We start from the raw sequence: 47,042 nt of genomic DNA, 5'->3' as shown, positions 1-47,042 counted from the left end.
ACAATTGGGGTGCAGTTCACAAGAAATGGTGGGTTTTTTGTCTTTCTTTTACATATTTGATGCTTGAGAAGAATTTTTACTTGCTTCTTTTTGCGTCGATAATGATATGAAAATAATAAATAATGAAATAACCCCGAAAATAAGTACCATATACTGTAATCCGATTGTATCTAAGAAGAATCCCGTCCCAAGTAAGACGATTTGGAACATAACTCTTTCAAACATATTACGGAATGAGAATAGACGTCCGTGATAACTTTTTTCAACTTTTGTTTGGAAAACTGTCGACATAATAGGGAAGAAACAGCCAACACTAAATCCAAACAGTCCGAATGATACAAGGGCCATCCATTTTACATCACTAAAGAATAATGAAAGGTGTGCAACAGCAGTACAAAAAGCGAAGAAATAAAGTAATTTTTCTGGTGGGAAATGCTCGGATAAACGTTTAATCACGAAGGCTCCTAACATAAATGCTATCCCTTCAATTGTATAAATAAATCCTTTTATTGTAGGATCATGTTGCATTTCACTAATATTAATTACCATTAAGTTAAAACCACCAATAAATAGAAGGGGAATGATACTCAAAATAAGTGCACAAAATGCGACAGGAATCCCTTTTAATATGCGGAAAACTTCTATAAAGCTATTGTCCTTTGCGGATTTTTTACTTGTTGTATTTGTTTGTTGATCTTCAAATTGTAATAAGAAGGTTGCAAAAAATAATAGAGCGTATGCGGCCATTGAAAATGCGTACATATACTGTAAGCTCATCATAACGAGTAGGACGCCTCCTAGTGAAGTACCAACAATACGAGCGATTGTTCCAATATTCATATGAACACCATTCATTTGTAATAATTCGTGTTCACGAACGATAAGTGGAATAACAGACTGCAGGGCAGGAAAATAAAAAGCCGCCGAAATTTGAATGGCGATCATAAAAGCAATCATAAAGGAAATACTTTCATATTGAATAGCGAAGAACATAAAAATAACACTGATCACACGACCGAAACCGGCATAAAGTAAAATTTTCTTTTTTTCGTATTGATCAATAACGCGGCCGGCTATAGGACCAACTAAAACACCGGCTAATAGCCCGATAAATAAAATGACTGATTTCATAAAATCAGAAGGTACATATTTTTGCATAAATTCTAGATTGCCAAGAATCCCAAGCCACAAACCGAGCCCAGCAATAAATTCTCCGATTAGAACAATCCAGACATTTCTATTACGCCACATAACAAAACCTCACAGTCTTATAAAATAGAAAGAATCGTAAATAACCCTCCTTTTCATTTGTACATTTAAAACATTATTTTTTAGAGTCAGAGTCTATATTACGTTTTTAATCATGAAAGTTCAATTTATTTGATTTAGATAAAAAATGTGTTTTTGTAGGGGGAAAAATACACTTTATACATTGGAAAATAAACAGAGAAAAATTTAACATGGATGAGGGGAGGCGAGTTTATGATACAACAATTTTTTAAGAAATTACTCGATCAATTTGTACAGGAACAAGAAGAGGAAATAATAGAGAAACTTTGTTTTTGGGTTGTTTATTATTACATGGTAGCCCCTAAATATATCGTGAGTTCTAGTGGTATATTGGTACATATGAATCAAACACACAAAGAGTATACGTATCTTACAATTGAAGATTTTTTACGAGAGTACAGCGGGAAAATGAGAGGGGCGTCCTATTTAGGAATTGAAATATATCATATGAAATTTGTTGAAACGATTAGAGAAAAGTGCCGTGAAATGATTTATGCGCATTACTTTCCTCATTTTATTACTAGACACTCGTTAGTATGTAAAGAATTACTTAGAGAAATAGGGGTGGGTAAAACAGAGATGGAATTTAGGAGCTTCTATACATTGATTTTGAATCACTGTGTAGAGATAAAGGATTGGATGGGTGAGTATGAAGAAAACATGTTAAATAAACTATTCGTATTGTCACTTCCTGTTGTCATACAAGTATATCGGACAAATGTAAGAGAGTATATAAAACAAGAAAAAAATCAGAAGGAGATCGGATTTTTAGTCCACTGAATAATGGAGCTAAAAGAGGATATTTATGTATTTTTGATGAAAAGAATATGTAAATATATGTAGAAAGAAGATGATTTAGAATGAGTAATGAAGAGCTTGTAAAGACGCAATTTGGTAGTAATGCTGAAAAGTATGTGAATAGTCAAATTCATGCAAAAGGACAGGATTTACAATATGTTGTTCAACAAGTGAAAAATCGTAAAAATATTCATCTTCTTGATATTGCTACAGGTGGTGGGCATGTAGTGAACACGCTGGCCCCCTTATTTAAAAGTGTAATTGCCCTAGATTTAACAGAAAAAATGATTGAAAAAGCAAAAGAATTTATTCATTCTAATGGTCACGATAACGTTTCATTTGTAGCTGGAAATGCAGAGGATTTACCGTTTTCTGATGCATCATTTGATACAGTAGTGTGCCGCATTGCAGCGCATCATTTCTCAAATCCTTCGCAATTTATTTTTGAAGTACATCGCACGTTAGAAGAAAATGGGTTATTTATATTAATTGATAATGTTGCTCCTGAAAATAATGAATACGATACATTTTATAACTTTATTGAGAAAAAGCGAGATCCGAGCCATAGGCGGGCGCTGAAAAAAACAGAATGGATTTCATTATTAGAGAAAAATGATTTGCAAATGCAATCATGTTACACATTTGAGAAACAATTTGATTTTGATTGGTGGTGCAATATGATGAATGTACCACAGGTAACACGTTCAAAGTTAACAGATTGTATGATGAAGACTTCCAATGAAATGAAGGAGTTTTTCAACATACAATGTAAAAATAATCAAGTAGAATCATTTTATACTGAGATGGCACTCTTTGTGTGTCAGAAAACTTCAACTTTAAAAAGATAATTATATTGCAGTCTCTCACGAGTACGTTATACTTATTACAGAGAAAATGAGAATTAAGGAGTAGTCATCATGATTCGTGTACGTATTGAGGGAACTGAACAAGAAATTGTTGAATTTTTGGAGAAGATGCCTGAAATTCCTGGTTTTGAAAAAACACATACGAGGGAGCCGAGAAAGGGAAATAACCCGAAGTATGAGAATAGTAAGAATGTATTAGCGTATTTATCATATAAAAAGGTGGAAAACGCTGTTAAATAATAACATCCTTTAATGGTAAAATTATAATATTATAGAGAACTGAAACGACACAAAATATAGTGTCGTTTTTTCTATTCATGTATAATAGAAATGTAAAAGGTTATTTAATTAACAGAGGATAATTTTTTAACGGAATAGTATTTCGAATATTTCGTTCTTTTCTGCGCAAGTTATATATCTGTATGAAAGAATAATTTGATAAATTGATTTTTATTTAGAAATACATAAGTTGAATCAGCACACAGAAGTTCTATTTTGTGTGCCTATTTATTGTAATGAGAGAATGTGTTCCTGGAATATCTCATTGTTACATTTATCTTTTGACCAGTTATCGTGTGAAAACAACCGACTATCGAAAATCCATTTACAGTAACTTAAATAGCTTTTATATTTAGAGCGAGTGAAAGGGAAGTGGTGAAGTGAAGTTTGAAGTGTCGATTGATCCATCTTATAAAGAGCCGAAAATTATTATTCTAACGGATAAAATGACAGATGAGATATCTGATATTATGAAGCGACTGTCAGAGACTCATATGGATTCATTAGCTGTATTTTCAGAGAGAGGTGTTGAAATTGTTGCCTGCAAAGATATCGTGAGAATCTATACAGAGAAACAGAAGGTATTTCTCCAAACTGCTGCTGGTATTTATACCGTTCGCTCAAGATTATATGAACTGGAAGAGAAACTAAATAGTCAATTTTTCGTTCGTATTTCAAATTCAGAGATTGTTAACATTAAAATGATTACGAATATGGATATTAGTATGACAGGAACAATTGGCGTGTCATTAACAGGGAATATCAAAACGTATGCTTCTCGACGCTATGTTTCAAAAATTAAGAAACTGTTTGGAATATGAGGTGAAATTGTCATGAAAAATTTACTTAGTCGAGTTGTTGGTGGTTTTGTTATCGGTTTGATTATTGGGCAAATTGTGCAACTCCTTATTTCGCTCACATTAGGTCAAGGAGAATATATGCCAGTTGTTGATCAGTTTCGTTCTTTATTTGCAAGTGAGATGTACGCTGTTATGGTACAAATACTGTTAACAGGGATTATTGGGGTCACATTTGCTACAAGTGCGCTAGTTTTTGACATAGTGAAGTGGAGTCTACTAAAACAATACATCGTTCATTTTTGTATAACAGCACTAGTATGGGTGCCGATTGTAACGTTACTTTGGATGCCAAAAACAACTAAAGGCACACTGATTTTTTTTATTAGTTTTTTAGGAACGTATGTCATTACATGGATTATTCAATACGTGATTTCAAAAAATGATATTAAACAAATTAATGCTGCGATTCAATCAAGGAAATTTGAAGGAAGAAGTGATGAATAATGGCCATTGATATAAAAAATCTAACGAAAAAATTTAAAGAGCGCACAGCTGTCGACGATCTTTCACTGACGATTAAGAAGGGTGAATTTTTTGCACTTTTAGGACAAAATGCTGCTGGAAAAACAACAACTATTAAAATGCTTAGTTGCTTACTTACACCTACAAGTGGTGATGCCTTGATGTTAGGAGATAGTATCGTCAAAAAACCTACGGCGGTAAAAGAAAAAATAAACATTTCACCACAAGAAACTGCGGTAGCTCCGAATCTTTCTGTAAAGGAAAATCTAGAATTTATTGCGAGTATCTATGGAAGCAGTAAACAAGAGGCTAAGCAGAAAGCGCGGGAAATGATGACGAAGTTTGGACTTTCGGAGCGAGCGAAAAATAAAGCGAAAACGTTATCAGGTGGGTTGCAACGCCGACTAAGCATTGCGATGGCACTTATTTCGTCTCCCGAAATCATTTTTTTAGATGAGCCAACATTAGGACTTGATATTCGTGCTAGACATGATTTATGGAAGACTCTACTTGAATTAAAGGGTAAAATCACGATTATTTTAACGACACACTATCTAGAAGAAGTAGAAGCACTTGCTGATCGCGTCGGCATTATGCATGGTGGTAAATTGCATGCACTTGGAACGATTGATGAGTTAAAAGAAAATACAGGACAATCTTCTTTAGAAAATATTTTTCTCACACTAACCGAATAGGGGTGGAATTATGGGATATTTAGCATTTGCTTCACGCAATCGTAAGGAGATTTTACGAGATCCTCTCACGCTTCTTTTTGGAATTGTACTGCCGGTTATTGTTATATATCTTTTTTCAATTATGCAGAAAAATATGCCTTTTGACCTTTATAATATAGAAAATTTAACGCCAGGCGTAATCGTTTTCAGTTTTTCTTTTATAACGTTATTTTCAGGGATGCTGATTGGTAAGGATAAAAGCAGTTCGTTCTTAATGCGAATTTTTGCTTCTCCCATGTCTGCGTCTGATTATATTACCGGGTATGCTCTTCCACTATTGCCAGTTGCAATTCTTCAAATTGTCATTTGCTTTATTTCAGCATTTTTCTTAGGTTTATCTTTTAATGCGAATGTATTAGTTGCCACTATTATACTTATTATCATTTCCATACTTTATATTGGATTTGGTTTACTGCTGGGTACGTATTTTACAGATAAGCAAGTTGGTGGGATTTTTGCGATTTTTGTCAACCTGTCCACATGGTTAAGTGGCACTTGGTTCAAGTTGGATATGATTGGTGGTACATTTAAAACAATCGGTTATGCATTGCCATTTGCTCATGCGGTTGATGCGACACGATTTGCTTTATCTGGTGAGTACGGTAATCTTGTTGTACCTTTATTATGGGTAGTTGGCTATATAATTATTATCTTCGTAATTGCTATTTTAGGTTTTAAGAGGAAGATGAAAGCGAACTAAATTGTATTCATATTAAAAAATGAACGTTAGTTAAATATAACGTAAACAATTGTATTATTTCTATATAGCTGCCAACAAAGAGGCGGCTTTTTTTATTGTTTCACCGCCTTGTCTTTTTCGCATAATAATAGTAAAAAAGGAAGGTTTGTTAAATTATTTTTAGCATGTGTAATGTTTAAAGTATAACTTATTCAAAAAGTAGCATAACTAACAATAAGCAATAATTGTCTTTTTATAAGTAAAATGTATAAAATCAAGGAGGAAATCATATGGCATTTATATGGTCTTTAATTGTCGGAGGTATTTTAGGGTGGTTTGCAAGTTTACTCATTGGAAAAGATGTACCTGGTGGAGTTATCGGTAATATTATTGCAGGTATCATCGGTTCATGGCTTGGAACAGCTTTACTTGGTAAATTTGGTCCTGTTATAGGTGGATATGCAATTATACCAGCATTAATCGGGGCAATTATTTTAATTTTTATCGTAAGCTTCTTATTACGTTCCATGAGGAAGTAAACAAAAAAGGACTGTTTTACTATTCGTAAGCAGTCCTTTTTGTATTATCTTGTCTTATCTGTTATGCTACTGTTATACAATCAGGAGGTGTCAGCATTGAAAACATTTACAGTAAACTTTCATCAAGAAGACAATGCAAAAGCAACAACAGTACATAAGCTAAGCGAAGAAGACTTTAATAAAGCAACAGAAAACGGTACTCGTCATCTATTTGATTTAGATACAAATGTAGGTTTCTTTGTATTCTTTGATGCAGAAGATGCAGAAGGAAACGAGCAATACTTAATGTTGCAATATGAAGGAGATCATGAAGAGCCAAGTGCTTGCTACGGATTTGATTTGAAATTATTCTATCAATTTTTAGCACTTTACTTAAATGACCTTGAATTCCAAGGTGAAACAGAGGAAGAAGAGGAAGAGAATGGTCCGATTCATCATTTAGCTCATCTACTTTACCATATCGTTGAAGATGGAAAGAGTATTGAAGTATAATTACATATTTGGTGCTGTCCTATAAATGGGGCAGCTTTTTTATTAAGGAAAATAATATAATACCGTGCATGTTTCACGATATTGTTTAGGTGTAGTACCAGAGAATTTTTTGAAAATCTTTATGAAGTAAAATGAAATTTTTGTATTTTCTCCAGAAGATAGCATAAATAATATGGCTTGTTAGCCAAAAGAACTGTCTTTATAAAGACAGTTCTTTTGCTTTGTTACGTTCTACGGAAGAAACAAAGTAAGTTTGAACGATTCCACCGATTATTAACAAACAGGCACAAATATAAAATAGGGTACTGCCGTTTATATGACCTAATATCATCGCTCCGATAACTGGACCGCATGTTCGAGATATGTCCCAGTGTATCCCGTAAATAGAAAAATACAATCCACGCATATGACTTGGTGCGATTCCTGAAACAAAACGGAGTAAATGATTTAAAGCAATGCTTTCCCCAATTGTAAGGAAAAGTAGTGTGAAAAAGAGTGACCATAATGTTGTGGAATAACCATAACCGATGGCTGCCAATGTATAAAAAATATATGAAATAACGATTATTTTAGGCATGGAAAATCGTTCAGACCATTTGACAAGACCGACTTGTAGTAGGATTTCCATAATTGCTCTACAAGTTGAAATGAATGCGAGAACGAATAAGAAATTTGGAAAGATACTCTCTGCAAATACACGATAATTTGTTTCAGTTTGCGCATAGAAAAAGCTAATCGGAAGAGTAGATATCATAAGTCCAAATACAGCATAATGTTTAAAGATAAATTCTTTCCTTGTTGTGACTTGTGTTGATTTTTGAGCTGTTTGAATGTTTGGCGCTGTTTCGGGAAGCTGTGTCCATACGAGAATGGCATACAGCAAGAGAGTCACAGCTTGAATCATAAATAAGTATTCAGGGTGACTATCATAAATAAAGGCGCTAATGAACGGACCAATTACAGCTCCGACAGCTCCCACTGATTGAAGAACAGCAAATATTTCTGCTTGTTGCTCTGGCGCAGTTAAGTCTGCAATTTGAGCACGCTGAGCAGGAATATATAAGGAGCGGCCGATACCATTCATTACATATAACAAAGCAAAGAAAGGGACTGATGCAGCAAAAACAAATCCGCCGATTGCAATTGCTTGGATGAATAATCCAAGTAACATAATTTTCTTTCTGCCATAGCGATCTGTCACACCTCCAGCAATGATTGTGAACACAATATCAGAAAGAGGTTGCAAGCCAAAGAGAAGCATCGTCAAGATGACATTTCCTTCTAAAGCTTTATTCACATGTACAATAAAAATTATCGCTAACATCGCCTCAGTTGTTCTTGTTAACAATTCACCTAGTAGTCGAATCCAAATCGGTTTACTATAACGTTTTATAAGATGATTCATTATTTATTTCCTCCTTTCTATATGGAAATCTTAAGATAGAAGCAAGGAATGAAAAAGGGTAGAATGAAAGAGTGGGATTTTTCACCTTTTAGGGGGATGAATATGGTTATTTTAGATCAGTACGTTCAGCTTTGGATCCGGTATGGAAAAGGGATACCAGAGGGAGAAAAAATAGAAATAACATTACAAAATATATCTGAAACATTGTTTTGTACGGATCGAAACAGTAAATTTATTATAAAAAAATTAGAAGAGCTAGGATGGGTTTGTTGGTTTCCAGGACGCGGGAGAGGGAACCGATCAAAGGTATCGTTTCAAAAAAATCCCGCTGTATTAATTTTAGAAAAGGGGAAAGAAATAACGAAACAGGGGGATGTAAAAGGCGGAAAAGAATTTGTTGAACAATATATGGAGTATTTTTCATCATTGCAAAAACAATTCCAAACTTGGATAAATTCAATATTTGGTTATCAAATTGAAATGACGAATCAAGGTAGACAAGATGTACTTCGTTTACAAGTTGAAATGCGTCCGAAGATTCTTTTGGATCCTATGTATGCTACAATGCGTTCAGAATGTCATATGGTGAAACATGTTTACGACACGCTTGTATATGTGAACGAGAGTACCAATGTAATAGAGCCGAGACTTGCGTTTCATTGGGAGTATAATGACGACCAAAAAATGTGGACTTTTTATTTGCGTAAAGGTGTGCAATTTCATAATGGTAAACGGTTCACAGCTCATGATGTTGTCCACTCATTCAATAGATTTATGAATACGGAGGATAATCCATACTTGTGGATGTTGCAACATGTTGAAAGAATTCATATTGTAAATGAGCATATTGTGGAGGTTTACTTACATACAGAAAATAAGTTGTTATTGCATATTTTAGGTACAGAACAGTGTTCTATTGTAACGGAAGATGAAGAAGGGAATGTAAGCGGAACAGGGCCATTTAAACTACGAGAAAATAATGATTCTATCTTTATATTAGAAGCGCATAATGCATACTTTCGTGAGCGTCCCTTTCTAGATCGAATTGAACTTTGGAATGTGCCGAAAAGTACGGATGAATATGATGTTTCGATGAAAGCTGAGCATAAAGAGATAGAGAACCCTCATAAAGAACTGTCTAAAATGGAATCTAACGTAACGTATGTTACGTTAAATACTAAAAAACAAGGACCTTTGCAAAATAGTACATTTAGGCAAGCGTTATATAAAATAATTCATAGTAATAAAATAATAGATGAGTTAGAGGGAGAACGCGATGAGGCAGCGGATGAATTATTACTAGCAAATCGTGCAGCTTGGAGCATAAATGAGGATGTGAACACTCTTCTACAAAAGAGCGAATATAGTGGCGAAGTATTATACTTGTATACGTTTAAAGAACAAGATCATGTGGAAGATTCCGAGTGGATTCAAAAAGAATGTGCAAAGTATGGGATTATGATTGAAATACATTTTCTCGATGCACTGGAATTATTACGAGCGGACACAATGGGACAAGCGGATTTGATTCATGATAGCGCGACAATTAGTGAGAAAATAGAGCTCAGTTTTTTACAAATGTTTCTTGCGAAAAATAGTTTTATAAATCAACATAGCTCTCTAGACTTTAACAAACAATTACATGTGTACTTTAATGAACCGAATGTAGAAAAACGAATGACATTGTTACGTGATGTGGAGGACACATTGTTACGTAACATTCATATTATTCCTTTATATCGTAATAAGCAGCATATAAGTACACATGAAAAAGTACAAAATATAAGAATTAATTCGCAAGGATGGATTGATTTTTACCATATATGGTTTAAACCTTGATATAAAGGACTCTTTCGAAATGAAATGGCATACGAAAGGGTCTTTTTTATATGGAATAAACGTCTGATTTTGAACATGGTTATGCATATTTTTGGAAAATGCCCATTTACAACGTAACAGTGTTATGTTACATTGTTAGCAGGAAGGAGTGTTATACAGTTGAGTACAGATTTAATTTCAAAAAAAGATTTATTGGAACTGACTGGTATTTCATACGGGCAACTATATAGGTGGAAACGAAAGAATTTAATACCAGAAGATTGGTTTATCAGAAAATCGACTTTTACAGGGCAAGAAACATTTTTTCCGAAAGAAAAGATATTAGAGCGTATTGATAAAATTCAAACGATGAAAGAAGATCTATCGCTTGATGAACTAGCAAATATGTTTTCACCAAGTGTATCTGAGATTTCTTTCATGAAGGAAGACATTATCCGAAAAGGTATTGCTTCAGAACCGGTTGTACAATTTTTTATAGAACAAATGAATAAACAGGCAGAATTTCAGTTTGCTGATATTCTTTATGTATTTATTTTAGAGGAATTGCTTCAATCTGGAGAAATTAGCTTGGAAGAAGGCAAGATGATACTGCAAGTACTTCACGAACATTATGAAATCATGAAACAAAAGAATAGCGAATTAGTTGTGGTTCGAAAGCTTGGTGTTTCTACATGTTTCTTAGTTTCAAATGTAGATGACTTACTTTTTGAAAAAGGAACGAAGATAGTCGTACGTTTAGCAATCATGCAACATACAGAAGCGTTAAAATCAAAACTATTGTAGTGGGGGAAAATGATGCGATCAGAAAAATTAATTATAAATGGTTACGGTTCTTCTAATGGCGGGGAATTTCATAGAGTACAATTAAACGGAAAAGGAACTGTGAACGGTGATGTTGAATGTGACAACTTTGAATGTAACGGTTCTGGTAGTGTAAATGGTAATTTGAAAAGCAAGAGCGTAAAAATTAGTGGGTCTGGTAAAGTTGACGGTACAGTAGGCGCTGAAAATATGCGAATTGATGGAAAAGCAACGATTACAAAAGATGTAACGGCTAACGATTTAAAAATTGCTGGAAAAGGAACAATTGGTGGTACTTTGAAGGGGGAAGAGCTTAAAATCCGCGGGCAAGCGACGATTGACGGTAATTGTGAAGTAGATATCTTTTCGTCAGAAGGACAGTTTACAATTGGAGGCTTACTAAGTGCAGATGAAATTGACATCGATATTCACGGTACATGTAGAGCAAAAGAAATAGGCGGTCAAACAATTAAAGTAAGGCATAGAGAAACAGCATTTAGTAGACTTTTTAAAAACGTGTTTGGGTCGCACTTAGAAGCTGAATTGTTAGAAGGTGACAATATTGATATTGATTACGTACAAATTAAGACAGTAAGAGGTAACAATGTTACGGTAGGACCAAATTGCGAGATTGGACTGATTGAATATACAGGAGTTCTTCATGTGGATAAAAATGCGAAAGTAAAAGAAGTTCAGCAAGTTTAATTTTGGGAGGAAGTGAGGAATAGATATGGAAAATCAGCATAGTCTCACTGTGAACGGATCAGGTAGTTCAGCAGGTGGAGCTTATAATAAAGTGAAAATCCGTGGTGAAGGAACGATTTCTAACCATGTTAGTTGTAATGAATTTAAGACGTATGGGGCGAGTGATGTTTCCGGTGATATGAAGGCGAAAAATTATGTCGTCTATGGAGAAAGTGAAGTGAAAGGAAATATACAGGCAGAATATGTGAAAGTGTATGGAAATGCGCAAGTACAAGGTAATGGCCACGTTGAGAAGATGAAAGTGAGAGGTATGTTTGAAGTCAAAGGCAGATTATCTGGAAATGTTGTAGATATTAAAGGGGCTTTACATGTTAAGGAGGACATTGAAGTAGAAGAGTTACTACTAACAGGGGGACTTGAAAGTGAAGGTCTATTAAATGCAGAAAACATTCATATTACAATCTGCTTTGAAGGAAGCAAAGTGAGAGAAATTGGAGGGAAAAAGATTACAGTACGAAAAAAATCTAGATTTATTCCCTTCAAAAGCCATGCTGGTAACCTTCAAACCTCGATGATTGAAGGAGACGACATTTATTTAGAACATACAATAGCTGAAGTAGTAAGGGGAAACAATGTTACCATCGGTCCTGGGTGTGAAATTGGTGTTGTAGAATATCATACTAGTTTTAATCAAAAAGGAAACTCAGTTGTAAAAGAACAGAAACAAATATAGATGTTAAGAGGGAGAGTGAGACACATGGTTGCAAAGGATAGTAAACTCGGCTTTGTAGTTGCCGGTTTATTGCTAGGGATTTTAATAGCATCAATGGATAATACCATCGTTGTTACGGCGATGGGAACGATTGTTGGTGATTTAGGCGGATTAGAAAACTTTGTCTGGGTCGTATCCGCCTATATGGTAGCGGAAATGGCAGGGATGCCGATTTTTGGAAAGCTATCAGATATGTATGGGAGAAAGAAATTCTTTATTTTTGGTTTAATTGTTTTTATGATTGGTTCTGCACTTTGTGGTACAGCAGAAAATATTACGCAGTTAGGTATTTATCGTGCGATTCAAGGTATTGGCGGTGGAGCGCTTGTACCGATTGCATTTACGATTGTATTTGATATCTTTCCGCCCGAAAAACGCGGGAAAATGGGCGGATTGTTTGGTGCGGTGTTTGGATTATCTAGCATTTTCGGTCCGTTACTTGGTGCATATATTACAGACTATATTAGCTGGCACTGGGTATTTTATATTAACTTACCGCTAGGGATTCTATCACTTATTTTTATTGTATTCTTTTATAAAGAATCACGCGTTCACCAAAAACAAAAGATCGATTGGTTTGGTGCAATTACACTCGTTGGAGCAGTCGTTTGTTTAATGTTTGCATTAGAACTTGGTGGACAGAAATATGATTGGGATTCTACTTTTATTTTAAGCTTATTTGCAGCATTTGCTATTTTAATGATTATGTTTATTTTTATTGAAAGAAAAGCGGAAGAACCTATCATATCATTTGAAATGTTTAAACAGCGTTTATTTGGGATGAGTACAATTATCGCTTTATGTTACGGAGCAGCATTTATGTCAGCGACTGTCTATATTCCGTTATTTATTCAAGGCGTATATGGCGGATCCGCGACGAATTCCGGCCTATTACTATTACCAATGATGTTAGGGTCAGTTGTTACAGCCCAGCTAGGTGGATTTTTAACATCGAAGCTAAGTTACCGTAATATTATGATGATTTCAGCTGTGATTATGTTAGGTGGATTGTTCTTATTAAGCACATTAACACCAGAAACAAGCCGTGTATGGTTAACTATGTATATGATTATTATCGGTTTTGGCGTAGGTTTCTCATTCTCGGTATTAAGTATGGCTGCAATTCATAATTTTGGTATGAACCAAAGAGGATCAGCAACTTCAACGAGTAACTTTATTCGCTCATTAGGAATGACACTTGGAATTACAATCTTTGGTATGATTCAAAGAACAGAATTTCAAGATAAATTAGAAGAAGCATTTACAGGAATGGGAAGTGGAATGAATAGCAACGCCATAGGAGATGCAAGAGCAATCCTTTCAGAAGGGGCAAGATCTCAAATTCCACCGCAAGTATTAGATAAAATTATTGAAGCTCTTTCGAGTTCTATCGTTCATACATTTATGTGGGCACTCGTTCCTGCTGGTTTAGCATTCATATTTATTTTCTTTATGGGTAACGAGAAAATGGTATATAAGAAAGAACAAGAGAGTGGAAAAGCATAAAAGATGAAAAACAAGAGTCAACGGACTCTTGTTTTTTTGTTGCTAGTTGTCGGAGCTTCGATAAAGTGAAACTTTAATCAGTGGGGGGTCTTCATCCCCACTGATTATTAGTTGAACNNTTTTACGGGCAGTTGATCCCTCATCTATCTTCTTTAGCCGCTAGAGCTGGACATTACGTTCTCTCTGAATCTTGAGGTGGGGTCTTACTGCCCGTTAATGCGGGATAAAATTGTATGTATTCATTTATCGGTAAGCCCCAGTATAAAAAACTCCTTTCTAAATGAGAAAGGAGTTTTTCGTATGTAACACTATAAATTAGCCTTCAATTACTTCGTATTCTTCGTCCGCTAATAATAAGATTTGTGTTTTTTTACCTTTGTTTTGAACTTCAATTACATCGTATGTACCTAGATCTCTTACTTTATTTTGAGAAACATTCACCATTACTTCAATAGAATCGATTAAAATATCTTCTTCGATATATGATTCAGGCAATGCCATATCCTCAGTATCTAATACACATGTGTAAAGAGTTTGTAAATGTTCAGCAGTTGGGTTTTCTTCTTGAACATCAATAATGTCTTTTACTGTTTCCATATGTTCTTCTTTTGCTTGATATACTTTAATTTTAGCCATTGTTTCATTCTCCTTTATAACATAGTCGTAGAGGCTACAATCTATTATAACGTTTTTTGATGAAAACATGAAATTGTTTCCTTATTTTTAGATGGGATTTTATACTATCATTGTGTATTATTTTATAAGGAATAAAGAATTTATTTTTCAGTTCATAACAAGAACTATGTGATTCCCACTATTAAGGACGTAAGGAGATAATTAGTATGAATAAGAAAGTGAAAGTTTTAAAATATACGATGGTAATATTAGCGTGTATTGCAATTTTTGGTACAGTTTTACCTCATGTTTTAGATCCGAATGAAACGGTGGCAGGTAAAGTTTCAATTGCGATCTTTGGTATAGTAGGTACATGTTTACTATTTTTTAGCATGTATTTCATTGTAAAAAAGGCTATTTTAAGAGGGTAGCTATTGTATTTTTAATAAAAAGGAGAGAGGTTTTTTTGGAAGCTTCATATTCTGATTTTTTAAATTTAATCATTCTGATTGTAGTTATTTTCGTTCTATGGAGGTTAAAAGTGTGGTCTAACAAGAAATATAATGTTCCTAAAGTATTTCAATGGTTTCCTAAAAAGTGGGGGAAAAGAAAAGTGTCGGAACAATTTTTTCAATCAAAACTGGATGCTGAAGGAAAAGGAATTTGGATTACTTATTATGCGGTTGATTTATATGTAGTTACCATTCCGTTACAAGTGAAAAAGTATAATACACTTTAACTGCACTCAAACAGAAGTCTCCTTTCTCAAGGCACGTGTTAGGGTGGAGGCTTCTGTTAGTTGTGACTGATTAAAATTTTATAATGTAAATAATAAAACATTTTTCTCATATTCTTGTAAACACCATCTATATTTAGTCATAATAGTAGGGTGTACTGTTTCTTGATCCAAATTAACCTCTTTATAACCATATTTTTTATAAAAATCCGCAAGTTCTTCAAAAGGAATACAATAGACATGAGATGCATCTGATTGTTTGGCTTCTTGTACTAAAAAAGAAACGAGATCTCCAGCTAATTTATAACCTCTGTATTTGGGAAGGATGTAAATACCGCCCATCTCTATCGTATTTTGATCAATATATACTAAACGTCCTAAACCTGCATATTCTCCGTTGTACGTTATAATCGCAACTTTATCTTTTTTTAAGTCACTTGGTACAAATCCCACGTTTTTATATTGATGATTAATCCATTCTAAATCTTCTAATAAAGCGAACTTGATTCCCATAAACATACACCCCTTGAAAAGTTCTGATATTTCTATTATATAGGTGATAACGTGACTTGTAATAAAATAATGGTTTCGTATCTCCATATAAATCATGTTGAAAAGAAGTTCATTTCTTGTTATCTCATGCATAGAATAGTCTAATAATACTTTTTCTTTCTTCACAAGTGTTTTACGTATATAATTTAAAGGTAATTATTCTTTTTTCGTATACTTATAATAGAATAGAGGTTTAAAAAATGAGCGTCAAAATCATTACGGATAGTGCGGCGGATTTACCAAAAGAATTGCTGCAAACTTACGATATTGATTTGATTCCACTTCGTGTATATGATGAAGCGGAAACTGAGTATTTAGACGGAGTAACGTTAGAATCGACTCAATTGTTACAAAAGATGAGAGAAGGCGGAGTGTACAAAACGTCACTGCCATCATTAGAAACATTCCAAGAAAAGTTTACTACATATGCAAAACTAGGTGCCCCTTGTATATATTTAGCTTTTTCCTCTGAACTATCAGGTACATATCAATCTTCAGTAGTAATTAAAGAAGAAGTAAAAGAAACATATGCAGATTTAGATTTAGAGATTATTAACACAAAGTGCGCTTCACTTGGTCAAGGGCTTGTTGTATTAGAGGCTGCGAAAATGGCTAAAGAGGGTGCATCAAAAGAAGAGATTTTGAACCGAATTGCTTTTCTAACAAAACATATGGAACATATCTTTACTGTGGCTGATTTGCAGTATCTTGTAAGAGGTGGTCGTTTAAGTAAAGTAGCTGGATTTATTGGTGGCTTATTAAATATTAAGCCGATCTTAAATGTAGAAGAAGGTAAACTTGTACCACTTGAAAAAGTAAGAGGTAGAAAGAAAGTTTTAAGCCGAATTGTTGATATCATGGAAGAGCGAGGAAAAGAGCTGAAAGGTCAAACAATCGGTATCACACACGGTGATGATTTAGAAACTGCGAACGCACTAAAAGCATTGATTACTGAAAAATTTGGTTGTGAAGTATTTATTGTCAATACGATTGGTGCAGCAATTGGCGCCCATACAGGACCAGGCGTTTTAACATTGTTCTTCTTAAATGAAGTAGAGTAAAGGATTGATCTTTTTGATCAATCTTTTTTGTTATACAGGTAAGAATATAGATAGTTTAAATGGTATAACATGCTATCATACAAAAAGCACTTGAGATCCATCCCCAAGTGCTTTTTTATTATTCATTTATTTGCTTTTTAATAGGTAAAAAGCTGCAAAGGAAAGTAGTAAGAATTAGCCCGAAAGAAACTCTCTCAGTCGTATCAATCTCTAAACCGTTATTCCATTGATAGATAAAGGATACTAGTACTAAAAGGATAGCAAATCCTGCAGCATATCTTACTATTTTTCGTGCCTTTCTGTCATGTGTTCTCCAAACCATATTCATCCCTCTTTCTTATTTAATAAATATTTTTGATTGTAATAATCGATAAACTATAAGCACTTGTTGCCCATATAACAACCGTTATTTTGTCTATTAAGATGTCTTGATTTTTTTGAATATGTAATAGACAAATCCATATGTAATAAGCTGGTATGATGAATCAAATATCACATGTATAATATGAAATCCATTCATTTTATTTGTGTAAAAAAATAAGTGCAAGCTACTAAAGATAGGATAAAAATAACAATTGTTTTTAATTTTTTCTAGCAAGTTTATCGTACTTAAAATATACAATGCTGTTTATGTTAATAACAAGTAGTTAAATTTTATAAAAAAAATGATGGAAAAATTGGCTTTTTTACCAAATTTTTTAACAAGTGGATAGAAATTATAGAATTACAACGGTACAATTAAAAAGGACTAGTATACAAAAAGAGTTATTGCATCATTGAAAACGCTTAAACAAGGGGTGGAAATATGCAAATCGGAGAAAACATCCGGCAAATACGTATACATAAAGGAATGACGCAAGGAGAGCTCGTATCAGGAATATGCTCTATCGCTTATCTAAGTAGAATAGAAACTGGACAAATTAAACCATCTTCTTCATTTTTACAAAAGGTTTCTCTAAAGCTGAATGTTGATTGGGATTTTTTAATAGAGGGGAAGAATGAGGGAATAGAATCTAGCATTCTTAAAATATGTGAAACATATAAACAAGATGAAAGTATCAGTGAGACTGAATTATCTTCGTTAGAATTGTATGTTCGTGATACGGATTCAATACCTCTATTACTAAAGATTTACGGTGTTCTTATATACTATCATACTCGAAACAATAACTTATCATATGCAGCATCACTTGTCGATCAAGCTTCACAGGTGATTCCGAACCAAGTAGAAGCACAAGATACGGAAGATTATATATATTATCTAATGGCTAGAGGGGGATACTTTTATAGTAAAGGAGATTATATAACAGCATATGAAATTTACAAGAAGATTGAAAGTATGCTTGGTCCTGAAGAAACGGAGCAACATGCTCATATATACTATAACTTAAGTTTGGTGACTCAAAGTTTATATAAAGATCAAAGTATAAGCCGGTTGTATGCTAAAAAAGCCTATAAATTGTATAAGAAATTTAATATAAAACAACAAAAAATATATGTGTTAATTAATCTGGCGTTGCAATATAACAAGGATAAACTACCAGAACAAGCTATGGAATCTTTGAAACAAGCAGAAAATGAAGCGAAGACAAATAACAATCCTTTGGATGTATGTTTGATTGCGTATAATTACGGGAAAATTTATCAAGGCTTGCAAGACTATGCGAATGCGATTTCATATTATGAAAAAAGTTTAGAACTGAGTGAGTATCTCCCGCGAACAGCTGGTAAGGTGTATATACTACGGAATTTAATAGAAATTCATATGGAGCGAAAGGACTGGCAAACTGTTAATAAACTGATAGATGATGCATTTGATATTCTAGCTATTAGTGATGTACCTTACGCCCATGTTCAGCTCTATGGGTATAAAGCTCAAATATCTAAACTAAGGGGAAATAATGATAGTTTTGAGAAAAATATGAAAAAAGCAATTGAAATGGGGCTAGAAAAAAGGCAATATTCTTTAGTTCGAGAGTTTGCCCTTGAACTAGGAAAGTACTTTTATAATAATCGAGCGTATAAACAATCTGCAAAATATTTCGAAATGGCAGCTGAGAATACATAAAATTAAGAAAAATATTTGATTCGTTGATAAAAAGTAGAGGGGAAAAGACATGCAAATCGGAGAAAGAATCCGTCAAATACGTATACATAAAGGAATGACACAAGGGGAACTCGTATCAGGAATATGTTCCGTCGCTTATTTAAGTAGAATAGAAAATGGACAAATTAAACCATCTTCTTCTTTTTTAAAAAAGGTTTCTCAAAAGCTCAATGTTGATTGGGATTTTCTAATAGACGGGAAGAATGAGGGGATAGAATCTAACATCCTTAAAATATGTGAAAGGTATAAAAAAGATAAAAGGATAGCGGAAACGGAATTATCTTCGTTAGAACTGTATGTTCGTGATACGGATTCAATGCCTTTATTACTAAAGATTTACGGTGTTATTATATACTATCATGCTCGAAACAATAACTTATTATATGTAGCGCCACTTGTCGATCAAGCTTCACAGGTGATTACGAATCAAGTAGAAGCACAAGATACGGGGGATTATATATATTATCTAATGGCTAAAGGGGCATACTTTTTTAATAAAGGAGACTATGTTACTGCATATGAAATTTACAAGAAGATAGAAAATCTGCTTGGTCCTGAAGAAACGGTGCAACATGCTAGTATATATTACAACATAAGTCATGTACGTCAGAACCTTGATAAGGATCAAAGTATTAGTCGCATGTATGCTAAAAAAGCCTATAAATTGTATGAAAAATTTAATGATGAGCAAAAAAAAATAAATGTGTTAATACTTCTTACAATGCAATATAACAAAGATAAACTACCAGAACAAGCCATTGAATCTTTGAAACAAGCGGAAAATGAAGCGAAGACAAATAACAATCCTTTGAATGTATGTTTGATTGCATATAATTACGGGAAAATTTATCAAGGCTTGAAAGACTATGCAAATGCGATTCCATATTATGAAAAAAGTTTAGAACTGAGTGATTATCTCACGCGAACAGCTGATAAGGTGTATATACTACGGAATTTAATAGAAATTCATATGGAGCGAAAAGAATGGCAAACTGTTAATGAACTGATAGATGATGCATTTAATATTCTAGCTACCTGTGATATACCTTATGCACATGTTCAACTCTATGGATTTAAAGCCCAAATATCTAAACTAAGGGGAAATGATGATAGTTTTGAGAAAAATATGGAAAAAGCAATTGAAATAGGGCTAGAAAAAAGGCAATATTCTTTAGTTCGAGAGTTGGCTCTTGAACTAGGAAATTATCTTTATGATAGTCGTGCATATAAACGATCTGCAAAATATTTTAAAATAGCAGCCGAAAATGTATTAAATTAAGAATAGCATTTGATTCACTAAAGGTAGAGGGGAACAGACATGCAAAACGAGAAAAGAATCGCGAAATTCGTATATATAAAGGAGTGACACAAGGGGAACTCGTATCAGAAGTATGTTCGATAACCTAATAAATAAGGTTATATATTTAAAGAATGGCAGAACGATTAGTTAATTTATCCCGCATTAACAGGCAGTGAGACACCCACCTCAAGATTCAATGAGAACTGAGGAAGATAGGTGGGGGATAACTGTTCGTAAAAGCCCGATTGGTTCAACTAATCATCAGTGGTGGATCAAGATCCCCCACTGATGGAAGTTTCACTTGATATATCAGTAAATTATGGACAAAAAAGGAGTGGTTATAATCACTCCTTTTTGTGTTTACATTTGTTTTTAAATACTATCGCTAAGGTATCTAAATAGATGATGAAATCTTTCTTATACTTTAAAATTTGTAAAATAAAAAGGTTAAATCGCGTGGTAATTTGCAATTTTTTTAATCGAATTTTACTAATTGTTTTTAACATAAATGAACACGTATACTTTATGTACAGAAAGTCAAACAGTAAGGAGGGAGTTAAAATGATGCTAGAAACAAAAAATTCTATAAATATGATAAATAATATAAATTATCATTTGGATCATAGTAGGAGGAACAATCAACATATAAAAATCTTTTCAAATAACCCAAACGTATTGCCATATCGTGTTTACAAACATCTATTGAATAAACAAATACCCCAAAAAGAAGTGATGAGTCTAGTTAAGCCTTTTATCCATATTGATACGTTAGCACAAATTCTATATGAAGTATTTCACAATCAAACATTGACAGCTTTAGTACCTATTCTGTTTGTTTTCCAACCGAATGCTGTAACCGGTATATCTACACCTGGTGCTTATTCAATTGATTTTAATAATGATTATTTTATTCATCTAAAAGATATCAATATTCAAGAATTTAAATCAGGAATTGGTGAACAAAAAGGTCCCTTAGCTATTGGATATTTGGTAAACAAAAACGAAAGTATTCAGCATTCAAAAGAGTTTATGTATCAAAAGTTAAAAGAGCAAACTACAGAATGTATGCTTGGCTTACAAAAGAAATTGCAGTTACATGGGGAGTTAGAAGAACAAATACAGATATCATTTAATTTTAATAAAATAATATTACCTTTAATAGTCTTACAATGGATGAAACAGACAGTTGTAAATTAAAAGAATAACAAAAGATAACTGGTACAGGTGATGTGTGCTCAGAAACAACTCTGGCTACATCTCAAGTCTATCCATATAACTTCCTGTAACTAACTTAATTGCATCAGCATTACCTGGGATGTTCAAAAATAGATAATAGGGAAAAATTAAAAGGTTTAATTAACAGAAAATTCATACGATAGGTGGTTGACTTTATGGATAATCAAATTTTAAATATTAAAGGTTTGCATAAAAAATATAAGGAGAAACATGTTCTAAAAGGAATTGATTTAACTATAAAAAAGGGTGAAATATTTGGATTGTTAGGTCCGAATGGAGCGGGTAAATCTACATTTTTTAAAATCATTTTAGGATTAATAGAAGCTGATGAGGGAACTGTAGAAGTATTGGGAATGGATATTCAAAAGAATAGAATAGAAATCTTATCTAAAACAGGTTCATTAATTGAAGCTCCAACCTTTTACGATCACTTATCTGGATATGAAAACTTATTAATTGCTTCTAAATTGAAAAATGTTCATGATAAAGAACACATAAAAGAACTTTTGAATTTATTTAAACTATATGAGGATCGAAATCGTGCTTTTAAAAAATATTCTCTTGGTATGAAACAACGTTTAGGATTAGCTGCTGCTTTCATAAATAACCCTGAATTATTAATATTAGATGAGCCTACTAATGGCTTAGATCCACAGGGAGTTTATGAAGTGAAAGAATTCATAAAAAAAGCTCCAAAAATGTTTAATTCTACTATAATTCTGTCAAGTCATATTTTAAGTGAAGTTGAACAAATGGCTGATCATATCGGGATTATTCATCATGGAGAAATAAAGTATCAAGGTTTATTATCTTCACTACAAAATAAACAATCATTAAATATTGTTGAAGTTAGTGTTAATAATATAACGCTTACTGATAAACTACTTAAACAATCCAATTATACATTCAATATAAATAATAATATCTTTAGTATTGAATATTGCGATGAAAAATCACTGAATGATATTCAACAACTATTAGTAACGAATCAGATTTTTATTCAATCTTTCCAAACTAAAAAGCAGAATTTAGAGGAAGCATATTTAGATATTGTTGAACAAGGTGCTGTAAGTGTATGAGAAATGTATTAGCTACTGAGTATATAAAATATAGAAAAAGTCATTTTTGGTTTTTGGTTATCTTAGGACCTATTATACTTGCATTAGGTGAATTTGTTGGATTAAATTACTATAGTAATTCTCATACTATTAAATTAGAAACTATATTCGGTATAAATTTGCAACTTTTAAAATACATCTTAAACTTTTTTATTGTGTTTATTATAGCTAGTGTAAACAATGTCGAATATAAAAATTCTACGTGGAAAAGAACATTTACGTATCCAGTACAGAAATTTAGTGTATATGTAAATAAGTTCCTTGTTGTTATGGTTGCTCTTATTATTACAACCGTAATACATATGATTTGTACAGTGTTGTTACTTCCATGTTTAGGTATTTCTTTAGGTATGGTTTCAATGCAGCATGTGTTTGTTTTTACGTTATATCCATTTCTTATTAGCATTCCATTTTGCGCTTTGGCGTTCATTATATCCATTAATGTATCGAATCAATCAGTGATCGTTGCACTAGCTCTAGCTTCATATCTTTTCGGCGATATATTAAGCTCAACTAAGCTTTGGTGGTTTCCTATTTCATATCAAACCTTATATTTTCCAATCAATTATGTGAATAATCTAGATGTTTTTAATACATTATGGTCATACGATAAATGGTACATGCTAGCAGGAATTCCTATTACTATTCTTATTTTAGGAATTGGATACATCTTATTTATTAAAATGAATAATAAAAACTAACAAAGGAGATCTCAAATGATAAATCTAATTTATTCCGATTGGATAAAAATAAGAAAACACCCACAACAAATTACATTTTTCATCTTAGCACTTTGTCCGATTATATATTCAATGATTATGTATACTAAATTCGTGGTAGGAGAGTATAATCACGGTTTGGATAATTCATGGATGGGCGTATGGATGTTTATATCTTTTTTCTATGTTGGTTTTTTTCTCCCTGTCATTTCAGGGATGGTAACAGCCTTCTTGTGTCAGTTTGAAAACAAAACCAATTGGAAAATAATGCATCTATATCCAAATACTAATTTTAAAATTGTTTTATCTAAATTTGTATCTAGTGTGTTATTATTTTCTACAATACACTTAATCGTTTTAATGAGCTTGTATGTATCAGGAATGTATTTTGATTTTACAGATCCATTTCCTTTAGTATTTATGATTAAAGTATTTTTAATTTCTGTTGTTGCGACATTTCCTCTTATAATAGTGCAACTCCTATTATTCTTATTTATAAAAACATCTATCACTTTTACATTTGTTAATATAATCCTATCTTTAATCGGTTTATTTCTTTTTTCAGAAGCAAAGTGGGGATTTGGATATTTATGGTCTTTACCATTCAAGTCTATAGAATTAGTTGATCAAGGTATATTATCTATTGGTATATTATTGGTATCAATAGTTGCATTTACCATTGGTATGATTTTAATTACAGTACGTTATGTAAATGTATTGAGAAAGACAGTATAAATACAGAGTTAGAGTGTAAGCGAAACTTAGTATTATCCCATATATGAGATAAGTATCTATTTTCATAAAACGTAATGAACAAGACCCAGTTGGTAATTTCGAGCGAAAACGTAATGACATTTGGAAATAAATAAGGTTATATACATTTGAAAAATGGCAGAGTAACGATTAGTTAACTTACATATCAGTAAATTATGAAGGGAAAAGGAGTGGTTATGATCACTCCTTTTTGAGTTTATTTTACAATAATTGATTTGCGCAGGATTGGTGAAGGAGATTTGTAAGATAATTGGTGGATTCATGTATTAAAGTTCTGAATATTTAAAGATATGAAAATTGTTTCGAATCATATATAATTAGCTAATGAATGCGAGATTGTAACTTTTTGTAAAAACAGGAGGGTATAAAATGAACTCAATGATTGATCACCCAACAAAGTGGGATTTGAAAAGGCTATATTCTGAAGAACAAGACCCTATGTTACCTACAGAAATAGAGAAATTAATAGAAACATATAAAGAAAATCGAGACCCAGCAATCCTCTCAAACATTATACAAAGTATCGAAAAGGCAGAGTATTACTTTTACTGTTTATCTACTGAACAAGTAGATGAATCTATATTGGCTTTACCGCATACAAAAATAATGAATTTGAAAAGAGATGTTCGTTTATTACTACAAGAAGAAAGTAATGTTTCTGATAATGCAAGTATTCATTTTATAGAAAATGAATTACAAGCTTGGGAAGACATGTACATACAATTACGAAATAGATTAGAAATACATAATCATAATGAAGTACTTTCATTTGGAAAAGCAAACTATCTTGCGATGAATGCTGAAACTCATCATGGTAGATTATCGGCATTTTCTTCTTTTACCGAGGCATTGGAGAAAGAGAAAGCAGTATTTGCGAGTGTGCTAAATCATATAGGTAGATTGCGTAATCTAAAAAGTAACCTATTACAAGAAGAGGAAGTATTGTCACAATCCCTTCAAACAAACGGTATTTCAAAAAATGCATTATTAGAGATGTGGAATGCTATTGAACGAAATGTTGAAAAGCTATCGCGTGTTATCATGTTCCATAAAAGAAGTAAGGAGACATTTACTTGGCATGACTTGATGACATTGGAAGAAAATCATCAGATTCATATCCCTTTTTCAATGGCGATTGAGAATATTTACGATGCCTTAAAAGATATTGATGAAGAACTAGCACAATTTGCAAAGTGTGCTATTATGAATGGATGGGTAGATGCTGCGCCGCGAGATAATAAGCCTCCTAGTGGGTTTTGCGCTCCTTTCTTAAGCGAAGGGGAGTCCCGAATTTCATTACGGTATGATGGAACAATTGATAGTGTAAGAATATTAGCGCATGAATTAGGACATGCATGGCATTTTTATATAATGAGCAATGAGCAGTCTACCGCATTTTTGGATGATTATCTTCCAATGAGTATGGCTGAATCAGCATCCATTTTCTTTGAAATGGTACTTGTAGATTATGTAGTTAAAACAGCAGAAAGTGAAGAGCTGAAAAAATCGTTGCTTAGCTGGAAGATTAGAAATAGCTTTAATTATGTAATGGCCATTCGAGCTTCATTTCAATTTGAGCAAACATTTTATGAAGAAAGTCAAAAAGGGCCTATAAGTGCGGATAAATTAGAAAGGTTATCCATACACTCACAACAAGTAGCGTATGGAAATTCTCTTACAGAATATCAACCGTTTGTTTGGATGAAATACGGTCAATTTTATACAGCGAATGTTCCTTTTTACAATTATCCATATACATTTGGTTATTTACTCAGTTTAGGATTATTAGAAATTGCAAAACAAGACGGTAGTAAATTTCATCCGAAATACAAAGGATTTTTAAGTGAGACTGGAAAGCGCCCGGTCGAAGAATTGGTGAAACAATACTTTCATATCGAACTGAATGATAATAAGTTTTGGGAGAAATCATTGCTTCAAATAAATAAGGATATTGGTGAGTATTTAGAGCTTGTACAAAAGGAAGTTTAAGCTATTTTTTATTTGTTAAACCTGTACGATTCATTTTTATTTATCCCGCATTAACGGACAGTAACACTCCCACCTCAAAATTCAGCGGAAGCAAAGAAGATAGGTGGGAGTGTTACTGTCCGTAAAAGCCCGATTGGTTTAACTAATAATCAGTAGGGGATGGATAAAACCCCTACTGATTAAAGTTTCACTTTATGTAAAATATGAATTAAAATGAAAACTTTAAAGAGGAGATCCATGTTACATATTAAATTCTTACCCTTTATTTCTTTTCCAGCTGTTTTAATTGGAGCAATTGTAATGAAAGTAAATAATGTTCCAATTAGTATCTGGCTTCAGAATATAATAATTACTATACTTGCTACTTTCATTTCATTATTAATTGCTAACAAAATAAAAGTGAAGACGCAAGTAATAGATTATGTACAGATACTTGTAATTTATAGTGTTTTAGTGTGGAGTTTGTTCGCTCCTGGTATAGAAGAAGTGCACCGATGGATTGCGTTAGGTCCAATCAAGTTATATATTTCTAGCATCTGTTTGCCTTGGCTTCTTATCATACTTGGTAAACTTGTATTACGAAACCAATGGTGGGTCGTATATAGTATTCTTATTTCTATATCGTTTCTATTGCTTTTACAACCAGATGCTTCAGCAGTAACTGCGTTTGTAGTATCTACAGTAACAATACTTTTTGACAAAATAGAGGGCCATCGTTTCCGGTATTTCGCTATATTTATCCCAATTGTTTTCATTATAACTTCTTGGGTTTACTTGGATCATCTAGCTCCAGTTCCATATGTTGAAGATATTTTATCGATGGCTAAAAACCTTGGAATAGGCTGGCTTGTCATTGCTTTATTCTCACTTTTACTTTTAGTGATCCCATTTTTACTTTTTCCACCTAAAAACAGAAAAGCCACTTCAATTAGTTTAGGTATATATTTCACAACAGTATGTATCACAACATATTTCGGAAACTTCCCTGTCCCGTTAATGGGTTATGGAATTTCTCCTATTCTTGGATACTTGATTGCTATTCATTGGTTTGTTCAAGAAAAGAAGAATGATAAAGATTAATGAATGAATATCCCATTAGGTAGAAAGGTCTAATGGGGTATTTTATATTCATGCAGAGTAAAAGAAGAAACAACTGTCTAGGAAAGAATCGTTATATATACTTTTAAATAAAATTAGGGGGGATAATCGTGAGATTCCAATTACAACAAATTGAAAACTTATCACAAGTTGATATCACTTACCTTGTAGAAGAAAGTAAAAAAGAAGGGTTTAACTTTCTTGTTCAATTAGTAAATGAATATAGAAATGAAATAAATACATTTCATAAAGAGGGCGAATGCTTATATGGTGTTTTTCTAGAGGGAGTTTTAATTGGAATTGGTGGTTTAAATCAAGATATGTATATGAAAGATGTCACAATAGGACGTTTAAGACGCTTTTACATTTCTAAAAAATATCGAAGGAAAGGGGCAGGGAATATATTATTAAATAAGATCTTATCTCATGCAAAAGAGTATTTTCATATTGTTGTTTTGTGTACAGACACAGAGCAAGGTAGTCAATTCTATATTTCAAATGGATTTATAAAAAGTGAAGAGTATAAAGGATCCACTCATTATATAAAATTGTAAAAAAGATTCCATAGACGACGTTTATGGAATCTTTTTTCTTAGTTATGATGATTTAACTTTCAAATGTTTCAACAGCTGTTCCGGGTAACCTTGTACATAATAAAAATGCGGGTTGTTCTCATCATCGTAAATCATGATATATGGTTTTTCATGAAGAGGGAGAAGTACGAGAACTTCATCTATTGTTGTATGTATCCACTGATTTGTAATGGCGACAGGTTTAGATAACGGGATTTTAACCATATATCCGTTTTTTGGAACGACGTTTAGGTTTTTAAATGCTCCCGTAATAGATTTTGCGTATTGTACAGCTTCTTTTTGAATCGCTGCATCTAGCGATTGTTTTTGTATAACTATTTCTTTTTGGCAATCAAACACTTCGATTTGCTTATCTACTTGAGCGAATGCATTTGTTGAAAAGAAACAAAAAAATATAAAAATCAATCCTATTTTCTTTAACATGAGACAACACCTCATATATAATATACCCGCAAATGGTTTAAATATTTTTTGTCACATTTATGTAACAAGAGCGTTGTATGATAAATTTAAAATGATTTTTTAATTTTATTTTAATAAAAAATATTAATAGCATAATGATATAGATGATTATTGGAAGGAGAAAGAAATGAAAGTATTAATCGCAGACGATGAGCAAGATATGCTGAAAATATTAAAAGCTTATTTTGAAAAAGAAGGGTTTCAAGTATTGTTAGCAAAGGATGGAGAGGAGGCGCTAGAGTTATTTTATGAGGAAAAGATTGATTTAGCGATTTTAGATTGGATGATGCCAAAAAGGAACGGAATTACTGTATGTCAGGAAATAAAAAAGAATTCGAGTGTAAAAGTATTGGTGTTAACCGCTAAGAGCGAAAATGAAGATGAACTAGTGGCACTGCAAAGCGGGGCGGATGAATATGTGAAAAAGCCGTTCCATCCAGGTATTTTATTAACGCGGGCAAAAAAATTACTGAATCAAGGTAACCGTATACAAGTGAAAGATTTACTAATAGATGTAACGAAAAATAAAGTATATAAAAATGATAAAGAGTTAGAAATTACAAAAACGGAATTAGAATTAATAAAATGTTTTTTAAATCATAAAGGAACGATTTTAACTCGAAAAAAACTATTAGATATTGTATGGGGATTTGCTTATTTTGGAGATGAACGAACAGTGGATACACATGTTAGACGTTTACGTAAAAAAATAGGTGAGGATATTATTAAAACGCATCATGGTTTAGGTTACAGTTTGGAGGATGCTTGTGAATAAGCTTGGAAAAAAATTGTTTCTAAGTATTTCTTTAATAATACTTCTTATTTTTTCAATTTCGTTATTATTAATAAATTATTTTTTACCGAAATATAACATATATAAGACGAGAGAAAATCTAAATGAAATTACAAGCCAAATACAATCTGCATCTGATGAAACACTCGTAGATGTAATGAATCGGATTGAAAATGAAAATAATGTAACAATCGCTTATACTTCTATAAATAGTTCGGAAGATGAGATGAATGAAGCATTACGTTTGCAGCTTGCGCAAAAGAGGGTAACATTGAACAAGCTTTGGATTACAAAAGAAGAAGTAATGAAAGTAAAGCGTTTCGGACAATCGAATAAGTTATATGATCAAGAAAAGTTAAAAGCAAGTTTTTTTGCAAAATACATCGCCAAAAACGATATGTTAATTTTGGTGGGCGTTTCAATCGCGCATTCAAACGAACTGATAGAGATGCTTAACACATTTTATATATACATTTTAGGGTTTTCGATATTTTTAATTGTTGTACTTGTTTGGATATTGTCGAAAACAATTACAACGCCGCTAAAAGAATTAAGTGATGTGGCTGAAGATATTTCTAATCTAGAATTTAAGAAAACACAAATTCAAACAGATGATGAAATTGGGGAGCTAGCCAATAGTATTAATATTATGAGTGATAAACTACATGAGGCTCATCAAGACTTAATTGATAGAAACGAACATTTGAAGCAGTTTATGGGAGATATTACTCATGAGCTAAAAACACCGATTGCCTTAGTTAAGGCATATTCAATGGGAATCAAAGATGGGCTAGATGATGGAACATATTTAGATACGATTATTAAGCAAACAGATCAAATATCAAATTTAATTGAAGAACTACTTCGTTTTTCAAAAATTGAAAGGGATGTACTTCAGAAAGAAGAGTTTCAAGTAGTACCTCTTATTCAAAGTGTAATTGATAAACATGAAATTGAACTTTACAAGAAGGGAATACATTTACAATCGCATTTCCCAATGAAAGGAATGATGGTTTATGCAGACTTAGATAAAATGAAAATGGTAATTAATAATTTTATTTCAAATGCAATTAAATATACAACAAATCAAAGAATTACAATTACGTTAGAAGAAAGCAAAGATTATGTATGTTTTAGAATCCAAAATGGAATCGCTTCTGAAGCAACGAAAGAGATCGATAAAATTTGGGAGCCATTTTATGTATTAGAATCTTCTCGTAGTAAAGAACAATCAGGAACTGGTTTAGGATTAGCCATTGTAAAAAGTATTTTAGAAAGGCATGGATTTAAATATGGCATGTCCTTTATACAAGATGAGATACAATTTTATATGTATATAGAAAAGAGCTTGCGAAAGTAAGCTTTTTTCATTTTTTCTCAAGTTATCATAATTTATTAAACTGAATTTTCTGTTATTTTATTGTATAGTGAAGGAGGGAGTAGAAAAAATAAAGGGGGAAGTGGATTGGGGAAAAAACAGTTTGTAATTGCACTTTCAGCAATATTTTCATTAACAGTGACATCAGGTATCTCTCATGTAGTATATGCAGAACAAAAAGAAGAGAAGGAAAGGAAAGTTACGTTGCCGCTAAATGGTAAAGTGCCAGAAACATTTGTTCAATCGACAAAAATTGAATTGGAAAATGGAATGACAAAACCAATTTATTCTCTTGATGAGGCAATTGTAGAAAATGTATTTGTAGAAACCGAGGTGGATAGTGACCGAGATGGAAAAAAAGATCGCGTATCAATAAAAGTCATGCGACCAAAAACAGAGCCTGGTGTGAAAATTCCCGTGATTTATGAGATGAGTCCATACCGTTCAGGAATAAAAGATGTACCAGTTTATAATGTAGATGAAGAATTATATCCAGTTGGCGGCAAACCTTATGCAGATCCAGTGAATCTCGGTTCATATGGAAATTACTATGTTCCTCGGGGATATGCGGTTATTTTAGGAGAAAGTATCGGTACTGGAAAATCAGATGGTTGCCCAACAACGGGAGATGAACAAGAGATCTTAGGTACGAAGTCTGTTATTGATTGGGTAAATGGAAGAGCAAAAGCATTTACAGAAAGCGGACAAGAAGTACAGGCTGATTGGTCTACTGGAAATGTTGGTATGACAGGTGCTTCCTATAATGGAACATTACCGAATGCAGTGGCAACAACAGGAGTTGAAGGGTTAAAAACAATTATTCCGATTGCGGCAATTAGCAGCTGGTATGATTATTATCGTGCAAATGGAGCGGTTGTTGCACCAGGTGGTTATCAAGGCGAAGATACAGATAATATGGCTGAGGCAGTTTTAACGCGAGAGAATCCTGAAGTCTGTCAAAAAATTATTAAAGAACTTACGGATGGACAAGACCGGAAAACGGGAGATTACAATGATTTTTGGGACAAACGTAACTACGTGAAAGATGCAAAAAATATAAAAGCAAGTGTATTTGTTGTACACGGATTAAATGATTGGAACGTAAAGACAAAACAGTTTTCACAGTGGTGGGATGCGCTTGGAGAAAATAACATTCCTCGTAAAATGTGGTTACATCAAGGTGGTCATGGCGGGACTTCCAGTAACAATTGGCAGCAAACACAAAATAAATGGTTTGATTATTGGTTATATGGAATTGAAAATGGGATTATGGATGAGCCGATGGTAGATGTACAAAGAGAAAATAAGACATGGCAAAAATTAAAAAATTGGCCAGACCCTGCAGCAGTTCCATCTAAAATACGTATGCTTTTAAGTAATAAAGCAGTAGAGTTACCGCCTAGACTGGGATCGTTGCAGCAAGTATCCACATTATTAGATGATGCAAAAATAAAATCGAATCAATTGATAGCAAACCCAGAATTAGCATCACCAAATCGTCTAGTATATGTAATGCCTAAGCTTGAAAAAGAAATGAGGATCAGTGGTACACCAAAAATTTCATTTAAGGGAAGTATTGATCGACCAGTCTCAAACTTAACTGCATTACTAGTTGATTATGGCGGTGCGAAACCAGAAATTGTGACGAGAGGATGGATGGACCCACAAAACTTGAATGGAAAAGAACAGTCAACGCCAATTACGCCAGGGAAAGATTACACATTCACATGGGACATGCAGCCAGATGATTATGTATTCCAGGCAGGCCATCAAATCGGAGTCGTATTAATTGCCAGCGATTATGACTACACGATTCGTCCGAACGCAGGAACGAAACTGACAGTGAAATTAAGTGAAGTAACATTGCCAATTGTAAAATAGAAGGAAGCCTCCGAATAGGGAGGATTTTTTTATTGAATAATATACGAGGCGCCATTATGCTATTTTGAAATAACAAAAGATTTATTATATAATATTTTCGTAATTAATAATGGATAAATGCAATTTAAAATAAGGAGATATCCTATGAGAGACATAGATTTTATATTAGAAAGTGATGAAACATTAAAACCATCTGAACGATTAGTATTACTATTATTAGAAAAACATAGAATGTTATATACAAATGATCTACTAGCATTATCAAACTTGTCATATAAAACATTGACAGATTCACTCACTGATCTTGTTGTAAAATTGTATGTTTTAAAAGAAACAGGAAAAGGAAGAAAGCAAAATTGCTATCGTTTAATGTGAAAAACTAGTATTATAAAAATAAAAAATAGTTATTTTTTATAATAATTATTTACTCTAAAATATAAAAATGATTTTTTGGATTAATACTTATTATGAAATTAAAAAATATTTTCGGATAAATAAAAATGAAATAACTAATTATAAAACGACAATTTTTATATTAATTGGTTTTCAATTTAAAAACAGATTAATAACTTTATTATGTAAACTGAATGCGAGAGTTTTTCTTATTTACAGGATCTCTTGAATGGCATTAGAAAAGAACGCTATTATACATACTGTGAATGAAGCGTTTTTACATGAAATACAAAGGTGAGGCCAATGAAGAAGGTAAGAGTAGATCGGTAAGAAAGAGGGCTACACATTCATAATAGAAGATTTTTTCAAGGTATCGTATACAAAAAATAAACATAAAATACTATTTTGTAGCAGCAAAAAATAAATTTTTCTTTTGAAAAGTAGAGATACCGTCGAAAGCTATCTTTAATTGAGTGATTTTCGAGATTTCTTTATAGAGGAAGTCGTTTTGAATGAGGAGAAATTAGGATAATAGTGGATTTTGTTGACGGTCATATAGAATAAATATGAGTTAGGGGGATTTCGAAGATGAGGAAACTCAGAAAAGAAAATGTTCCTAATCAAGTACAATATCAACCACAATACCATGAATATCGAAGAATGAACAAACGAAAAATTCGGCGTTTTGTCCTTGTGTTTTTGTTTTTGTTAGTTACTAGTTTTTATATCCAAAGTATTTTAAGTAAGCAAGACGAAATGATTAAAGCAAAATATAAAACGATTCAACAACAGAAAGAAGATCTACTCTCTTTAGAAAAGGATAAATATTATTTGAAAAATGTAGTTAATAATTTAAAAGATGATGAAGAACAAATTTTAAAATTCGCAAGGAAAGAGTATCAATTTTCGAAACCAAATGAGACAGTATTTGTGATACCTAAATAAATAATACCCTAGGTAGCTTTTCGTTACCTAGGGTATTTTATATTCCTATAGCCATTTTTCGATAGTATAATAATCGCTAAAGAAGGAGGGGGGATATGTACGAAAAAGAGTTCATATGTCAATTAGAGAAATTACTAGAGTGTATAAATGGAAAAGTAAGTATCATGATACAAGGAGCAATTACTTATCAATGCAATGAACAATTGATACATCCTGCAGCGAGTTTGATTAAATTACCTATATTGTCGTGTGCAATAGAAAAAATAAGGGAAGGAACGTTACATCCATTTGAATTAATCTCTGTTTTATCACTTGAAAAGGCCGGGGGAAGTGGAGTCGTTGATTCCTTACATACACCAACTGTAACGATGCAAGATCTGATTACATTAATGATTACAGTTTCTGATAATACAGCGACAAATTGGCTTATAAATAAATTGGAAATGAATCATATCCAAACACATATTGATTCAATGCAGCTATATGGAACGAAACTACAAAGATATATGATGCAAACACTTAAGGAACAGGGGAGGGATAATTTTACAACTGCTGAAGATATTGTGTTTTTACTTAAGCATTATGAAAACGAAAAACAATTTTATAATCTACTTCAAAACCAGCAATTTACTTATAAATTATGTGGACGATTAGAGGGGATGAAAGGGGTAGCCACTGCAAATAAAACGGGGGAACTGCAAACTGTCACACATGATGCAGCACGATTAATTGTAAATAACAAAACAGTATATATAGCACTTTTAAGTTCGGATGTGGAATCTACGAATCATACGAATTATATATTTTCAGAGATTGGATATTTGATTGTACAATATTTGCTGAAATAAATATTGTTAAAATTCTGTTAATTATATATAATATACAGTAAGCGGATACATTTCTTAACTAACGATAAGTCTTTCGCTTATTCTCCTGTTAAGAAAACCGTTATCCTCGTATAAGAAAGGAAGATTTATGTGTACGCTTCTAATACGATTTATATCGTAGGGGACGCAAAAGCACCTCAAAACAATCCGATTACAGAGAAATTCAAAAGTTACTTTGTTGCATTAGTAGTTGAAAAAGATACAGGGAAGATTGTGGATGCAGATTGTTCAGCGACCATTTCCTTAACGAGTCAATTTGTAAAACATATATTTCTACATAGAAATATAAATGATCCGCAATTAGTAGGAGAAATAAAAAATCGTTATTTCGGATCATCTCAAAAAGCATTGCTTGTAGCATTAAAAGATGTGCAAAAAAAATATAATCAAATCGCTGCTTTGTCTACACAGGCATAGACAAAATCCAGCTATAAGACTTGTTCTTATAGCTGGATTTTTTTATTGGACAGGAAAGGGTGAAAGAAATGAAAATTACGGATTTAACAGTAAAACGTCGTTATATTAAGCTGCATACACCATTTAAAACAGCTTTGCGCATTGTAACAGAAATTGAAAGTATTGATGTTTTTATTCATACGGATGAAGGGGTTGTAGGAAAAGGTGCTGGAACTGCAACGCCAGTTATTACAGGAGATTTTGCGAGTGGAATGGAGGAAGCTATTTTAGGTCCAATTCGTTCTCGTTTAATTGGAGGGGACTTACAGAAATTCCAACAATTATTGTCGCAGATTCAAACGAGCTGTGTGGGAAATATAAGCGCAAAGGCAGCAGTAGATATGGCTTTATATGATGTATATTGCCAGTTTCATAACATCCCATTATATGCATTGCTTGGGGGAAAGAAAGAAATCCAAACAGACATTACAGTAAGTGTTGATGAGCCTTTTGTCATGGCGAAAGAGGCAAAACAACATGTGGAAAAAGGGTTTCGTACATTGAAAATTAAAGTAGGAAAATCGGCTTCTTTAGATTTAGAGCGCATTGAAGCCATCCGAAATAGTATACCGAAAGATATTACTTTACGGTTAGATGCAAATCAAGGATGGAGTGCAAAAGAAGCTGTTACGATTATTCGAGAAATGGAAAATAGAAAGTTAAATATCGAATTTATAGAACAACCTGTCCATGCGAAAGATTGGGAAGGGATGAAATATGTAAAAGATCATGTGCAAACACCAATTATGGCTGATGAAAGTATTTTCTCCCCACAGGATGCTTTAAAACTCGTTCAAGGGCAGTATGCGGATCTACTAAATATTAAGTTAATGAAATGCGGAGGTATACGAGAGGCATGGAAAATCGCTGACATTGCTGAGGCTGCCGGCGTGAAATGTATGGTTGGTAGTATGATGGAATCTTCTCTTTCTGTGACAGCAATTGCACATGTTGCAGCAGCCCATCCAAATATTCATTACTTTGATCTCGATGCTCCTTTATGGTTAATGGAAGAGCCAGACGGAATCACATATAACGGACCAAAGGTAAATCTGCATCATGCAGTGAATATAAAATAAAGTTCTAATAGCAGTAGTGTTTCACAAGCTATGATGCGCCTGAACAAGTAAAAATATGAATAAAAGGGGATGTGCTTATGAAGAAATGGGTTATTGTGCTTTTTAGTAGTCTGCTAGTATTTTCATCTTTTTCTACTGTAAATGCTGAAGAGGTAAAAAGTAATGAAGCGTATGTTGATGTAGCAGCCGCCACGTTATGGACCGGACCAAACTTAATTCGTCCAATTGACGAACCGAGTACAACGAATCCTGTTGATTTATGGAAATGGACGAAATCGATGACCCTTGATGAAAAACTTTGGTTAACAAGTACAAATAAATTAGAAACACAAGCTTTGCTAGGGCAAGAAGTAACAATCGTTGATAGGCAAGGTGAATGGGTGAAAGTCGTTGTTCCTGGTCAGCCAACTCCAAGAAATGAAGCGGGATATCCAGGATGGATGCCAGAAAAGCAGCTCACATATAATAAGGAATTTGCTGAGAAAAAGAAGCAACCATTTGTACTCATTACAAAACCAACAGCTATTTTATACATGAATCCATCTGATAAATATAAGTCATTAGAAGTTAGCTACAATACAAGGTTACCATTGTTAAGTGAAGATCATATTTCATATCGTGTGCTACTACCAAATGGTCAAAAAGCTTGGTTACGGAAAAATGACGGGAAAGTATATCAATCGCAAACTGACATTCCTGTTCCAACAGGTGATGATTTAGTGAATACCGGAAAGTTATTTTTAGGATTGCCATATATATGGGCTGGAACAAGTGGTTTTGGCTTTGATTGTTCAGGCTTCACACATACCATTTACAAATCACACGGTATTACAATTCCGCGTGACTCAGGGCCACAATCAAAGGCAGGAGTTGCTGTCGCAAAAGAAGATTTACAAAAAGGCGACTTACTATTCTTTGCGTACAATCAAGGAAAAGGGAGTGTCCATCACGTAGGTATGTATATTGGAGATGGAAAAATGATTCACTCTCCAAATGCAGCGAAGACAGTTGAAATTATTCCTGTGAACACACCAGGATATGTGGAAGAATACGCAGGAGCACGTCGTTATTTAACTGAATAGAAAAAATTAGCAGGAGGGGGTTTTTAAATGAAAAAGGCAATTCGTTTTTCATTAGTTGGTACTTTGCTTCTTTCTTCATTTTTAGCTGGTTGTGGAAAAGAAAAAACAACTACAAAACCAAAAGAAGAAAAGAAAATTTTGCAATTAACAGAAACAGGAGAAATTCCATCTTTAAATTCGTTAAAAGTAACAGACGCTGTGTCATTTAACGTCTTAAATAATGTAATGGAAGGTTTATTTAGACTTTCAAAAAATGACGAGGTCATTCCTGGAATTGCGGAGAAATATGAAGTGAGTAAAGATGGAAAAACATATACATTTCATTTGCGTGATGCGAAATGGTCTAATGGCGATCCTGTAACAGCTCACGATTTTGTATATGCTTGGAAGCAACTTGTTAATCCAGAAACAGGGTCTGAATACGCTTATATTATGTATGACGTAAAAAATGCAGAAAAGATAAATAAGAAACAAATGGGAGTAGATGAATTAGGAGTAAAGGCGCAAGATGAAAAAACTTTTACTGTAGAGCTAGAACATCCAGTTCCATACTTTACAAAAATATTGTGTTTACCATCCTTTTATCCAATTAACGAGAAGTATGTAAAAGAAAAAGGGGATAAATACGGTTTAGAGGCAAATACAACTGTATATAACGGACCATTTACATTATCAGAATGGAAGCATGAAGCAAGTTTTACAATGAAGAAAAATAATCAATATTGGGATAAAAAAGAAGTGAAGTTAGATGAAGTAAACTATCAAATTGTAAAAGAAATTTCAACTGTAGTAAATCTATATCAAACAGATAAAGTGGATCGTGCGGTTATTTCAACAGAATTTGTTGATAAATATAAAAATGATAAAGAGTTGAAGCAATATACAGATCCTGTCATGTATTTCTTCCGTTTTAATGAAAATGTGCCGATTTTAAAAAATAAAAATGCTCGCCTTGCGCTAAGTATGGCTTTTGATAAAAAAGGGCTAGCAACTTCATTTTTAAATGATGGGTCGGTACCTGCAAATTACTACGTTCCAAATGGATTCTTGAAAGGACCAGATAAAAAAGATTTTAGAGAAACAACAACAGAATTTAATAAAACGGATGTAAAACAAGCAAAGGAATATTGGGAAAAGGCAAAGCAAGAAACAGGAATGAATGAAGTTACGTTAGAAATGCTCAACTATGATTTAGAAAACTTTAAGAAGGTAGGAGAATTTATTAAAGAACAATTAGAGAAGAATTTACCGGGACTTACGGTGAATGTAAAACTACAGCCACATTCTCAAAAACTAGCATTAGAGAAAAAGAAAGAATATGAAATGTCGTTATCACGTTGGTTACCGGATTATCCAGATCCAATGACGTACTTAGAAGTCTTTATTTCGGAAAGTGGTGTCAATAATACAGGCTATGCAAATCCAGAATATGATGCATTAATTAAAAAGATAAAGACGGAGTTAGGAAATGACGAAAAAGCACGTTGGAAAGCGATGCAAGATGCAGAAAAAATGTTATTAGATGAAGCGGTTATTGCACCAGTATTTCAGCGCGGATTATCGTATTTACAAAAGCCACATGTGAAAGATTTATATGTACATCAATTCGGACCTGCAACTAGCTTGAAATGGGCGGATGTGAAAAAATAGGATATAAAAAACAGACTTCGTTTGAGCGATAGTCTGTTTTTTTGTGAATATATATCGTTTTTTTACAATTTGCAATGTAAAATGAAAGAAAATTTACGATATAACTTGATGAAATAAATTTGTTACGAAGGGGAAGAGAATATGTCCATTCAGGTCAATGAAAAATCAATTCGTACAGAAAGACTGTTAATGAGAAAACCTACTTTAGAAGATATTGACGCATTCTATCAAATTGTGAAAAGTGATGAAGTTGGTAGTTGGCTTGCAGTATCTAGAGGGATGTCGAAGAAAGAAACTGAACAATATGTGAGAAAATTCGTAGAGCATTGGAATGAAAATGGTTTTGGTGTATGGTTGTTGTTTCATAAAACAACGAGAGAACTAATAGGGCATTGTGGATTAAGGTATGTTGATAGAACAAAAGATGTGGAAATTATGTATCTCCTTGATACAAAGCATTGGGGAAACGGATTTGCTACAGAGGCTGCCAAGGCATCGATTCAATATGCTTTTCATGATTTGAAGGTTCAAAAATTAATCGCAAGAATTAAAATGGAAAATGAGAAATCAAAGAATGTTTTAGAAAAGATTGGATTTATGTACACACATGATGTGAATTATGATGGACGTCAGTTATCATATTATGAATATAGAAATATATAGCAATGAAATAAAATGGATGATAAACAAAAAACAAGAACAGATTTTCAACTGTTCTTGTTTTTAGTATAAGGGATTTTGAGGACGACAATTAGGAAATGGATGTATATCTTGAATTTGTCTAAAATCATAATGTTTCATTGCGAATTGCGCTTGATATAAGTATTCATACAAGTAAATATGTCCACCTTGTACACCACATAAAACCCCAGATGTTCCTTGACCGCTTACGAGAGAGACACCAACTGGACGACCAATTAAATATTGTATTTTTTGTTGCCAATGCATGTGCATATACCTCCTTTTACGATAATATACGAACGAAGAGAAGGAATGGTTGCTTATCCGTCTGATTTTATCCCGCACTAACGGGCAGTAATACTCCCACCTCAAAATTCGGTGTAAGCAAAGAAGTTAGGTGGGAGATAAACTGCCCGTAAAGGACCGATTGGTTCAACTAATAATCAGTGGGGGATGAGGAAAACCCCCACTGATTAAAGTTTCACTTTATGTTGAAGGATTTTCTTATACTGTCTAGAATAAGTCAAAGTTAATGGTTTGTAATAGGAAGAAAAAGGAGAGGCACATGGAAAAAGAATCTATTTTGAATGAAAAATTAAATTTAACCGAATGGTGCCGAGGATTAAAATCTGTACCTGATGATATATGGTTTCAGCCTTTTCGGAATGGATCTTGGGGAATTGCAGATGTTATATCACATTTCATCGTTTGGGATGAGTTTCTAATGCGATCTAGGTTACCTTATTTCATTTCTGGAGAAAGTTTACCTCATGTTTCAATAGATGTCGATGAAATGAACAAAGATGCCATTAACTATGCACGATCGGGGATTTCAAAAGAGGAGGTAATCAATCAATTCATTTTTACACGGAAACGTTTAGTTAGTTTTATCGAAAGGATTCCTGCTCGGAATTTTAATTCTTATTACCAATTTGGGAAAGAAAGCATGAAGCTATGGGATTATTTTTTGAGTCTTGTTCAGCATGATATAAAGCATAAAGAGGAAATTGTTGATTTTTTAGAAGGTAAGCAGATTAAATTAGACAAATTATATTAGAGAAATAGCTAGCTTGCCGTTAAAGGAACATACTTATTTCTTGGAGAAATCTAGGGGAATCATAAAAAAATAGGGGCGAAATTGCTCCTATTTTTTTTATGATCCCGTAGAGAAATGAAAAATGATTCTTAAAATCGATATGATTTGTTACTAGCGATAACAAGCATAGATAAATGTATATTGATAATTTTATGTTTAATGTATCAAAAGACTTATTTGTAGCCTTTGCATTATGATAATCAATTATTGATTGTTATTTTCATCTTTTCTTTCATCTTGCTTTTGTTGTTCAGAAGGTTCTTCTGTTGGATCTGGTTCTTGTTCATCCACACCGGGATTGCAACCAAATAATAATCCTGTCGATAAAACTGTAGCCATTAGAGCGAATAAATATTTTTTCTTTTTCATGGAATGCTTCCTCCTTTTTATCAAACTGTTATTAATATTTACTTGGAAAAAGGATACTATGTAGGATTTGGGCTTACTATTTTTCCCACCTCATATCGAGATACTGTATTTATTTTGGTAAATCAATAAAATTTAAAGAATGGGATAAAGTAAAACTTTAATCAGTGGGGATTTTCTTCTACGCTATGTGTTTATGGGAAGTCTATTGTTTTGGGTTATTGATTTTTCTTTCATAAAAAAAAGAGAAGCGAATTTCGCTCCTCTTTTTTATGGTTTCACATCTAAATTTTGTAAAAACAATGTTGCGGATACATAGCGTTTTGCTAACATCTGTACATATGCAGTATGTACAGAAAGCGTTGCGATAATAATCGCATTTCGAATGGCTTCTCGTTGTTCATTGTTGATTTGGTCAAATTTACTTGCGATTTTATCCGCTTTTTCTTTGACAGTATTTTCAATTGTGTGAATGGTATTAGTTGTGTTTAATTGTAGACAACCACCTTGATTCAACTCTTCAAATAAAGAAGAGTAAGCGACGTATAAATGAACAGGGTTGATTAAATCATCGCTTCGATCAGCTGGATCATTTACAATAAGTCGTAATAATTTACGGATTGATTCAAAGTCTAGCGCTGTTTTTAAATCTTCTACGATAAATAGTAATGCTGCTTGTTCAATTGAGTATTTTTTTCCTTTTTGTGGTGAACCAATCATTTCTTTTATATCTCGTTTTACCCAGTTTTGCATCGCTGTTACAGAAAAACTGGTATTTTCAATTTGATTACCAAGCGCAACAATCTCATTTAAAGAAAAACCGATATCTGTATCCTCAATTTTAATCAGCTTTTCAAAAATAGGTGAAAGAGCGGTTGTAATAAAGGCTGTAACACTTTGGCCACACTCAATATCTTTTTTATGTGACTTCGCCCAAGCTTCTTGTAAAATAACGAGAGGTTTTTTTGTATTCCATCCTCTAAGAGAAAGAAGGAGCGTCGCCATTTCGTTTCGTGTGAGATGAAATGTTTCCATCTTTTCACCTCCAAAATTTAAAAAGTTCTTATGACCTTATAATATGTTTTGTTGCTTGTAAAGTCAATTCCGTTTTTCTTTATTTTTCCTTTCTTTTACATTGTTAATAAAGTTAAATAATGCTTGCTTATTTTATTAAAAGTTCATATAATAGGTTCATAAGAACTTTTTATTTAAGTTTAAAACAAATCTATCATTCTTATTTGAGAGAAAGATAGATTTCACATATATCTATAGTAAAAGGAGAATGGATATAATATGTTGAAAAAACTCGTTACAGTAATGACTGCATTCATGGTTATTTTTGGAGCTAGTAGCTTTGTATTTGTAAATCATGCAGAAGCGAAAAGTTACAAATCTGGTAAAAAATCATTTACACCAAGTTCAGGGCAAAACTCAAAAGTGGATTTAAATAAAAAAGACTCTAATGTGAATGCAAAAAAAACAAGCCCTGATACAAAAACAAAAGCATCAAACACAGCACCAAAGAGTAATAAAGGAAGCTTCATGAAAGGTTTATTACTTGGTGGTCTTGGTGGATTACTAATGGGAAGTTTATTTGCAAACATGGGAGCACTTGGTTCTGTATTAGCGTTCATGGTAAATATGTTAGTAATGGCTGGTATCGTAATGTTAGCGATTCGAGCATTTAAATATTTCAAAAACCAACGTAAGAAACAGGCGGAAGAAGCAACATGGAGACGATAAAAATTTTAGAGCAAGAGCTGATAAATGCATTATGCGTATATATTGCAGAAAAACGTCAAGTTGGTCCTGAAGAAGTATTAACGGAACTGATGTATGATGATGACTATGGTTTTTCTGCAGAAGTAGAAGTAAATGGACGCAAACAAATTTTAATTCAAGCAAACTTAATTGAAGCACTTCGTTTATGGCTTGATAGAGAATACAATGTCAATCCATTTGCGGTAAGATTACAGCTTGAGTTAGATGATGAAGAAGGTATTATCGCATTAGCGAATTTAAATAACTCGGATGAGTAGTGAAAGGGAGTTGTTGAGAGTAATCTCGGCAGCTCCTTTTTAGTATGTACATATTTAATGGAATTCGTTCGTACAGTGACTTTTAAAAATTTTGAAGGAAGTAAAAAAATAAAAATGTATGTAAAAAAGTAATAACACTTCAAAAATATTTTTACACAGATGTGTAAAAATATGCTGTTCAGATGAATGGATGATTTTTATTTAGCGTGAAGTGTTCACGGATTTATTATAGGTTGGTATGTGAATTGCATGATGAAGGGGTGAAACTATTTAGGGGGGATTGGATGGAGAAACTAGTAGAGTGGTTAGTTGGACAAGTTTGGAGTATTGGGCTAGTCATTTTCGCGTTAGGAGCAGGGGTGTTTTTTTCGATTGTTACTCGTTTTTTGCAAATTAGGTATTTTAAAGAAATGATTAAGTTATTGTTTGAAGGGAAGACTTCAGAGACAGGGATATCATCTTTTCAAGCTTTTTGTTTAGCTTTATCAGGGCGTGTTGGAATCGGAAACATTGCCGGGGTTGCAACAGCGATTGCTTTTGGAGGGCCTGGAGCTGTTTTTTGGATGTGGGTAATGGCTTTATTAGGGGGAGCGAGCGCTTTTGTCGAATCGACCCTTTCTCAATTATACAAAAGTAAAGTAGGGAATGAGTACCGAGGCGGGACACCTTACTTTATTGAAAAAGGTTTAAAATTAAAATGGTTCGCTGTACTTGTGGCAATTGTTGTTACACTTTCATATGGCATTTTACTACCAGGAATTCAATCAAGTAGTATTGCGGTTGCATTTGAAAACTCCTCAAGTGTAGGTAAAAATATTACAGGTATTTTATTGGTAGTATTGCTTGCAGCGATTATTTTTGGGGGCGTTAAAAGAATTGCCGGCGTTTCACAAGCGCTTGTACCTTTTATGGCAATTGGGTATGTGATCGTAACGTGTATTGTATTATTTGCAAATATTACTGAAATTCCTAGTATGTTTGCCCTTATTTTCTCTAGTGCACTCGGGATGGATCAAGCTTTTGGAGGAATTGTAGGTGCAGCAATTGCTTGGGGAGTAAAAAGAGCTGTGTTTTCCAATGTCGCAGGTGTTGGAGAAGCGACGTATAGTTCGGCGGCAGCTGAAGTGTCACATCCAGCTAAACAAGGCTTAGTACAAGCGTTTTCTGTTTATATTGATACGATTGTAGTTTGCACAGCGACAGCACTTATGATCTTGATTACTGGAATGTATAATGTCATACCGGAAGGGAAAGCTCCAATCGTTCAAAATATGGGAAGTGTTGAAGCAGGCCCTATCTATACACAGCAAGCTGTTGAAACTGCATTACCAGGTTTTGGCCCATTGTTTATATCGATAGCTATTTTTTTCTTTGCGTTTACAACGCTATTAGCCTACTACTATATTGCAGAGACTACGCTCGTTTATCTTGATCATAAAATGAAGTTGCATTGGTTAAAGGCAGTACTAAAGGTTGTTTTCTTAATTATGGTTTATATCGGAAGTGTCGAATCTGCTTCTTTTTTATGGAATCTTGGTGATTTAGGGATAGGAAGTATGGCTTGGCTTAACCTTCTCGCAATTTTACTCTTAACAAAACCGGCTTTAAAAGTGTTGAAGGATTATGAAAGGCAGAAAAAAGAAGGGAAGGATCCAGTGTTTGATCCAAGAAAAGCAGGATTTGAAGGCATTGAATTTTGGGAAGAGAAGTGTAAAGAAATAGAAAGACATCGTGCTAAGGAAAAGGTTACGATTGATCAAAGTGTAAAGTTTTAATTCTGAAAATTCTTTCTATTTAAAAAGACTTACAATTAGAGAACAAAGGTCTTTTACCTTTGTTCTCTTTGCATTGGATTTTGTATTGGAATAGGTAATGACGATATAACAAAAAAATCAGCTGTGAAAAAATGGTGTACATGTATTTACTGTACAAACAGATATTTCAACTATGAAAGCGATTGAATAAAAGAGTGTAACACATTGTTAAAATGATCAGCTTCTTCTAAGAAGGGACAATGGCAGCTGTTTTCGAAAATAATAAGTTTAGAATTATGAATCTGTTCATGCAAATGTTCTCCCGCAGCAACTGGAATTAATTTTTCGTCCCTGCCGAAGCAAAGTAAAGTTGGCTTGGTGATTGTCTTTAAGTCTTCACGGTAATCCACAACAGATTGATCAAACAAAATAGCGCTCGCAATAGATGCTGGAACTTTCGTTACTTCTTCAAGCATCCAAGTTGCGTCTTCTGTAGAAAGTTGGTTTTTAAACATAAGAGGAATAAATCCCTTTAGAAACTCAGTTTGATTTGTTTGCACTTCTCTCATGAAATGTATAAGTGTTGGGAAATCAAAGGCACCGATGGGAAAATCGGGCCATTTAAAATCCGATGCAAGTTCATCTACAATAACAGAAGCTTTCACATTTTCCTCTCCAAATTGTTTTATATATTCCCATATAACAAATGCTCCCATTGACCAACCGACTAAGATAACATCTTTTAAAGATAAACTTTCTATAAATTCATGTACATCTTGGGCGTAGTTTGCGATTGTATGACCAGTTTCAATATGAGGAGAGCTTCCATGACTTCGTAAATCAATTGAAATCGTACGATAGTTTTCACTAAAATAAGGGATTTGCTTATGGAAAAAACGGCTACTCATCCAAACACCGTGAATAAAAAGAATAGGTGTACCTGTTCCTTGCTCTTCATAGTATAATTCCACACCATTTTCAAGCTTCGCAATAGGCATAATAATAAACCTCCTTTTCATGATTTTATTCGTTTTTTAAAATTTTTTTCCTCTTATTATAGGAAGAGAGAAATGTTTTTTTGTAAATATGATAAAAACTTGATTTTATTTATAAAAAATGTGTCTAAAATATTGTCATATTGGCTTCTTTAAGATATCCTTTTCATGAAGAGGTGGAAATCATGGAAAAAGTACTAGTTTTCGGGCATAAAAACCCAGATACAGATGCAATTTGTTCTGCAATTGCTTATGCAGAGCTAAAAAAAGAATTAGGAATGAACGCTGAACCTGTACGTTTAGGTGAAATCAGCGGTGAAACTCAATTTGCGTTAGATCATTTTAAAGTAGAAGGACCGCGTTTTGTTGAAACAGTAGCAAACGAAGTGGACAACGTTATTTTAGTTGACCATAACGAACGTCAACAAAGTGCTAACGATATCGAATCTGTTCGTGTGTTAGAAGTTATCGATCATCACCGTATTGCTAACTTTGAGACAAGCGATCCTTTATACTACCGTTGCGAGCCAGTTGGTTGTACAGCAACAATCTTAAACAAAATGTACAAAGAAAACGGCGTCGCAATTCGTAAAGAAGTTGCAGGCTTAATGTTATCTGCAATTATCTCAGATTCTTTACTATTCAAATCTCCAACTTGTACAGATCAAGACGTAGCTGCAGCTCGTGAATTAGCGGAAATCGCTGGTGTTGATGCAGAAAGTTACGGCCTAGAAATGTTAAAAGCTGGCGCAGATTTAAGCGGAAAAACAATGGAGCAATTAATCTCCCTTGACGCAAAAGAATTCCAAATGGGTAATGCGAAAGTTGAAATCGCACAAGTAAACGCTGTTGATACAAACGACGTTCTTGTACACCAAGCGGAATTAGAAAAAGTAATCTCTGCAACAGTAGAAGAAAAAGGTTTAGACCTATTCTTATTCGTTGTAACTGATATTTTAACAAACGATTCAGTTGGTCTTGCGATCGGTAAAGCAACAAACGCTGTTGAGAAAGCATACAACGTATCATTAGAAAACAACACAGCTACATTAAAAGGTGTTGTATCTCGTAAAAAACAAATCGTTCCTGTATTAACAGAAACGTTCCAAGCTCTATAAGAGTAATTTTAAATGTAAAAGAACAAGCTGATATATAATCTGCTGAAGTGACCCCTAAAAGT

52 protein-coding genes are annotated in these 47,042 nt (G+C 33.2%); 42 read left to right on the top strand and 10 right to left on the bottom strand.

Features of this window, described 5'->3' with window-relative positions; genetic code table 11:
- Positions 1-48: 48 nt before the first annotated feature.
- A complete protein-coding gene (locus tag CN373_RS21880; RefSeq protein ID WP_098360146.1) occupies positions 49-1,251 on the bottom strand; it encodes an MFS transporter in 1,203 nt (400 codons plus the stop codon).
- A 231-nt stretch (positions 1,252-1,482) separates the two neighbouring features.
- Between CN373_RS21880 and CN373_RS21875 the strand changes: the two genes are divergently transcribed.
- The 9 genes from CN373_RS21875 (at position 1,483) to CN373_RS21835 (ending at position 6,999) form a co-directional block, all read left to right on the top strand.
- Entirely contained in the window at positions 1,483-2,070 is a 588-nt protein-coding gene (locus CN373_RS21875; RefSeq protein ID WP_000615922.1) for a hypothetical protein, read from the top strand.
- A gap of 80 nt (positions 2,071-2,150) precedes the next feature.
- The gene (locus tag CN373_RS21870; protein ID WP_098360145.1) at positions 2,151-2,936 is read left to right on the top strand and encodes a class I SAM-dependent methyltransferase; all 786 of its coding nucleotides are present in this window, start codon (positions 2,151-2,153) and stop codon (positions 2,934-2,936) included.
- A gap of 69 nt (positions 2,937-3,005) precedes the next feature.
- On the top strand, positions 3,006-3,194 hold the full coding sequence (locus CN373_RS21865; RefSeq protein WP_000621888.1) for a YvzF family protein: 189 nt from the start codon (positions 3,006-3,008) through the stop codon (positions 3,192-3,194).
- 419 nt (positions 3,195-3,613) lie between these two features.
- The gene (locus CN373_RS21860; RefSeq protein WP_000667464.1) at positions 3,614-4,054 is read left to right on the top strand and encodes a LytTR family DNA-binding domain-containing protein; all 441 of its coding nucleotides are present in this window, start codon (positions 3,614-3,616) and stop codon (positions 4,052-4,054) included.
- A gap of 12 nt (positions 4,055-4,066) precedes the next feature.
- On the top strand, positions 4,067-4,537 hold the full coding sequence (locus CN373_RS21855; RefSeq protein WP_000793399.1) for a DUF3021 domain-containing protein: 471 nt from the start codon (positions 4,067-4,069) through the stop codon (positions 4,535-4,537).
- A complete protein-coding gene (locus CN373_RS21850) occupies positions 4,537-5,250 on the top strand; it encodes an ABC transporter ATP-binding protein (RefSeq protein WP_000963210.1) in 714 nt (237 codons plus the stop codon). The genes CN373_RS21855 and CN373_RS21850 overlap by 1 nt, the downstream gene beginning before the upstream one ends.
- A gap of 10 nt (positions 5,251-5,260) precedes the next feature.
- A complete protein-coding gene (locus CN373_RS21845) occupies positions 5,261-5,989 on the top strand; it encodes an ABC transporter permease (RefSeq protein ID WP_000540871.1) in 729 nt (242 codons plus the stop codon).
- Positions 5,990-6,258: 269 nt separating this feature from the next.
- Complete coding sequence (locus tag CN373_RS21840) at positions 6,259-6,507, top strand: GlsB/YeaQ/YmgE family stress response membrane protein (protein WP_000874190.1); 249 nt, start codon at positions 6,259-6,261, stop codon at positions 6,505-6,507.
- Positions 6,508-6,603: 96 nt separating this feature from the next.
- Positions 6,604-6,999, top strand: a complete 396-nt coding sequence (locus tag CN373_RS21835) for a hypothetical protein (protein ID WP_000847590.1) — start codon at positions 6,604-6,606, stop codon at positions 6,997-6,999.
- A gap of 199 nt (positions 7,000-7,198) precedes the next feature.
- Here the strand turns inward: CN373_RS21835 and CN373_RS21830 are convergent, their stop codons facing one another.
- Positions 7,199-8,404: an MDR family MFS transporter gene (locus CN373_RS21830; RefSeq protein WP_098360144.1), complete on the bottom strand. Its 1,206-nt coding sequence runs from the start codon at positions 8,402-8,404 to the stop codon at positions 7,199-7,201.
- Between the two features lie 48 nt (positions 8,405-8,452).
- On the opposite strand from CN373_RS21830, the gene CN373_RS21825 reads away from it, so the two are divergent.
- The 5 genes from CN373_RS21825 to CN373_RS21805 all read left to right on the top strand — a co-directional run bounded on the left by CN373_RS21825 (position 8,453) and on the right by CN373_RS21805 (position 14,027).
- A complete protein-coding gene (locus CN373_RS21825) occupies positions 8,453-10,243 on the top strand; it encodes an SgrR family transcriptional regulator (RefSeq protein ID WP_098360143.1) in 1,791 nt (596 codons plus the stop codon).
- Positions 10,244-10,402: 159 nt separating this feature from the next.
- Positions 10,403-11,026 carry a YhbD family protein gene (locus CN373_RS21820; RefSeq protein ID WP_098360142.1) on the top strand — a complete coding sequence of 208 codons (624 nt, stop codon included), beginning with the start codon at positions 10,403-10,405 and terminating at the stop codon, positions 11,024-11,026.
- A gap of 12 nt (positions 11,027-11,038) precedes the next feature.
- Positions 11,039-11,749 (top strand): bactofilin family protein, encoded by a 711-nt coding sequence (locus CN373_RS21815; RefSeq protein WP_098360141.1) that lies wholly within the window; start codon positions 11,039-11,041, stop codon positions 11,747-11,749.
- A gap of 25 nt (positions 11,750-11,774) precedes the next feature.
- A complete protein-coding gene (locus CN373_RS21810; protein WP_098360140.1) occupies positions 11,775-12,482 on the top strand; it encodes a polymer-forming cytoskeletal protein in 708 nt (235 codons plus the stop codon).
- Between the two features lie 24 nt (positions 12,483-12,506).
- The gene (locus CN373_RS21805; protein WP_098360139.1) at positions 12,507-14,027 is read left to right on the top strand and encodes an MDR family MFS transporter; all 1,521 of its coding nucleotides are present in this window, start codon (positions 12,507-12,509) and stop codon (positions 14,025-14,027) included.
- 315 nt (positions 14,028-14,342) lie between these two features.
- Here CN373_RS21805 and CN373_RS21800 read toward each other — a convergent pair whose 3' ends face one another.
- On the bottom strand, positions 14,343-14,663 hold the full coding sequence (locus CN373_RS21800) for a hypothetical protein (RefSeq protein ID WP_001062726.1): 321 nt from the start codon (positions 14,661-14,663) through the stop codon (positions 14,343-14,345).
- 206 nt (positions 14,664-14,869) lie between these two features.
- Between CN373_RS21800 and CN373_RS21795 the strand changes: the two genes are divergently transcribed.
- Complete coding sequence (locus CN373_RS21795) at positions 14,870-15,073, top strand: hypothetical protein (protein WP_001036931.1); 204 nt, start codon at positions 14,870-14,872, stop codon at positions 15,071-15,073.
- A gap of 14 nt (positions 15,074-15,087) precedes the next feature.
- A complete protein-coding gene (locus CN373_RS21790) occupies positions 15,088-15,381 on the top strand; it encodes a hypothetical protein (RefSeq protein ID WP_235676712.1) in 294 nt (97 codons plus the stop codon).
- A 78-nt stretch (positions 15,382-15,459) separates the two neighbouring features.
- Here the strand turns inward: CN373_RS21790 and CN373_RS21785 are convergent, their stop codons facing one another.
- Positions 15,460-15,891 (bottom strand): GNAT family N-acetyltransferase, encoded by a 432-nt coding sequence (locus CN373_RS21785; protein WP_098360138.1) that lies wholly within the window; start codon positions 15,889-15,891, stop codon positions 15,460-15,462.
- A gap of 239 nt (positions 15,892-16,130) precedes the next feature.
- Here CN373_RS21785 and CN373_RS21780 point away from each other — a divergent pair, with 239 nt between their 5' ends.
- Positions 16,131-16,991, top strand: a complete 861-nt coding sequence (locus tag CN373_RS21780; protein WP_000111641.1) for a DegV family protein — start codon at positions 16,131-16,133, stop codon at positions 16,989-16,991.
- Positions 16,992-17,109: 118 nt separating this feature from the next.
- Here CN373_RS21780 and CN373_RS21775 read toward each other — a convergent pair whose 3' ends face one another.
- Positions 17,110-17,313: a hypothetical protein gene (locus CN373_RS21775; RefSeq protein ID WP_000262292.1), complete on the bottom strand. Its 204-nt coding sequence runs from the start codon at positions 17,311-17,313 to the stop codon at positions 17,110-17,112.
- A gap of 483 nt (positions 17,314-17,796) precedes the next feature.
- Here CN373_RS21775 and CN373_RS21770 point away from each other — a divergent pair, with 483 nt between their 5' ends.
- The 9 genes from CN373_RS21770 to CN373_RS21730 all read left to right on the top strand — a co-directional run bounded on the left by CN373_RS21770 (position 17,797) and on the right by CN373_RS21730 (position 27,886).
- Complete coding sequence (locus CN373_RS21770) at positions 17,797-19,059, top strand: helix-turn-helix domain-containing protein (protein ID WP_098360137.1); 1,263 nt, start codon at positions 17,797-17,799, stop codon at positions 19,057-19,059.
- Positions 19,060-19,108: 49 nt separating this feature from the next.
- A complete protein-coding gene (locus tag CN373_RS21765) occupies positions 19,109-20,377 on the top strand; it encodes a helix-turn-helix domain-containing protein (RefSeq protein WP_001165454.1) in 1,269 nt (422 codons plus the stop codon).
- A gap of 585 nt (positions 20,378-20,962) precedes the next feature.
- Entirely contained in the window at positions 20,963-21,595 is a 633-nt protein-coding gene (locus CN373_RS21760) for a hypothetical protein (RefSeq protein ID WP_098360147.1), read from the top strand.
- A gap of 194 nt (positions 21,596-21,789) precedes the next feature.
- Complete coding sequence (locus CN373_RS21755; protein ID WP_000369974.1) at positions 21,790-22,713, top strand: ABC transporter ATP-binding protein; 924 nt, start codon at positions 21,790-21,792, stop codon at positions 22,711-22,713.
- Complete coding sequence (locus CN373_RS21750; RefSeq protein WP_001246722.1) at positions 22,710-23,453, top strand: ABC transporter permease; 744 nt, start codon at positions 22,710-22,712, stop codon at positions 23,451-23,453. The genes CN373_RS21755 and CN373_RS21750 overlap by 4 nt, the downstream gene beginning before the upstream one ends.
- A 15-nt stretch (positions 23,454-23,468) precedes the next feature.
- On the top strand, positions 23,469-24,206 hold the full coding sequence (locus CN373_RS21745; RefSeq protein WP_000609081.1) for an ABC transporter permease: 738 nt from the start codon (positions 23,469-23,471) through the stop codon (positions 24,204-24,206).
- A gap of 408 nt (positions 24,207-24,614) precedes the next feature.
- Positions 24,615-26,234, top strand: a complete 1,620-nt coding sequence (locus tag CN373_RS21740) for a M3 family metallopeptidase (protein WP_098360136.1) — start codon at positions 24,615-24,617, stop codon at positions 26,232-26,234.
- Positions 26,235-26,471: 237 nt separating this feature from the next.
- Positions 26,472-27,314 (top strand): cell division protein, encoded by an 843-nt coding sequence (locus CN373_RS21735; protein WP_098360135.1) that lies wholly within the window; start codon positions 26,472-26,474, stop codon positions 27,312-27,314.
- 128 nt (positions 27,315-27,442) lie between these two features.
- Entirely contained in the window at positions 27,443-27,886 is a 444-nt protein-coding gene (locus CN373_RS21730; RefSeq protein ID WP_098360134.1) for a GNAT family N-acetyltransferase, read from the top strand.
- A 42-nt stretch (positions 27,887-27,928) separates the two neighbouring features.
- Here CN373_RS21730 and CN373_RS21725 read toward each other — a convergent pair whose 3' ends face one another.
- Positions 27,929-28,348, bottom strand: a complete 420-nt coding sequence (locus tag CN373_RS21725) for a hypothetical protein (protein ID WP_000913730.1) — start codon at positions 28,346-28,348, stop codon at positions 27,929-27,931.
- Between the two features lie 166 nt (positions 28,349-28,514).
- Between CN373_RS21725 and CN373_RS21720 the strand changes: the two genes are divergently transcribed.
- The 11 genes from CN373_RS21720 (at position 28,515) to CN373_RS21670 (ending at position 39,594) form a co-directional block, all read left to right on the top strand.
- On the top strand, positions 28,515-29,162 hold the full coding sequence (locus tag CN373_RS21720) for a response regulator transcription factor (protein WP_000865962.1): 648 nt from the start codon (positions 28,515-28,517) through the stop codon (positions 29,160-29,162).
- Entirely contained in the window at positions 29,155-30,540 is a 1,386-nt protein-coding gene (locus CN373_RS21715; protein WP_098360133.1) for a sensor histidine kinase, read from the top strand. The genes CN373_RS21720 and CN373_RS21715 overlap by 8 nt, the downstream gene beginning before the upstream one ends.
- Before the next feature lie 105 nt (positions 30,541-30,645).
- A complete protein-coding gene (locus CN373_RS21710; RefSeq protein WP_098360132.1) occupies positions 30,646-32,439 on the top strand; it encodes a Xaa-Pro dipeptidyl-peptidase in 1,794 nt (597 codons plus the stop codon).
- A 144-nt stretch (positions 32,440-32,583) separates the two neighbouring features.
- Entirely contained in the window at positions 32,584-32,814 is a 231-nt protein-coding gene (locus CN373_RS21705) for a hypothetical protein (RefSeq protein WP_001204664.1), read from the top strand.
- A 606-nt stretch (positions 32,815-33,420) separates the two neighbouring features.
- Positions 33,421-33,777, top strand: a complete 357-nt coding sequence (locus CN373_RS21700; RefSeq protein ID WP_098360131.1) for an FtsB family cell division protein — start codon at positions 33,421-33,423, stop codon at positions 33,775-33,777.
- A 95-nt stretch (positions 33,778-33,872) separates the two neighbouring features.
- Positions 33,873-34,625, top strand: a complete 753-nt coding sequence (locus CN373_RS21695; protein WP_098360130.1) for a serine hydrolase — start codon at positions 33,873-33,875, stop codon at positions 34,623-34,625.
- A 129-nt stretch (positions 34,626-34,754) separates the two neighbouring features.
- Entirely contained in the window at positions 34,755-35,081 is a 327-nt protein-coding gene (locus CN373_RS21690) for a DUF3870 domain-containing protein (RefSeq protein ID WP_098360129.1), read from the top strand.
- A gap of 68 nt (positions 35,082-35,149) precedes the next feature.
- Positions 35,150-36,199 carry a dipeptide epimerase gene (locus CN373_RS21685; protein ID WP_098360128.1) on the top strand — a complete coding sequence of 350 codons (1,050 nt, stop codon included), beginning with the start codon at positions 35,150-35,152 and terminating at the stop codon, positions 36,197-36,199.
- Positions 36,200-36,276: 77 nt separating this feature from the next.
- Positions 36,277-37,281, top strand: coding sequence for a C40 family peptidase (locus tag CN373_RS21680; RefSeq protein ID WP_098360127.1), 1,005 nt, complete (start codon positions 36,277-36,279; stop codon positions 37,279-37,281).
- 27 nt (positions 37,282-37,308) lie between these two features.
- Positions 37,309-38,931, top strand: a complete 1,623-nt coding sequence (locus tag CN373_RS21675; RefSeq protein ID WP_098360126.1) for a peptide ABC transporter substrate-binding protein — start codon at positions 37,309-37,311, stop codon at positions 38,929-38,931.
- Between the two features lie 141 nt (positions 38,932-39,072).
- The gene (locus tag CN373_RS21670) at positions 39,073-39,594 is read left to right on the top strand and encodes a GNAT family N-acetyltransferase (protein ID WP_000027504.1); all 522 of its coding nucleotides are present in this window, start codon (positions 39,073-39,075) and stop codon (positions 39,592-39,594) included.
- Between the two features lie 60 nt (positions 39,595-39,654).
- Here CN373_RS21670 and CN373_RS21665 read toward each other — a convergent pair whose 3' ends face one another.
- Entirely contained in the window at positions 39,655-39,879 is a 225-nt protein-coding gene (locus CN373_RS21665; RefSeq protein WP_000558710.1) for a hypothetical protein, read from the bottom strand.
- Positions 39,880-40,177: 298 nt separating this feature from the next.
- Between CN373_RS21665 and CN373_RS21660 the strand changes: the two genes are divergently transcribed.
- Entirely contained in the window at positions 40,178-40,669 is a 492-nt protein-coding gene (locus tag CN373_RS21660) for a DinB family protein (protein ID WP_000410263.1), read from the top strand.
- Between the two features lie 243 nt (positions 40,670-40,912).
- Here the strand turns inward: CN373_RS21660 and CN373_RS25645 are convergent, their stop codons facing one another.
- Entirely contained in the window at positions 40,913-41,077 is a 165-nt protein-coding gene (locus CN373_RS25645) for a hypothetical protein (protein ID WP_000727590.1), read from the bottom strand.
- A gap of 267 nt (positions 41,078-41,344) precedes the next feature.
- Complete coding sequence (locus tag CN373_RS21655) at positions 41,345-42,109, bottom strand: DUF1836 domain-containing protein (protein ID WP_000447240.1); 765 nt, start codon at positions 42,107-42,109, stop codon at positions 41,345-41,347.
- Between the two features lie 258 nt (positions 42,110-42,367).
- Here CN373_RS21655 and CN373_RS21650 point away from each other — a divergent pair, with 258 nt between their 5' ends.
- From CN373_RS21650 to CN373_RS21640, 3 genes are all read left to right on the top strand, one after another.
- Complete coding sequence (locus CN373_RS21650; RefSeq protein WP_000914491.1) at positions 42,368-42,817, top strand: hypothetical protein; 450 nt, start codon at positions 42,368-42,370, stop codon at positions 42,815-42,817.
- The gene (locus tag CN373_RS21645; protein WP_000447745.1) at positions 42,805-43,113 is read left to right on the top strand and encodes a YxcD family protein; all 309 of its coding nucleotides are present in this window, start codon (positions 42,805-42,807) and stop codon (positions 43,111-43,113) included. Before CN373_RS21650 ends, CN373_RS21645 begins: the two co-directional genes overlap by 13 nt.
- A 284-nt stretch (positions 43,114-43,397) precedes the next feature.
- Positions 43,398-44,888, top strand: a complete 1,491-nt coding sequence (locus CN373_RS21640) for an alanine/glycine:cation symporter family protein (RefSeq protein WP_000413784.1) — start codon at positions 43,398-43,400, stop codon at positions 44,886-44,888.
- A 170-nt stretch (positions 44,889-45,058) separates the two neighbouring features.
- On the opposite strand, the gene CN373_RS21635 is transcribed toward CN373_RS21640, so the two are convergent.
- Positions 45,059-45,865: an alpha/beta fold hydrolase gene (locus tag CN373_RS21635; protein ID WP_001121004.1), complete on the bottom strand. Its 807-nt coding sequence runs from the start codon at positions 45,863-45,865 to the stop codon at positions 45,059-45,061.
- 182 nt (positions 45,866-46,047) lie between these two features.
- Here CN373_RS21635 and ppaC point away from each other — a divergent pair, with 182 nt between their 5' ends.
- Positions 46,048-46,980, top strand: coding sequence for a manganese-dependent inorganic pyrophosphatase (gene ppaC / locus CN373_RS21630; protein ID WP_000416839.1), 933 nt, complete (start codon positions 46,048-46,050; stop codon positions 46,978-46,980).
- Positions 46,981-47,042: the final 62 nt, after the last annotated feature.

This window comes from Bacillus cereus (assembly GCF_002561295.1).
GTDB classification, from domain to species: Bacteria; Bacillota; Bacilli; order Bacillales; family Bacillaceae_G; genus Bacillus_A; species Bacillus_A cereus_S.
Note: the sequence above shows the minus strand (reverse complement) of the source record. Positions and strands in the feature narration are given on the sequence as shown.

Bases quoted from the DNA above. Each gene is read 5' to 3' on its own strand.
- CN373_RS21880 (WP_098360146.1), bottom strand. From the start codon at position 1,251: ATGTGGCGTAATAGAAATGTCTGGATTGTTCTAATCGGAGAATTTATT.
- CN373_RS21875 (WP_000615922.1), top strand. From the start codon at position 1,483: ATGATACAACAATTTTTTAAGAAATTACTCGATCAATTTGTACAGGAA.
- CN373_RS21870 (WP_098360145.1), top strand. From the start codon at position 2,151: ATGAGTAATGAAGAGCTTGTAAAGACGCAATTTGGTAGTAATGCTGAA.
- CN373_RS21865 (WP_000621888.1), top strand. From the start codon at position 3,006: ATGATTCGTGTACGTATTGAGGGAACTGAACAAGAAATTGTTGAATTT.
- CN373_RS21855 (WP_000793399.1), top strand. From the start codon at position 4,067: ATGAAAAATTTACTTAGTCGAGTTGTTGGTGGTTTTGTTATCGGTTTG.
- CN373_RS21850 (WP_000963210.1), top strand. From the start codon at position 4,537: ATGGCCATTGATATAAAAAATCTAACGAAAAAATTTAAAGAGCGCACA.
- CN373_RS21845 (WP_000540871.1), top strand. From the start codon at position 5,261: ATGGGATATTTAGCATTTGCTTCACGCAATCGTAAGGAGATTTTACGA.
- CN373_RS21840 (WP_000874190.1), top strand. From the start codon at position 6,259: ATGGCATTTATATGGTCTTTAATTGTCGGAGGTATTTTAGGGTGGTTT.
- CN373_RS21830 (WP_098360144.1), bottom strand. From the start codon at position 8,404: ATGAATCATCTTATAAAACGTTATAGTAAACCGATTTGGATTCGACTA.
- CN373_RS21825 (WP_098360143.1), top strand. From the start codon at position 8,453: ATGAAAAAGGGTAGAATGAAAGAGTGGGATTTTTCACCTTTTAGGGGG.
- CN373_RS21815 (WP_098360141.1), top strand. From the start codon at position 11,039: ATGCGATCAGAAAAATTAATTATAAATGGTTACGGTTCTTCTAATGGC.
- CN373_RS21810 (WP_098360140.1), top strand. From the start codon at position 11,775: ATGGAAAATCAGCATAGTCTCACTGTGAACGGATCAGGTAGTTCAGCA.
- CN373_RS21805 (WP_098360139.1), top strand. From the start codon at position 12,507: ATGGTTGCAAAGGATAGTAAACTCGGCTTTGTAGTTGCCGGTTTATTG.
- CN373_RS21800 (WP_001062726.1), bottom strand. From the start codon at position 14,663: ATGGCTAAAATTAAAGTATATCAAGCAAAAGAAGAACATATGGAAACA.
- CN373_RS21795 (WP_001036931.1), top strand. From the start codon at position 14,870: ATGAATAAGAAAGTGAAAGTTTTAAAATATACGATGGTAATATTAGCG.
- CN373_RS21785 (WP_098360138.1), bottom strand. From the start codon at position 15,891: ATGGGAATCAAGTTCGCTTTATTAGAAGATTTAGAATGGATTAATCAT.
- CN373_RS21780 (WP_000111641.1), top strand. From the start codon at position 16,131: ATGAGCGTCAAAATCATTACGGATAGTGCGGCGGATTTACCAAAAGAA.
- CN373_RS21775 (WP_000262292.1), bottom strand. From the start codon at position 17,313: ATGGTTTGGAGAACACATGACAGAAAGGCACGAAAAATAGTAAGATAT.
- CN373_RS21770 (WP_098360137.1), top strand. From the start codon at position 17,797: ATGCAAATCGGAGAAAACATCCGGCAAATACGTATACATAAAGGAATG.
- CN373_RS21765 (WP_001165454.1), top strand. From the start codon at position 19,109: ATGCAAATCGGAGAAAGAATCCGTCAAATACGTATACATAAAGGAATG.
- CN373_RS21760 (WP_098360147.1), top strand. From the start codon at position 20,963: ATGCTAGAAACAAAAAATTCTATAAATATGATAAATAATATAAATTAT.
- CN373_RS21755 (WP_000369974.1), top strand. From the start codon at position 21,790: ATGGATAATCAAATTTTAAATATTAAAGGTTTGCATAAAAAATATAAG.
- CN373_RS21750 (WP_001246722.1), top strand. From the start codon at position 22,710: ATGAGAAATGTATTAGCTACTGAGTATATAAAATATAGAAAAAGTCAT.
- CN373_RS21745 (WP_000609081.1), top strand. From the start codon at position 23,469: ATGATAAATCTAATTTATTCCGATTGGATAAAAATAAGAAAACACCCA.
- CN373_RS21740 (WP_098360136.1), top strand. From the start codon at position 24,615: ATGAACTCAATGATTGATCACCCAACAAAGTGGGATTTGAAAAGGCTA.
- CN373_RS21735 (WP_098360135.1), top strand. From the start codon at position 26,472: ATGTTACATATTAAATTCTTACCCTTTATTTCTTTTCCAGCTGTTTTA.
- CN373_RS21725 (WP_000913730.1), bottom strand. From the start codon at position 28,348: ATGTTAAAGAAAATAGGATTGATTTTTATATTTTTTTGTTTCTTTTCA.
- CN373_RS21720 (WP_000865962.1), top strand. From the start codon at position 28,515: ATGAAAGTATTAATCGCAGACGATGAGCAAGATATGCTGAAAATATTA.
- CN373_RS21705 (WP_001204664.1), top strand. From the start codon at position 32,584: ATGAGAGACATAGATTTTATATTAGAAAGTGATGAAACATTAAAACCA.
- CN373_RS21700 (WP_098360131.1), top strand. From the start codon at position 33,421: ATGAGGAAACTCAGAAAAGAAAATGTTCCTAATCAAGTACAATATCAA.
- CN373_RS21695 (WP_098360130.1), top strand. From the start codon at position 33,873: ATGTACGAAAAAGAGTTCATATGTCAATTAGAGAAATTACTAGAGTGT.
- CN373_RS21685 (WP_098360128.1), top strand. From the start codon at position 35,150: ATGAAAATTACGGATTTAACAGTAAAACGTCGTTATATTAAGCTGCAT.
- CN373_RS21680 (WP_098360127.1), top strand. From the start codon at position 36,277: ATGAAGAAATGGGTTATTGTGCTTTTTAGTAGTCTGCTAGTATTTTCA.
- CN373_RS21675 (WP_098360126.1), top strand. From the start codon at position 37,309: ATGAAAAAGGCAATTCGTTTTTCATTAGTTGGTACTTTGCTTCTTTCT.
- CN373_RS21670 (WP_000027504.1), top strand. From the start codon at position 39,073: ATGTCCATTCAGGTCAATGAAAAATCAATTCGTACAGAAAGACTGTTA.
- CN373_RS21665 (WP_000558710.1), bottom strand. From the start codon at position 39,879: ATGCATTGGCAACAAAAAATACAATATTTAATTGGTCGTCCAGTTGGT.
- CN373_RS21660 (WP_000410263.1), top strand. From the start codon at position 40,178: ATGGAAAAAGAATCTATTTTGAATGAAAAATTAAATTTAACCGAATGG.
- CN373_RS25645 (WP_000727590.1), bottom strand. From the start codon at position 41,077: ATGAAAAAGAAAAAATATTTATTCGCTCTAATGGCTACAGTTTTATCG.
- CN373_RS21655 (WP_000447240.1), bottom strand. From the start codon at position 42,109: ATGGAAACATTTCATCTCACACGAAACGAAATGGCGACGCTCCTTCTT.
- CN373_RS21650 (WP_000914491.1), top strand. From the start codon at position 42,368: ATGTTGAAAAAACTCGTTACAGTAATGACTGCATTCATGGTTATTTTT.
- CN373_RS21645 (WP_000447745.1), top strand. From the start codon at position 42,805: ATGGAGACGATAAAAATTTTAGAGCAAGAGCTGATAAATGCATTATGC.
- CN373_RS21640 (WP_000413784.1), top strand. From the start codon at position 43,398: ATGGAGAAACTAGTAGAGTGGTTAGTTGGACAAGTTTGGAGTATTGGG.
- CN373_RS21635 (WP_001121004.1), bottom strand. From the start codon at position 45,865: ATGCCTATTGCGAAGCTTGAAAATGGTGTGGAATTATACTATGAAGAG.
- ppaC (WP_000416839.1), top strand. From the start codon at position 46,048: ATGGAAAAAGTACTAGTTTTCGGGCATAAAAACCCAGATACAGATGCA.